Origin of the sequence: Pseudofrankia coriaricola, assembly GCF_032027725.1 — a bacterium.
GTDB lineage: Bacteria > Actinomycetota > Actinomycetes > Frankiales > Frankiaceae > Pseudofrankia.
Window position 1 is genome coordinate 1 of the sequence record NZ_JASNFO010000002.1, and the last position, 57,671, is coordinate 57,671.

Annotated in this window: 40 protein-coding genes (1 of these 40 running past the window's edge); 26 read left to right on the forward strand and 14 right to left on the reverse strand. The window is 72.4% G+C overall.

What is annotated here, in order from left to right:
- On the reverse strand, positions 1-1,568 hold a 1,568-nt coding region (locus QOZ89_RS02170), incomplete at its 3' end, for a hypothetical protein (protein ID WP_312622966.1).
- A gap of 750 nt (positions 1,569-2,318) precedes the next feature.
- Between QOZ89_RS02170 and QOZ89_RS02175 the strand changes: the two genes are divergently transcribed.
- The 3 genes from QOZ89_RS02175 (at position 2,319) to QOZ89_RS02185 (ending at position 7,126) form a co-directional block, all read left to right on the forward strand.
- Positions 2,319-4,253 (forward strand): MDR family MFS transporter, encoded by a 1,935-nt coding sequence (locus QOZ89_RS02175; protein ID WP_312622851.1) that lies wholly within the window; start codon positions 2,319-2,321, stop codon positions 4,251-4,253.
- 284 nt (positions 4,254-4,537) lie between these two features.
- On the forward strand, positions 4,538-5,284 hold the full coding sequence (locus QOZ89_RS02180) for a TetR/AcrR family transcriptional regulator (RefSeq protein WP_312622852.1): 747 nt from the start codon (positions 4,538-4,540) through the stop codon (positions 5,282-5,284).
- Between the two features lie 111 nt (positions 5,285-5,395).
- Positions 5,396-7,126 carry an MDR family MFS transporter gene (locus QOZ89_RS02185; protein WP_312622853.1) on the forward strand — a complete coding sequence of 577 codons (1,731 nt, stop codon included), beginning with the start codon at positions 5,396-5,398 and terminating at the stop codon, positions 7,124-7,126.
- A gap of 379 nt (positions 7,127-7,505) precedes the next feature.
- On the opposite strand, the gene QOZ89_RS02190 is transcribed toward QOZ89_RS02185, so the two are convergent.
- Positions 7,506-9,497, reverse strand: a complete 1,992-nt coding sequence (locus tag QOZ89_RS02190) for an ArnT family glycosyltransferase (protein WP_116271768.1) — start codon at positions 9,495-9,497, stop codon at positions 7,506-7,508.
- Between the two features lie 707 nt (positions 9,498-10,204).
- Between QOZ89_RS02190 and rfbD the strand changes: the two genes are divergently transcribed.
- The 6 genes from rfbD (at position 10,205) to QOZ89_RS02220 (ending at position 19,885) form a co-directional block, all read left to right on the forward strand.
- Positions 10,205-11,083, forward strand: coding sequence for a dTDP-4-dehydrorhamnose reductase (gene rfbD, locus QOZ89_RS02195; RefSeq protein ID WP_071052703.1), 879 nt, complete (start codon positions 10,205-10,207; stop codon positions 11,081-11,083).
- 160 nt (positions 11,084-11,243) lie between these two features.
- The gene (metG, locus tag QOZ89_RS02200) at positions 11,244-12,950 is read left to right on the forward strand and encodes a methionine--tRNA ligase (protein ID WP_312622854.1); all 1,707 of its coding nucleotides are present in this window, start codon (positions 11,244-11,246) and stop codon (positions 12,948-12,950) included.
- A 270-nt stretch (positions 12,951-13,220) separates the two neighbouring features.
- Positions 13,221-14,795, forward strand: a complete 1,575-nt coding sequence (locus QOZ89_RS02205; RefSeq protein ID WP_071052704.1) for an LCP family protein — start codon at positions 13,221-13,223, stop codon at positions 14,793-14,795.
- 721 nt (positions 14,796-15,516) lie between these two features.
- Positions 15,517-17,061 carry an LCP family protein gene (locus tag QOZ89_RS02210; RefSeq protein ID WP_312622855.1) on the forward strand — a complete coding sequence of 515 codons (1,545 nt, stop codon included), beginning with the start codon at positions 15,517-15,519 and terminating at the stop codon, positions 17,059-17,061.
- Complete coding sequence (locus QOZ89_RS02215; RefSeq protein ID WP_071052753.1) at positions 17,058-17,990, forward strand: TIGR03089 family protein; 933 nt, start codon at positions 17,058-17,060, stop codon at positions 17,988-17,990. Before QOZ89_RS02210 ends, QOZ89_RS02215 begins: the two co-directional genes overlap by 4 nt.
- Positions 17,991-18,430: 440 nt before the next feature.
- On the forward strand, positions 18,431-19,885 hold the full coding sequence (locus QOZ89_RS02220) for a UDP-glucose dehydrogenase family protein (RefSeq protein ID WP_083419670.1): 1,455 nt from the start codon (positions 18,431-18,433) through the stop codon (positions 19,883-19,885).
- A gap of 20 nt (positions 19,886-19,905) precedes the next feature.
- On the opposite strand, the gene QOZ89_RS02225 is transcribed toward QOZ89_RS02220, so the two are convergent.
- Positions 19,906-20,124, reverse strand: coding sequence for a carbonic anhydrase (locus QOZ89_RS02225; protein WP_131804164.1), 219 nt, complete (start codon positions 20,122-20,124; stop codon positions 19,906-19,908).
- A 431-nt stretch (positions 20,125-20,555) separates the two neighbouring features.
- Between QOZ89_RS02225 and QOZ89_RS02230 the strand changes: the two genes are divergently transcribed.
- The 7 genes from QOZ89_RS02230 to fahA all read left to right on the forward strand — a co-directional run bounded on the left by QOZ89_RS02230 (position 20,556) and on the right by fahA (position 29,407).
- Positions 20,556-21,056 carry a GtrA family protein gene (locus QOZ89_RS02230; RefSeq protein WP_071052706.1) on the forward strand — a complete coding sequence of 167 codons (501 nt, stop codon included), beginning with the start codon at positions 20,556-20,558 and terminating at the stop codon, positions 21,054-21,056.
- A gap of 644 nt (positions 21,057-21,700) precedes the next feature.
- Complete coding sequence (locus QOZ89_RS02235) at positions 21,701-23,023, forward strand: hypothetical protein (protein ID WP_312622857.1); 1,323 nt, start codon at positions 21,701-21,703, stop codon at positions 23,021-23,023.
- 317 nt (positions 23,024-23,340) lie between these two features.
- Positions 23,341-24,576, forward strand: a complete 1,236-nt coding sequence (locus QOZ89_RS02240) for a hypothetical protein (RefSeq protein WP_071052708.1) — start codon at positions 23,341-23,343, stop codon at positions 24,574-24,576.
- Between the two features lie 146 nt (positions 24,577-24,722).
- Positions 24,723-25,376, forward strand: coding sequence for a hypothetical protein (locus tag QOZ89_RS02245; RefSeq protein ID WP_312622859.1), 654 nt, complete (start codon positions 24,723-24,725; stop codon positions 25,374-25,376).
- A 210-nt stretch (positions 25,377-25,586) separates the two neighbouring features.
- Complete coding sequence (gene hppD, locus QOZ89_RS02250) at positions 25,587-26,798, forward strand: 4-hydroxyphenylpyruvate dioxygenase (RefSeq protein ID WP_071052710.1); 1,212 nt, start codon at positions 25,587-25,589, stop codon at positions 26,796-26,798.
- Between the two features lie 94 nt (positions 26,799-26,892).
- On the forward strand, positions 26,893-28,140 hold the full coding sequence (locus QOZ89_RS02255) for a homogentisate 1,2-dioxygenase (RefSeq protein WP_312622860.1): 1,248 nt from the start codon (positions 26,893-26,895) through the stop codon (positions 28,138-28,140).
- 31 nt (positions 28,141-28,171) lie between these two features.
- The gene (fahA, locus tag QOZ89_RS02260) at positions 28,172-29,407 is read left to right on the forward strand and encodes a fumarylacetoacetase (protein ID WP_312622861.1); all 1,236 of its coding nucleotides are present in this window, start codon (positions 28,172-28,174) and stop codon (positions 29,405-29,407) included.
- Positions 29,408-29,448: 41 nt separating this feature from the next.
- Here fahA and QOZ89_RS02265 read toward each other — a convergent pair whose 3' ends face one another.
- Positions 29,449-29,949 (reverse strand): PH domain-containing protein, encoded by a 501-nt coding sequence (locus QOZ89_RS02265; RefSeq protein ID WP_071052713.1) that lies wholly within the window; start codon positions 29,947-29,949, stop codon positions 29,449-29,451.
- A gap of 55 nt (positions 29,950-30,004) precedes the next feature.
- Entirely contained in the window at positions 30,005-30,976 is a 972-nt protein-coding gene (locus tag QOZ89_RS02270; RefSeq protein WP_397428660.1) for a biotin--[acetyl-CoA-carboxylase] ligase, read from the reverse strand.
- A gap of 121 nt (positions 30,977-31,097) precedes the next feature.
- On the opposite strand from QOZ89_RS02270, the gene QOZ89_RS02275 reads away from it, so the two are divergent.
- The 6 genes from QOZ89_RS02275 (at position 31,098) to QOZ89_RS02300 (ending at position 38,019) form a co-directional block, all read left to right on the forward strand.
- Positions 31,098-32,693 carry an acyl-CoA carboxylase subunit beta gene (locus tag QOZ89_RS02275; protein WP_071052714.1) on the forward strand — a complete coding sequence of 532 codons (1,596 nt, stop codon included), beginning with the start codon at positions 31,098-31,100 and terminating at the stop codon, positions 32,691-32,693.
- A gap of 260 nt (positions 32,694-32,953) precedes the next feature.
- Positions 32,954-33,202 (forward strand): acyl-CoA carboxylase epsilon subunit, encoded by a 249-nt coding sequence (locus tag QOZ89_RS02280; RefSeq protein ID WP_071052756.1) that lies wholly within the window; start codon positions 32,954-32,956, stop codon positions 33,200-33,202.
- A 206-nt stretch (positions 33,203-33,408) separates the two neighbouring features.
- Positions 33,409-35,172: an ATP-binding protein gene (locus QOZ89_RS02285; protein WP_312622863.1), complete on the forward strand. Its 1,764-nt coding sequence runs from the start codon at positions 33,409-33,411 to the stop codon at positions 35,170-35,172.
- Between the two features lie 394 nt (positions 35,173-35,566).
- Positions 35,567-36,091, forward strand: coding sequence for a DUF5313 family protein (locus QOZ89_RS02290; protein ID WP_312622864.1), 525 nt, complete (start codon positions 35,567-35,569; stop codon positions 36,089-36,091).
- Between the two features lie 93 nt (positions 36,092-36,184).
- Positions 36,185-36,790 (forward strand): DUF4365 domain-containing protein, encoded by a 606-nt coding sequence (locus QOZ89_RS02295; protein WP_071052717.1) that lies wholly within the window; start codon positions 36,185-36,187, stop codon positions 36,788-36,790.
- Positions 36,787-38,019: a hypothetical protein gene (locus tag QOZ89_RS02300; protein ID WP_312622865.1), complete on the forward strand. Its 1,233-nt coding sequence runs from the start codon at positions 36,787-36,789 to the stop codon at positions 38,017-38,019. Before QOZ89_RS02295 ends, QOZ89_RS02300 begins: the two co-directional genes overlap by 4 nt.
- Positions 38,020-38,389: 370 nt before the next feature.
- Here QOZ89_RS02300 and QOZ89_RS02305 read toward each other — a convergent pair whose 3' ends face one another.
- Positions 38,390-38,830 carry a gamma-glutamylcyclotransferase family protein gene (locus QOZ89_RS02305; RefSeq protein WP_071052719.1) on the reverse strand — a complete coding sequence of 147 codons (441 nt, stop codon included), beginning with the start codon at positions 38,828-38,830 and terminating at the stop codon, positions 38,390-38,392.
- Between the two features lie 558 nt (positions 38,831-39,388).
- Between QOZ89_RS02305 and QOZ89_RS02310 the strand changes: the two genes are divergently transcribed.
- Positions 39,389-40,837: an NAD(P)H-quinone dehydrogenase gene (locus tag QOZ89_RS02310; protein WP_071052720.1), complete on the forward strand. Its 1,449-nt coding sequence runs from the start codon at positions 39,389-39,391 to the stop codon at positions 40,835-40,837.
- A 406-nt stretch (positions 40,838-41,243) separates the two neighbouring features.
- Here QOZ89_RS02310 and QOZ89_RS02315 read toward each other — a convergent pair whose 3' ends face one another.
- The 4 genes from QOZ89_RS02315 to QOZ89_RS02330 all read right to left on the reverse strand — a co-directional run bounded on the left by QOZ89_RS02315 (position 41,244) and on the right by QOZ89_RS02330 (position 47,001).
- A complete protein-coding gene (locus QOZ89_RS02315; protein ID WP_397428661.1) occupies positions 41,244-42,653 on the reverse strand; it encodes an amidohydrolase in 1,410 nt (469 codons plus the stop codon).
- Between the two features lie 80 nt (positions 42,654-42,733).
- A complete protein-coding gene (locus QOZ89_RS02320) occupies positions 42,734-43,894 on the reverse strand; it encodes a glutamate--cysteine ligase (RefSeq protein ID WP_071052721.1) in 1,161 nt (386 codons plus the stop codon).
- Between the two features lie 625 nt (positions 43,895-44,519).
- Positions 44,520-46,346, reverse strand: a complete 1,827-nt coding sequence (gene aspS, locus QOZ89_RS02325; RefSeq protein WP_312622867.1) for an aspartate--tRNA ligase — start codon at positions 46,344-46,346, stop codon at positions 44,520-44,522.
- Between the two features lie 238 nt (positions 46,347-46,584).
- Positions 46,585-47,001 carry a hypothetical protein gene (locus QOZ89_RS02330; protein ID WP_312622868.1) on the reverse strand — a complete coding sequence of 139 codons (417 nt, stop codon included), beginning with the start codon at positions 46,999-47,001 and terminating at the stop codon, positions 46,585-46,587.
- 252 nt (positions 47,002-47,253) lie between these two features.
- On the opposite strand from QOZ89_RS02330, the gene QOZ89_RS02335 reads away from it, so the two are divergent.
- Both QOZ89_RS02335 and QOZ89_RS02340 read left to right on the forward strand, forming a co-directional pair.
- Complete coding sequence (locus tag QOZ89_RS02335) at positions 47,254-48,840, forward strand: alkaline phosphatase D family protein (RefSeq protein ID WP_071052724.1); 1,587 nt, start codon at positions 47,254-47,256, stop codon at positions 48,838-48,840.
- Positions 48,841-49,434: 594 nt separating this feature from the next.
- Positions 49,435-50,262, forward strand: coding sequence for a purine-nucleoside phosphorylase (locus tag QOZ89_RS02340; RefSeq protein ID WP_071052758.1), 828 nt, complete (start codon positions 49,435-49,437; stop codon positions 50,260-50,262).
- A gap of 232 nt (positions 50,263-50,494) precedes the next feature.
- Here QOZ89_RS02340 and QOZ89_RS02345 read toward each other — a convergent pair whose 3' ends face one another.
- Complete coding sequence (locus QOZ89_RS02345; RefSeq protein WP_241842247.1) at positions 50,495-51,289, reverse strand: SDR family NAD(P)-dependent oxidoreductase; 795 nt, start codon at positions 51,287-51,289, stop codon at positions 50,495-50,497.
- A 151-nt stretch (positions 51,290-51,440) separates the two neighbouring features.
- Between QOZ89_RS02345 and QOZ89_RS02350 the strand changes: the two genes are divergently transcribed.
- Complete coding sequence (locus QOZ89_RS02350) at positions 51,441-53,354, forward strand: phospho-sugar mutase (RefSeq protein WP_071052726.1); 1,914 nt, start codon at positions 51,441-51,443, stop codon at positions 53,352-53,354.
- 166 nt (positions 53,355-53,520) lie between these two features.
- Here QOZ89_RS02350 and QOZ89_RS02355 read toward each other — a convergent pair whose 3' ends face one another.
- The 3 genes from QOZ89_RS02355 to QOZ89_RS02365 all read right to left on the reverse strand — a co-directional run.
- Positions 53,521-54,519: an OmpA family protein gene (locus QOZ89_RS02355; protein ID WP_071052727.1), complete on the reverse strand. Its 999-nt coding sequence runs from the start codon at positions 54,517-54,519 to the stop codon at positions 53,521-53,523.
- A complete protein-coding gene (locus QOZ89_RS02360; protein ID WP_071052728.1) occupies positions 54,491-56,986 on the reverse strand; it encodes an Hsp70 family protein in 2,496 nt (831 codons plus the stop codon). The genes QOZ89_RS02355 and QOZ89_RS02360 overlap by 29 nt, the downstream gene beginning before the upstream one ends.
- A 129-nt stretch (positions 56,987-57,115) precedes the next feature.
- Positions 57,116-57,671, reverse strand: partial view of a hypothetical protein gene (locus tag QOZ89_RS02365; protein WP_116271769.1) — the 3' portion only. It continues 5 nt past the right edge of the window; only the last 556 of its 561 coding nucleotides appear in the window; its start codon lies off the right edge, out of view; it ends in the stop codon at positions 57,116-57,118.

Consider the following 57,671-nt stretch of genomic DNA (forward strand, 5'->3'; position numbering starts at 1 on the left):
GGGACGGCCTTCGCCGTGGCCGGCACGGCGACGCCATCGGCGTCGGCAATGTCGCCGGCCGCGGCAATGTCGCCGGCCGCGGCAATGTCGCCGGCCGCGGCAATGTCGCCGGCCGCGGCAATGTCGCCGGCGGCGGCGAGGCCGGTGCCGATGGCGGCCGGCGTCGTGGTCTGGGCCGGCGCGCCGCGCAGGGCGCGCGCGAGGCTCGCGGCGCCGAGGACGGCGCCGGCGCCGAGGACGCCGAGGACGGACGAGAGATAGCGGTAGTCGAAGCCGGCGGTCAGCGCGCTGATCGCGAGCACCGACAGGCCGCCGGCGCCCGCGAGCCAGTACATCGGAGGAGGGCCGGGCCTGCGGCGGCGCCGGGCCACCGGGACGGCGAGCAGCCCGGCGAGCAGCCCGGCGCCGACCAGGGGCATCGGCACGTAGCCGAGCCGCGAGTAGTCGGCGAGCCGCTCCGCGAGCCCCGTCCGCAGGGTCGTCACGACGTAGTAGCCGTCGGCCGAACTCGGGTCGCTTTCCGGCAGGACGTTGGTGAGCGTGTCCGGCAGCTCCCAGGTGTCGGCGCGGGACGTCCTGGCGTTCTCGTGCCGCGTCGGGGAGAAGTAGCCCACCAGATAGTCGCCCGACGTCCGCAGCATCATCCACGGCTGCGCGCGGACGATGTCGTCCGCGAACTCGCCGGCGAGCTCCTCTCGGCCCTTGGGGATGCGCGCGTGGCCCTGGCGTAGCGGCGACTTCGCCGGCCACAGGTAGGTGTCGGGCTGGGTGCGCCGCGCCACGGGCCGCGTGTCACACAGGGTCCGCAGCACGGGACGGTCCTCGGGCAGCGCGGCGCAGTCGGCGAACGGCGCGACCCGGCCGTACAGGAAGTACCCGGAGTGCGCCGAGACGTTGAAGTGCTTGCCCTCCGAGAGGCTCCACCCGCTGTACGCGCACACCGGCGCCGCCGCCGCACCGACGAACGAGAGAGCCACGGCGAGTACCCGCATGATCCCGCGGACCCTCTCCGTGCCCTGCTCGCGGCGGGCCCGGACGGCGGCGGCCGTCGCGGTCACGACCAGGACGGCGAACGCGACGGCGAGCGGTCCGTAGCCGACGGTCCGGACGGTGAGGCTCGCGCCGAGCAGCAGCCCGGCGAGCGCCGCGGCCCACACCCGCGGCCGGCCGGGCATCGCGAGCAGCAGCAGCCCGAGGCCCGTGAGCACGCTGAACAGCGTCTCCGCGAGGACGAACTGGCCGAGGTCGAGCACCCAGGGCGACAGCAGCATGGGCACGGCACACAGCGAGGCCACCCACGTCCGCCGGGTCACCCGGACGGCCACTGCGTACAGCACGATGCCGACGGCGAACGTCAGCGCGTGCTGGATGATCACTAGCCGGGTGAGGTGGGCCTCGCCGTCGACCAGCCGCAGGAACATCGGGTAGCCGGACGGCCGCCAGTCCTCGGGCCACAGGCCATGCCATGCCTGATCCAGGTAGGCGCCCGAGTCGCCCAGGTACATCAGCGCCGGCTGGTAGGTGACCACGACCAGCACCCTGGCGACGAGCGCCACCAGCGCGACCACACCGAACAAAGCGTGCCGCCGCGCCCACGCGCCCAGTCGCCGCCGCGCTCCTGGCCGCCACACCGCCGACCGCCAAGCCGCCGACCGCCAAGCCGCCGACCGTCGAAACGCCGCGGGGCTCGGGGCGCCATCCGTGCCATCCACGCCAGTCGTGTCGATCGTGTCGGTCGGCTCTGGGCCGGGAGGGGTCGTTGAATCCACGACCGGCTGTGTCGTCACGGTCGTGACCGGCTGGTCAAGCGGCGTCGCCATCGTCGTCAGTGTCCCAGCCGATCCCGCCGTGACGGCTCCGCCCTCCCCGGTGTCTCCCCGTGTCTGCACCCCTCGCACGGCATGACCTGCGCGTCAGGCGCCGCCGGGCAGCCTTCGCTCCCGGCCTCCCGCCCTCCCGCCTCATCGCCCCTTCGCCGTCGCCTCCCCCTCGGAGCGTCACCCCTCGGAGCGTCACTCCGTCGGAGCGCCGTTCCGGCGTCGTCACGTCATGCCGCCCGCACGCCGCTGGCGGAAGTCGCCTCGTGGAGGTGACCCAGATCTCTGCAGGCTCGGAATTTTTGCGTTGACTGCAAACTTGTAGGAGAGGCAAAGTTGTAGTGCACGCACGATCGACCGGCCCGGCACCGCGTCCAGCCCCGACGCGGACCCTGATCCCGCCGCCGCGGCCGGCGACCGTGCAGGGCGCGGAAACGCGAAACGAGAACCGCGAACGACGGACCCCCAAGGCCCGGAGGCGCACCCTTTGGAGACACGCAGATGAATTCGCCACGCAGCGCCGCCCGGGCCATGACCACCCGGCTCACCCGGACGAAGGACGCAGCTCGAACCTCGACGCTCGCACCCGCCGGCCCAGCGGGAACTCCAGGAACCGGCGGTACCCGGGCCTCGAACCTCACCGGCGGCACAGCGGCCGGCGCCGCCGGCGATGGCCGCCGGATCTGGCTGATCGTCGCCGCTCTCGGCACCGGCCTGCTGCTGGCCTCGCTCGACCAGACGATCGTGTCGACGGCGCTGCCGACGATCGTCGGTGACCTGGGCGGCGCCTCGCACCTGTCCTGGGTGGTGACCGCCTACCTGCTGGCCTCGACGGTCTCGACACCGATCTGGGGCAAGCTCGGCGACCTCTACGGCCGCAAGCGCTTCTTCCAGGCAGCCATCGTGATCTTCGTGGCCGCGTCCATGCTCGCGGGCCTCAGCCAGTCGATGACAGAGGTCATCGCGTTCCGCGCGCTGCAGGGCCTGGGCGGCGGTGGCCTTGTCGTCGGCGCGATGACGATCATCAGCGACCTGGTCTCGCCCCGGGAGCGGGGCCGCTACCAGGGCGTGTTCAGCGCGCTGTTCGCCGTCTCGTCGGTGCTCGGCCCGCTGCTGGGCGGCCTGTTCGTCGATCACCTGTCCTGGCACTGGATCTTCTACATCAACGTTCCGGTCGGCGTGGCCGCGTTCGCCGTCGTCACCGCGGTGCTGCCCGCGATCCGCAACCGGGCCAAGACCTCGATCGACTACCTGGGAGCCGCCGTCCTCGCGGCCGCCACGACCTGCCTGGTCCTGTTCACCAGCCTCGGAGGCTCCTCGATCGCGTGGAGCTCAGTGACGAGCATCGGCCTCGGGGCCGGCGGTGTGGCGCTGCTGGGCCTGTTTGCGCTGGTCGAGCGGCGGGCGGCCGAGCCGATCCTGCCGCCCCGGCTGTTCACGCTGAAGGTGTTCAACATCGCGAGCCTGATGAGCTTCGTGGTCGGCTTCGCGATGTTCGGCTCGATCATCTTCCTGCCGCTGTTCCTGCAGGTCGTCAAGGGCATCGACCCGACCGTGTCCGGCCTGCAGATGCTGCCGATGAGCCTCGGCCTGATGATCGCCTCAATGACGACCGGGCGGCTGATCTCCGCCTTCGGCCGGTACAAGGTCTTCCCGATCATCGGCACCGGCCTGATGACGGTCGGCGTGGCGCTGTTCTCGCTGCTGACCCCGGACGTCTCGACCCTGCGGCTGAGCCTGTCGATGTTCGTCTTCGGCGTCGGGATGGGCATGGTCATGCCGGTCCTCACCCTGTCGGTGCAGAACGCGGTCGACCCGCGGGACCTGGGCGCGGCGACGTCGGGCGCGACGTTCTTCCGCTCGATCGGTGGCTCGTTCGGCACCGCCGTGTTCGGCACGATCTTCGCGAACGTGCTGGCCGGCAAGCTGGCGCACCTGGTCGGCGGCGCCCCGCTGCCGGGCGGGGTCACCGGCTCGAACGTGAGCCCCAAGCTCATCGCCGGCCTGCCCGAGGCTCTGCGCACCGGCTTCATCCAGACCTACACCGACTCGCTGCAGGTCGTCTTCCTGGTCGCTGTGCCGATCGCGTTCCTCGGGTTCCTGACCGCCTGGCTGCTCCCCGAGCTGCGCATGCGCCGCAGCAGCGGTCTCGACGCCCGCACTGAGGCCACCGCGGCGGCCGACGCTGGGCTGGTCGGCACGGCCGACGCCGCGCTGGTCGGCGCGACGGCCGGCCAGGCCGCCACGGCGGGGCACGCCCGGCCGCGGACCACGACCGGTGGAACGGTCGTCCCGGCTCCGCGCCTGGCCGACCTCGGCCTGCGCACGGCCAGCGGCGACGAGCCGGAGCTGACCATCCCGGACACGGTTCCGGCGGACCTGATGCTCTCCGGTGACCTGGCCAGGCGCGGCCGCTCGCCCAGGCACGACGGTTGAGCGAGGCGCCTGGCCACGGGTCCTGCCCGGACACCCGAAAGGGTTGCCGGGCAGGCCCCGTGGCCAGGCCGACCGGGCCCAGCGGCCCGCGATCAAATCTTTTCACTGGCTGCAAACTTGTATTGACGGCAAACTTGTAGAGTACGCAAGATACGGTGCGGACGATCGACCACCGGCGCCGGCGGCGACCGGCCGAGAACGACCGGTCGCGCGGCGGCCGGAGCGACGAACGAACGCCGACGAGCACCACGAAGCGAGCGGGCGCGAGGGAGGAGGAACGGGCGATGGGAGTGAGTGCCGGTGTGGCCGAGCCCACCGAGCTCGGGCTGCGCGAGCGCAAGAAGCGCCAGACCCGCGACGCGATCCGGGAGGCCGCCGTCCGCCTCGTCGCCGACCGTGGCCTCGAGCGCGTGACCGTCGACGAGATCGCCCAGGCGGCGAACGTCTCCCCGCGCACGTTCTTCAACTACTTCCGGTCCAAGGAAGACGCCCTCGCCGGGATCGACGAGGACGAGATCGAGGAGACGTGCGCCGCGTTGCGCGCCCGGCCGGCCGACGAACCGCCGCTGCGTGCGCTCGCCGCGATCCTGACCGCCCGGCTCGAGCGCAGGATGCTCGACCCGCGGATGCACCAGGCACGGGTGCAGATGCACCAGAGCCACCCGCAGTTGTTCGGCGCGCACGCCGCCACCTGGCGCATCTTCGAGCGGCGCCTCGCCGAGGTCATCGGCGAGCGCACCGGCCTGTCGGCCGACGAGGACCCGTACCCGGCGACCGTCGTCGCCGTGGCGATGGCCGTCGTCCGGTCGACGATCTCCCACTGGCAAGGAACCCAGAACCCGTCCGCGGCGGCGCTGTCGGCGAACCTGCGGGCGGGATTCGACAGCGTCGCCCGCGGCCTCGCGCCGCCCGCGTCCGGGCAGCCGGCCGCGTCCGGGCAGCCGGCCGCGTCCGGGCAGCCGCGCGCGGCCCCAAACCCGCCGCCGGCCACGCCGCCGCTCGTGACGCCGGCCGACGCCACGCCCGCCTGAACCCATCGAGCCCGGCCCGACTGAGCACGGACCGACTGAGGACGGACCGCGCCGCGCCCGGCGCGCGAACCCCGCCGACCATGCCCCGCCCAGCCGCCGAGGGAGAACGTGATGGCGTCACCCAGCACAGCGAGCCGGTCCCCGGAGCCCACCCCTCCCGCCTCGCCACCGGCGGCGGACGTCCTGGACAAGCCGGGAGGACACCGGGTCGGCCTGATCCTCCTCGCCCTTGGCGTGGGCATGCTGCTCGCCGCGCTCGACCAGACGATCGTGTCGACAGCGCTGCCGACGATCGTCGGCGACCTCGGCGGCGCGGAGCACCTGTCCTGGATCGTCACCGCGTACCTGTTGGCCTCGACGGTGTCCACGCCGCTGTGGGGCAAGCTCGGCGACCTCTACGGCCGCAAGATCTTCTTCCAGGCGGCGATCGTCATCTTCCTGGTGGCATCGGCGGTCGCGGGGCTCAGCCAGTCCATGGGCCAGCTCATCGCGTTCCGCGCGCTGCAGGGCCTGGGCGGCGGCGGCCTCATCATCGGCGCTCAGACGATCATCGGTGACGTGCTGTCGCCGCGGGAACGGGGCCGCTACCAGGGCGTGTTCAGCGGCCTGTTCGGCTTCGCGTCGGTGGTCGGCCCGCTGCTCGGCGGCCTGTTCGTCGACCATCTGAACTGGCGGTGGGTCTTCTACATCAACCTGCCGCTCGGCGCGATCGCGCTGATCATCGTCGCCTCGGCGCTGCCGTCGACCCGCAACCGGGTGAAGCGATCGATCGACTACGTCGGCACGCTCGCACTTGGCGGTGCCGCCACCTGCCTGGTGCTGTTCACCAGCCTCGGTGGCACAACGCTGGCCTGGAGTTCCCCGGCCAGCATCAGCCTGGTCGTCGGCGGCGTGGTGCTGCTGGTCGCGTTCGGCTTCATCGAGCAGCGCGTGGTTGAGCCCGTGCTGCCGCCGAGGCTGTTCGCCAACCGGGTCTTCAACGTCTCCAACCTCATGGGCTTCGTGTGCGGTTTCGCGATGTTCGGGGCCATCACCTTCCTGCCGCTGTTCCTGCAGGTGGTCCAGGGCATCGAGCCGACGATGTCCGGCCTGCACCTGATACCGGTCATGGGCGGCATGCTCGTGTCGTCGACCCTCACAGGGCGGCTGGTGAGCAGGACGGGCCAATACAGGGTTTACCCGATCGTCGGCAGCGCGCTGATGGCGATCGCGATCGTGATGCTCGCCGCGCGGATCACCCCGGGTATCGGCTCGGCGGAGCTGGTCATCTACATGCTGCTGCTGGGTCTTGGGCTGGGCGGCGTCATGCCAGTGCTGGTCGTGTCGGTGCAGAACGCCGTCGAGTTCCGTGACCTCGGGGCGGCCACGTCTGGTTCGGCGTTCTTCCGATCGATCGGCGGCTCGTTCGGCACGGCCATCCTCGGCGCGATCTTCGCGAACCAGCTGACCAGCAAGTTGGCGACATCGCTCCACGGCGCCGCGCTGCCGCAGAACTTCAGCCCATCGGAGGTGAGCCCGAAGCTGGTCTCGGGCCTTCCGCCCGCGGTTCGCCAGGGCTTCGAGGGCGCGTACACCGACGCGATCCAGGTCGCGTTCTGGGTTGCCGCTCCGGTCGCGGCGATCGCCCTTGTCCTCAGCTGCTTCCTGCCCCAACTGAGCATGCGCTCGAGCAGGCATGTCGCGGAGACCACCCCGGCGGCGCTAGGCGCCGGGGTGGAAGCCCCGGTCAGCGGCGCCGCCTCGCTGAGCGAGGCCGCCGCGGCGGACGGCGACGTCACCGCGGGCGCTACCTCCAGCGACGGCGCTGCCAGCACGGCGGGCGCGAGGTCGACCACCGGGTAGAACACAGAAAGTGATCGCGCGCACACGGCTGAACGGGCCGCTGGCGGCCGATCACGGGAGCCCTGGCCGATCCCCTGGGTGCCCGGCGACCACGCCCGAGGCACCAGGCCGCCGGGGTCTCACCGGAAACCCGATCCGTGGCACGTCAGCCAGCCCATAGACAGGCTGAGTTGACACACTTCGCGGCACCGCCATTGATGTGTGTTGGATGAGCAGGCCTATAGGCCGGCCTAAATGACACAGTTCGACATCCAGCACCCGCTCGGGCGTCCCGGCCGCAAGGGACGAGACCTCGGAGCCGCCGCGGCACGCCCCACCCCGACAGCGGCGGGGCGTGCGGGCGGAACCACAGCCGCGACCCCGCGCACCATGGTCGGGGTTATCGAGAACCCGCCACCGCATCCGCCGCGTCCGCGCCAACGACCCCGCCGGGCTCAGGGCTGGTGGCGCCCGCGGCGGATGGCTTCGCGTGGTCGTCTCCGGCCAGCCCCGCCGGCAGGTCGCGCAAGGACGAGCGGGAGACGACGACGAGCGCCGCCACGACCAGCGCGCCGGTGGCCGCGAGGATCGTCCAGGTGACGCCCACAGGGAACGGAGCCCAGCGGGCGATCGCGGCTGCGGCGTCCGGGATCCGCGCCGGGGTGAAGGCGACGCCGCGGCCGAGCCAGTAGTAGCTGCAGATGGCCAGCAGCGCGAACGCCTGCATGAGCACCGCGCCGACGAGCAGGATCACCGGAGTCCAGCACGCGCGCCGGCCGAGCAGCCGGGCAAGACCCGCCACGGCGACCACGGCGATGCCGACGACGCCGAGATAGAGGTAGCGGCCTTGGACGGCGATGCCGCGGGTGTAGCGCTCGTAGTCGGCCCAGCTGCGCTGGCCGACCGTCACATAGGCGAACACGGCCGGCAGCAGCAGGACTGCCGGAACCGCGGGCGTGCGCAGCCGGCCCAGCCAGCGCCGCCCGGCTGGCGCCGCCGCCATGTCGGCCGCGGCCCGCGCCGGGATCGGCGGAACGGACGACTCCGCGGGCCCGCGTCCACGCCCGCGTGGACCGGCGAGGCCGGTCGCGAGCCCGACGAGGCCGACCGCGACGACGACGACGGTCGCGGAGACGATCGCGATCGGCGTCAGCTGCGGCGGTTCGAACATGCCCAGCCCGGCCCAGAACCGGTTGAACATGGTCTGGACGAAGTACCACAGCCAGGTCCAGAACGAGTCGGGCAGCAGCAACGGCTCCCGGCGGGGCGGGTCTACCCCCCAGCCGTTCGGCTGGACCGCCCCGTAGAGCACGTAGTTGCGCACCCACCACCAGCCGCCGCCGGCGAGCCCCACGCCGAGCGCGATGGCCGCCGGCCGCCACGGCAGCGAGGCGAGCGCCGCGCGCAGGCGGGCACGGCGCGGCTCGGTGCCGGCCGGCCTCGCGTCGCGGTCGCGCAGCCAGCCGACCAGGTAGGCGGCGGCGACCATGAGCGGCAGCAGCAGGGCCGTTCCTTTGGACAGCAGGGCCACCGTGAGCCACAGCCCGGCCCAGACCGCCGTGCGCGCCCGCCGGTCGCCTCGCAGCACCCCTGCGAGGACAAACGTCAGGGCGCTCGCGGACAGCATGAGGATGCCGTCGTTGTTGAACGACGAGCCGACCCGGGTGAGGCCGGGAACCGCCAGCGGCAGCACCGCGGCGCCCCGCGCCACCATCTCGGCGAGGCCGAGGCGGCGTGCCGTCGCCCAGGCCAGCAACGGCAGCGGCGCGACCAGCAGGATGTTGAGCAGCCGCAGGACATAGACCTGTTCGTCGTAGGCCCAGTCGTCCGAGCCTGGCAGCGCGGACAGCAGCCCGGCACCGACGGCGTAGACCAGCGGCGGGTGCTGCACCATCTGGTTCGACAGCCGGCCGTCGGTGACGGGGTCCGGCCCACCGAGCTCGTCGAACGAGCCACGCTCAGGGCGTGGCGTCGGGGTGATCTCGGCGAACGACGGCGAGCCGCGTCGCTTGCCGCCGGACTGGAACATGTCGGCGTAGTCGCCTCGGTCGAAGTCGTCCGAGGTCGCCGCGACCCCCTTGGAGATCGTCTTGTCACCCGGGCCGGGCCAGCCGGCGCCGTGCTGGAGCCCATAGACCATGTCGACGTGCTGCGCCTCGTCGTAGCCGGCCCACGTCGGGTAGATCACCGAGTAGGTAGCAAGCAGCGCGACGTGCAGCGCGGTGATCAGCAGCACGGCCGCCGGCACCCGCCGGGCCAGCGCCCCGGCGGCCCCGGCCGCTTTCCCGGGGGCCCGCCGCGGGCGCCGCACGCGCCGCGGGTGGTCCGGCGCGCCGGCGGCGGCTGGTCCGCCGGATGGGTCGGGCGCGGTCGGCTGGGAGGGAATCCCCATGCCGCCCGCCTCGGGCGGGGGGGACGCGGTGTCGGTGCGCTCGCTGATCTTTGGCTCCGTGGTTGCTTCGTCGCGGGCGCGTCGCGCCCTCCTCCGGCCATGCCGGCCGCCAGGCCGGCTCCGCCGGGTCTCCGCGGCCCATTCGTGGCCGAACGGCCCCTCATGTGGGCCGTGGTCCGTTGCGATTCGGCCCGATATGGCCCGCGACCCGCCCGTCAAGCCTAGACGACCGGTTCCGGCGCCCCGGCGGCCCGGGAGGCCACGCCGCCGGGCACCACGGTGCCCATGCCGTGCCGCCCGCATGCCGTGCCGCCCGCATGCCGTGCCGCCCCGCGCCGCGCGCCGTGCTGCCCAGGTCTATGCGATGCCCAGGCGCGATGGTGTTGCCTGGGTGTGGGCCGCGCCACGGTGCCCGGCCGTGCCGGGTGCTTGGTGCTCACCGCCGGACGCCGCACGGCGCGGGCGCCCCACGCGGCCAGGCGCCGTGGGAGTCCCACCACGCCACCGCACAAACCTGTGCAATACCTGTGAATCCACCCGGGCCTCCCGCAGGTGGCGGGCAGGCACGCGCCGATGTCACCGGCACACCCGCCCTGAGCCGTGGCGGCCGGCGTCGGAACCCGCCCGGGAAGGCACGGCGGGTGCCTACCTGACGTGGGTGCCGGGTTGTTCGACGGTCTGCCAGACTGCGAACCGTGCGCGTACTCGTGATCGGTTCTGGTGGCCAGGTCGGCTCCGACCTGTGCCGGCTGCTTGCCGCTGATCCCCGGCTGCCGGCCTCCGCTGGGCTGACCCGGGCGGAGTGTGACATCACCGACCCGGCCAGGGTCCGGGCGGTAATCCGCGACCAGGCCAGACCGGCGAAGATCCAGGGCGGGCTCACCGTCGTGAACACCGCAGCCTGGACCGACGTCGACGGCGCGGAGACCGACGAGGCGGGTGCCTACGCCGCCAACGCCGCCGGGCCCGCGCACCTGGCCGCCGCCTGCGCGGACGCCGACGCGACGCTCATCCACCTCTCTACCGACTACGTCTTCGACGGCACGGCCGACAAGCCGTACGAGGTGGACGACCAGACCAGCCCGGTCTCCGCCTACGGGCGGACCAAGCTGGCCGGCGAGCAGGCCGTGCTCGCGCTGTGCCCGTCGGCATACGTGATCCGTACGGCCTGGGTATACGGCGCGGTAGGGAAGAACTTCGTCAAGGCGATGGCGCGGCTAGCCCGTGAGCGCGACTGCCTCACGGTCGTGGACGACCAGCGCGGCTCACCCACCTGGTCAGCCGACCTCGCCGCCGGGATCGTCGAGCTGGCGCTCTCCGGCGCCTCACCCGGGCTCTACCACTACACGAGTGCCGGCGACACCACCTGGTTCCACTTCGCGCAGGCGATCATGGAGGAGCTCGGCCCCGACGCGGTCAAGGTCGCCCCGACGACCACAGCGGCGTTCCCGCGCCCCGCGCCCCGGCCCGCCTACTCGGTACTGTCCGCCCGCCGCTGGACCGACGCCGGCCTCACCCCGCCCCGCCCCTGGCGCGACGCGCTTCACGCCGCCTTCGCCGCCCATCCGCGGGAGCTGCGCGGCTGACCACAATGCCTGGGAGCCGGCGGTTCTTCTTGATTAAGCCAGGCGAGGGGTCCCCGCCGATCCGCCTACCGGCGCCGACCGAGCAGCAGGTATGGAATTCGTCGATGCGACGCATTGGGGGATCGGTGGGGTAGCTGTGCCCCGGGGGTAACGTGAAGCCGTGACCGCGCAGATCAGCCCGTCTCCACCACCGGGGACCAACCCCGGGCCTGAGGGCCGTCCCACCCTGGTGGCGGTCGCCTGGCCCTACGCCAACGGCGCACCGCACCTGGGGCATATCGCCGGCGCCTACCTGCCGGCCGATATCTTCGCGCGGTTCCAGCGGATGGTGGGCAACCGCGTGCTGATGGTGTCCGGGTCGGATACCCACGGCACGCCGATCACGGTACGCGCCGAGGAGGAGGGCATCACTCCTCAGGAGGTCGTCGACCGCTATCACCCGGTGTTCCTGGATATCTGGGAGCGGCTCGGCATCTCCTTCGACCTGTTCACCTCCACCCGGACGGACAACCACACCCGAGTCACCCAGGATGTGTTCACCCGGCTGCGCGACGCCGGCTACATCTCCATCCAGGAGACGACGCAGTTCTACGACCCCCAGGCACAGCGGTTCCTGCCCGACCGTTATGTGCTGGGCACCTGCCCGTACTGCGCGTACCCGAACGCGCGCGGCGACCAGTGCGAGAACTGCGGCCGCACCCTCGACCCGGACCAGCTCATCGACCCGCGCAGCAAGATGACCGGCGCGGTGCCCGAGCAGCGCCGGACGTCGCACTTCTTCCTGCGGCTGTCGGCGCTGTCCGACGAGCTGCTGGCGTGGCTGCAGAGCCGGCAGGGCTGGCGCCGGCACGTGATCAACTGGTCGGTCCAGTTCGTCAAGGACGGCCTGCACGACCGGGCGATCACTCGCGACCTCGACTGGGGTGTGCCGCTGCCGACCGACGAGCTCGGGCCGGGCAAGCGGATCTACGTCTGGTTCGAGGCGGTCATCGGCTACCTGTCGGCGAGCAAGGAGTGGGCGGCGACGATCGCCGGCGACCCGGAGGCGTGGCGCGCCTGGTGGGAGAACCCGGACGCGGCGGCGTACTACTTCGTCGGCAAGGACAACATCCCGTTCCACACTGTGATCTGGCCGGCGATGCTGCTTGGCTACGGCGGCCTGAACCTGCCGACCGACGTACCAGCGAATCAGTACGTCACCTTCGGCGGGGCGAAGGCGTCGAAGTCGGCCGGGATCGGGCGGACGGTCCCGGACTACCTCGACGTCCTCCAGCCGGATGCGCTGCGGTACGCGGTCTCGACCGTGCTGCCCGAGCAGAACGACACCGAGGTCTCCGACGCGGACATCATCCGCCGGGTCAACGACGAACTGATCGCCAACTGGGGCAACCTCGTCAACCGGGTGATGGCTCAGATCAACAAGTTCTTCGACGGGGTGCTGCCGGACGTCCCCGCCCCGGCGGAGCTGGGCGGCCAGCACGCCGAGCTGCTGGCGAAGGTCGACGAGGGCCTGGCCCGGGTCGCCGAGCTGCTGGAGAAGGTCGAGCTGCGGGCCGCGCTGCGGGCCGCGATGGAGATCTCCGGCGAGGTGAACCAGTACCTCTACCGTGAGGAGCCCTGGAAGACCATCAAGGTCGACCGGGAGGCCGCCGCGGCCAGCCTCGCCACGTCGGTGCAGGCGATCGCCGGTATCGCCGTCGCGCTCGCTCCCTTCCTGCCGTTCAGCTCCGAGCGTCTGGCGGCCGTGCTGGGCGTCGATCTGGGTGTCTGGCGGCGCCAGCCGGTCCCGGCCGGCCGCCGCCTTGAGTGGTCGGGCGCCCTGTTCACCAAGCTGGACCCCAAGGCCCTGGACGTGCCAGCGGCCTGAGCTCCCGATTCGCGAGAACGGCGTGGGGGGGGCGCCCCCCCCACGCCGTTCTCGTTTCGGGCTGGACGCGTCGCACCCGGGATACCCGGGACGCCCACGGAACCGTCACAATTCCCGACGACCGTCACCCAGGGTCTCCGGTAAAGCCGCCGAACGTAGCGATGGCGAGTACGGGCGGCCATGAGCGGGTACGTTGAGCAGCAACATGTGTTCGGAGGGTATCTACCTGCCCGTGTAATCACCCGGGCGGGGGTGGGAGGTGCTGGCACGGTGACCGAAGCACCGCCCAAACCCCCCATAGACGTTTCTCTTGGTCTTCCCCCCGACCTCAACCCACGCGGCCGGCCACCGGCGCGCCGCGCCGACGCCGCCCGTGGGCGGGCGCGCCGCGCGCTGGTGGTACTGGCCACGACGCTGTCCTGCCTGATCTTCGTCGCCGCCACCGGCGGATACACGGTCTATCGCTACTTCGACGGGCAGATCTCCCGCATCAAGCTCAACCTCGGCGGCGACCGCCCCACGGAGAACGCCGGCGGCGCCGTGAACTTCCTGCTCGTCGGCTCGGACAGCCGGGCCGGCACGGGCAACCAGTTCGAGAGTGAGGGCGCGGTCGACGGCGAGCGGTCCGACACGACCATGATCGCCAACCTGGCCCCGGACGGGACGACCACGCTGGTCTCCTTCCCCAGGGACACGCTGGTCGCCATCCCTGGCCACGGCAGGGGCAAGCTGAACTCGGCGATCACGACCGGCGGCCCGTCGCTGCTGATCAGGACGATCGAGCGGATGACCGGGATACGCATCGACCACTACGTCTCGGTCGACCTCGACGGCTTCCGCCGGATGACGAACGCGATAGGCGGGGTGACGGTCTGCCTGCGGCAGCTGCCCGACGGCTCCACGGCGAACCTGCGCGACCCGTGGTCGCAGTGGCGCGGGGTGGTCGGCGCCAACCATCTCGACGGCGAGCAGGCCCTGGCGTTCGTCCGCCAGCGCCATGGGCTACCCAATGGCGACTTTGACCGGATCCACCGCCAGCAGCAGTTCATCGGCGCGGTGTTCGAGAAGGCGACGAGCACCGGCGTACTGGCCAACCCGGCCCGCCTGGAAGGCCTGCTGCAGGCGGCGCTCAGCTCGTTGACCGTCGACGACTCCACCAAGATCGATGATCTGCAGCGGCTCGCGACCAGGCTGCGCGGCCTGAGCGCCGACCAGATCCGCTTCGAGACGATCCCGGTCCGGCCGCCGACGCCGGCGGAGGGCGCGAACGCCCTCGGCGAACTACCGGTGTACGGGTCGGTGCAGATCTACGACCAGAGCGCCCTGGCCGCCTTCCTCGCCCCGCTGCGCGGCGACCGAGCCCAGGGCGGCTCCCCCACCGCGACCGCCGGCCCCGGCGGCGCCCCCGCGGGGCCCGTCTCGCCGCGCTCCGGCGTGCGGGTGAACGTGTACAACGGCACCGGCGTCGCGGGGACGGGCGAGACGACGGCGACCTCGCTGGCCCGCGCCGGCTTCGAGACCAGCGCCGCGCGCACCTGGACCGGCGGGTCCCTGGCCGCGAGCGAGATCCGGTACGCGCCGGGGCGGGAGGCGGACGCGCGGGCGGTCGCCGCGGTCGTCCCCGGAGCACGCCTGGCCGTGGACTCGGCGCTGCGCGCCGGGACCGTCACGCTGATCCTCGGCACCGGTTTCACCGGCCTCGACCGCGCGGCCATCGTCGCGAACGCGGGTTCCGGGGCGTCATCCACGGCGCCGGGCGCCGCTGGCGCGGGCGGCACCGGCTCCCCGGCGCCGGCCGCCCCGCCGCGGACAGCCTCCGACCTCACCACGAGCTGCACGTACTGACCCCCGCCGGCGGGGCCGCGGCCGCGCGGGGGTTGGGGCGCCGTCGCCAGGCCGAGGCGCCTCGGCCTGGCTTCCAGCGCCGACGCTCGCCATCCCGGTGTCCGCCATCCCGGTGTCCGGCCTCGAGCGGCCCCGCTTTGTCAGCGCCTCCGCGCGGTGGCCCTCCGGAGGCCGCTCGCGGCCGCTACCACCGCCACGAGACCAGGTAGACGCCACAGAAACACCAAAGGAACAACAGACTCGGCAGCCAGCCAGTGGACACCAACGGGAGCCAGAGCGCGCTCCCACCAGCCATGGGCCAGCGCAAGGCCGCCCGTACGAGTCTGTGATGGACCTCACGACGAGTCAGCCCGGCCACACTCGGCACCCGCCCGGCCGACCTGCGCACCAGCGCGCCACGGCGCGATACCGCCTGCGCCCCGGCGCCGAAGCACCAATGTTGTCGCGGTGTGTAGCAACAACGTCACATCTGTCCGTTGTCTTTCTGCTCGCACGGCCGGACGGCAACGCCCAAGCGGAGCGACGCGTCCTAACTCGGGACAACGACACTGGTCTGGGGTCGCTCCGCCCACGGCGCGCCGGAGCGATGGCCGCCCCGCGCATGGGGGACGCGGGCAGCCCGCGGACATGTCCCGTCGGCCCAGCCGACGGGGCCGTCCCAGCCATCTGGTCTGTCCGGTCTGTCTGGTTGTCCGACCCGCCAAGGAGGGCCGCACCGCCGGTGAGCCACGCAATCCTGCCGCGCCCGGCCCTGCCGCCGGAGCTCGACCCCCGGGCCCCCCGCCGCCGCCGCTCCTCCCTGCGGCGGCTCTCCCTGGTCAGCTGCTCGTTGCTGTCGACCCTCGTGCTCGCGCTGAGCGGGGTCGGCTGGTTCCTCTATAACCAGTTCGACAGCAACATCACCCGCAACAGCGGCTGGAACGTCGGCGGGAACAGGCCCGCGGAGGTGCCGGGCAGCCTCAACATCCTGCTGCTCGGCGACGACAGCCGCGATGGCACGGGCAACGAGTACGGCGGCGAGGCCGTCGAGGGTAACCGGTCGGACACGACGATCATTGCCCACTTCGACAAGGACGGCACCGCGACGCTGCTGTCGTTCCCCCGTGACGAGCTGATCAAAGTGGTCGTCCCGGCATCCGCGGCGAAGGAGGTGCCGCGGGACGGCAGGGACAAGCTCACCAACGTCATGACCTACGGCGGCGTGCCCGGCCTGATCACCACCCTCGAGGCGCTGACGGACCTGCACATCGACCACACCGTCAAAATCGACCTGGCCGGCTTCAAGCAGATAACGGATGCGATCGGTGGTGTTACTGTCTGTGTCACGCGGATGCCTAACGGCAGCACCACCAATCTGAATGACAACTATTCGCAGTGGCACGGCCAGCTGGGGGAGAACCACCTGAACGGGGATCAGGCGTTGGCCTTCGTGCGGACCAGGCACGCCCTCGGTGACGAGCGGCTGCGGATCCTGCGGCAGCAGCAGTTCCTGTCCAAGCTGCTGACACAGGCGACCAGCACCGGCGTGCTCACCAACCCGGCGAAGATCACCTCGCTGCTCGGCGCCGTGGGTGGCGCGATCGAGATGGACTCGAGCCTCGACCAGACAGAGCTGATCAAACTCGCCGACCGGGTCAGCAAGCTCGGCTCCGGCAAGGTCAAGTTCGTCACCGTGCCGACCCACATCCCGGTCGACGGCGAGGGCGGCGCTACCGGCGGCAACGGCACGGTCAGCTACCACGGCGCCGTTCTGTTCATCAACACCGAAGAGTTCGAGCAGATCCTCGCACCGCTGCGCCCCGCGTCGCCGCAGGACGCGGCGGTCGCCAGTGCCGCGCCCGTGGCGCCCGCCCAGGTCGTCGTCGCCTCGATCGCCAACGCGTCGGGCCGCCAGGGGCTCGCCGCCGCCACGGCGGCCGACCTGCGCAAGCTCGGGTTCGGCGGCTTCATGGCCGCCAAGACGGCCACGGCCGACCAGAGCGCGACCGAGGTCCACTACGCGCCGGGCCAGGAGAGTGCCGCCAAGACCCTCGTCGCCCGCATCCCGGGCGCGCGGGCGGTGGCCGATGCCACGCTCACCGGCAGCGGCCTCGAGCTCGTGCTCGGCTCGTCGTTCACCGGCGTCACGGGCGCCGCCGGGCCGACGGCCGCCAGCGCCGCTACCGGCGCGGCTCCCGCGGCCGGCGCGGCGGGGACGGCCGCGCCGACGACCACCGCGCCGCTGGGGTCCGGAGGCATCCCGGCCGACACGTCGTGCACGCCGTGACGAACGGCGCGCCGCGACTCACCACGGTCGAGGAGCTGCTCGGCCCGCCGGGGCCGGGCGGCGCGGGCGGCGCGGCGCCGTTCCCGGGGGTGGCTGCGGCGCTGGCGGCCCGGCTGCGCGCCGACGGGGCGAGCCCGATGGTCACGTTCTATGACGACGCCACCGGCGAGCGGGTCGAACTGTCGGGGGTGACCCTCGACAACTGGGTGGCCAAGACGGCGAACCTGCTCGTCGACACCCTCGGCCTCGGCCCGGGCGACCGAGTCGGCGTGGACCTGCCGGCCCACTGGCTCGCCGTCGTCATCCTGCTGGCCGCCTGGTCGGCCGGTCTCGAAGTGCTCGTCGCCCCCAGCTCCGAGGACCGGGCGGACGGGGGCGACGAGGCGGACGGGCCTGACGACGACGAGCCGGCCGGCGACGTCCAGGCGGTCTTCGTCGCCGAGAGCCGGATCGACGCGGCGCTGGCGCTCGGCGCCGACGAGGTCGTCGCGCTGTCGCTGCGCCCGTTCGGCGCCCGGATGGCCCACCCGGTGGCCGGGGTGCTCGACTTCGCCGCGGAGGTGCCCGCGCACGGCGACCGGTTCGCCGCGCCCGCGCCGCCCGCCGCGCAGACCTCCCTGCTCGCCCGCGCCGCCGGCGCCGCCGAGGCGGCCGGCCTCGGCCCCGGCGACCGGCTGCTGTCCACCGCCGGGCCTGGCGGCGCCGAAGGCCTGCTGGCCACGGTGCTCGCGCCGCTGGTGACCGGCGCGTCGGTGGTCGTGTGCCGCCACCTCGACACTCACCTCGACGACGGTGCGCTCGCCCGCCGGATCGCGGCGGAACGGGTGACGGCTGTCTGCGGCACGAGCCGCCCGCTGCCCGCGGGTGTGCGTCGGCTGTTCCTCGCGGACGCCGCGGCGGTCCAGGGGCACGTGCCGGAAGCGGGCTGAGCGACGGCCCGGGAAGGTGGGCGGGCACTCCCGAGTGGGTATTTCACAGCGTGACCGCCGGCCCGCCTCCGCGCCCGGATCATCCCGTTTCGGGCGGCGAGGTTCGTCCTGGGCGAATGATTCCGTAACACGGGGTTACTACCAGCGGACAGGATGACGGACGGCGCAAACCAGTCCGGCCAGGCCCGGCGGCTCCGGCTACCGTCGACGGACGGACGGGTGCACCTGCCGGATTGACGACGATCCGGAACTGTCCGGCATGACTGGCGGACAGGCCCGCGGCGGGCCCGCCTGGTCCCGGGAGGCGGGCCTGGCGGCGCGGCAGCTCGGCGGCCCGGCGGCCGGCACGGCGGCACCACGGCCCGGGGCGGTTGACGGGCGAGCCGAGCGGGCCCGCCAGGCGCGGCGGGCACGTCGATGACACAGAGAGGCAGCGAACCGTGAGCAGGTCCAGGGTGGGCAGGTCGAGCACATCCGAGCGGCCCACGACGCCGCCCGGGGATCCTGCCGGCGCGGCAGGCGAGACCGGGCCACGGATCGCCGTTCTCGGCACCGGCTACCTCGGCGCGACACACGCCGTGTGCATGGCCGAACTCGGCTTCACCGTGATCGGCTACGACGTCGACGCGACGAAGGTGGCCCGGCTGTCGGTTGGTGAGGTGCCGTTCTTCGAGCCCGGTCTCGAGGAGCTGCTGCGCAAGAACCTCGAGTCGGGGCGCCTGTCGTTCACCGCCGAGATCGATGACGTCGCGACCTGGGCCGACGTGCACTTCATCTGCGTCGGCACCCCGCAGCGCCCCAGCGACGGCGGCGCCGACCTCACCTACGTCGACGGGGTCGTGGACACGCTGATCGACACGGGTCTCGCGCCCGGTGCGCTGGTCGTCGGCAAGTCGACCGTGCCAACGGGCACGGCGGCGGCGCTGGCGGCCAGGATCCACGCCGCCGCGCCCGACGTCGAGCTCGCCTGGAACCCGGAGTTCCTGCGGGAGGGCTTCGCCGTCAACGACACGCTGCGCCCCGACCGGCTGGTTTTCGGTGTCATGCCGGATGGCGCCGCCGAGGCCCGTCTGCGTGCGGTGTACGCGCAGACGATCGAGGCGGGCACCCCGGTCGTGGTCACCGACTACGCCACCGCCGAGCTGGTCAAGGTCGCCGCGAACGCCTTCCTCGCCACCAAGATCTCGTTCATCAACGCGATGGCGGAGATCTGCGACGTGGCCGGCGCCGACGTGCTGCAGCTGGCCACCAGCATCGGCTACGACGCCCGGATCGGCAGCCGGTTCCTGCGCCCCGGCATCGGATTCGGCGGCGGTTGCCTGCCCAAGGACATCCGCGCGTTCCAGGCCAGGGCGACCGAGCTGGGCGCGTCGGACTCGCTGGCCTTCCTGGCCGAGGTCGACGCGGTGAACCTGCGGGCGCGCGGGCGGGCGGTGACGCTGACCCGGTCGGCGCTCGGCGGCAGGGTCGACGGCCGGCGGCTGGGTGTGCTCGGCGCCGCGTTCAAACCGAACTCCGACGACATCCGCGACTCGCCGGCGCTCGACATCGCCGCGGCGCTCGCGGCCGACGGCGCGCTGGTGACCGTGTACGACCCGGCGGCCGTGCCGAACGCGCGCCCGCGCTACCCGTCGCTGAACTACGCGTCCTCGGTGCGCGAGGCGGTCACCGGTGCCGACGCGGTGCTGGTGCTCACCGAGTGGGGCGAGTTCCGCGAGCTCGACCCGGCGGCGTTGCTGTCCTACGTCGCCGGCGCGGTGGTGGTCGACGGCAGGCACGCCCTCGACGCGGCGCGCTGGCGTGCCGCGGGCTGGGCGTACCACAGCCTCGGCCGCCCCAGCGACGCCGGAGCGCCGGCGGCCGAGAAGCCGGCGGGCCAGGAACCCGTATGGTAGCCCGCCGCGGTGACCGCCGGTTAGCGCCCAGTCACGACCTCACGCGGGGCGCCGGTGGCGATGTCGTCGACGAAGCCGCGGACCGACGTCGACCGGCGCAGGTAGGGCGAGGCGGCCAGGGCCTCGACCGAGGCGCGGACGTTCCCGTCCAGATCGCTGAACGCCAGCACCGGCCACCAGCGGTGGCGGTGCGCCAATGCGCTGTCACTACTGATGGCTGGGTTGTGCTGGCGGCTCACCAGAACGGGGCACGTCCGACCGCGTGGCCTGACAGTTAGGTGGGATGTCCATGGGGACATGCGGCGCCCGGTTCGGGACGAAGGACCGGGTCCGACGGGCGGCGCGGGAGCTTGGTCCTGGGGGCAGGCCCGGCCGCCGCGGGCTCCCTCTACAGTGAAGAGACCGACGAGATGCCGGCCCACAAGGACATCTGGCCGTCCGCTGGTAGGGGACAAGGGGAACGGTGTCACCGACAGCAAACGAGGGCAGACCGTCTGTCGACACAGTCCCCCCGTGGCTCCTAGGAGGATCTTTGCCTTCCGTCGTCGATCCGACCGCCTCCGCGTCGGCCCCCCACCGTGCCCGGCGACGCGGGCGGGGGCGGTCGAAGGCCCGCCGGATGGCGTCGGTAGTCTCAGCGGGTGACAGAAATCAACCAGGGTCGCCTGTCATGAAGCATCGGGCACGGCCTTCACGGCTGACGCTGCTCATCCACGAGCTGGGCAAGTTCGGCGTCGTCGGTGCCCTCGCCTATGTGGTCGACGTACTCGTCTCGAATCTGTGCCACTCACAGTTCCACATGGAGCAACTGACCGCGAAGACCGTTTCCACGATCGTGGCGGCGACGATCGCCTACATCGGGAACCGGAAGTGGTCGTTCACCCACCGTGCACGTACCGGTGTGCGACGCGAGTACACGCTGTTCATCATTTTGAACGCGATTGGCCTTGGTATCGCCCTTGCCTGTCTGGGCTTCGGCAAGTATGTGCTGGGGCTGCAGGGCGCGCTTGCGTTCAACCTGTTCGGTAACGTGCTCGGCACTGGCTTTGGCACGGTCTTCCGTTTCTGGGCCTACAAGCGCTGGGTGTTCCTGCACCCGGATCACCCCCGAGCCGTCTCCAGCCCCGCCAACCAGCGGTCGGCCCGCGTGCCCGAGCCAGCCGGGCGCTGACAGGGACATCCAGACGGCTCGGATACTCGGCGACTCGGGTACCCGGCGACTCGAGAACCAGGGCACGATTGCCGACCGATCGAGTATCGGGAGCAAGGGCTTACGTTCCGTCGCCTCCTGGTAATCCCCTGACGGAAGATGGCCGGCGCGGCCCCAACCACGGCCCGCGGCCGCAGCGCCACTTCCGGAGTTCGCCCCCTCCCGCCTTCACGGCCACCATCCCCGCGTCACCCGCGGCGCTGGGACAACCAGGCCGGGCCCCGGCCGGCCCGCCTCCTCCGCTGCCCGGCGATACCAGCCCAGGCGCGGCACGACGCAACAGACGCCCAAGAGGGTCACTCGACTATCAACTTCCGGCTGGTCGCGGGCGCCGCGGCCCGCCCGGTCGGGATGAATCCATAACTGGCTCCATACGCCGGTCGACCGTCATTTTTCGTCGGTGCCGACCGGCCATGGCATGCCGGCGTGACGGGCTAGCCGGCCCGGTTCCACCCGCCGCCACCACACCGTAATGTCATACGCACGACGTCCGATGTCCGACAACCGACCGCGAGATGCCGCAAGACGGCACGACCTCCTAACATCGGACACCGGCCCCGGGGATGGAGAGTGGGGCACCCGGGGACCCTTTGGGAGGGAAAGTCATGCAGCCAACAGGCCACGAGCCGGACAACTCGGACGACGAGACCCAGCTCGTCGGTGGGTCCGGGGCGGCGCCGGGCCGGTCGCCATACGGGCAGGGCCCATCCACGCCCGCCGCGGGCGGCCCGCCGGCGGACGACGCGGACGCGGTGACCCGGCTGGTTGGCGGTGGCACCGCCGACCCCTACCGGGCAGGCACGCCAGGGGCCACGCCGCCAGGCGGCGCGCCCGGCTACCAGCCGACCACGCCCTACCCGCAGCAGGGCGGCTACGGCACGCCGGCCGGTTACCCCCCGCCGCCGCAGGCGCCCGCGCCGAGTGGATACCCGAGCCAGACGCCCGCGCCGAGTGGATACCCAAGCCAGACGCCCGCGCCGAGTGGGTACCCGAGCCAGACTCCGGCGCCGACGCCGGGCTACGAACAGCAGGGATATACCCAGCCGGGTTATGGAACCCCGCAGGGCTACCAGCAGCCGGACTACAGCGCGCAACCAGGCTATGACTACGGCCAGCAGACCCAACAGGCCCAACAGGCCCAGCAGGGCTACGGCGGTTACCAGCAGCCCGGGTACGGCCAGCAGCCCGGCTACGACTACGGCCAGCAGGGCTACGCGCAGCAGCAGGGCTATGGCGGCACCGGCTATCCCGGCGGCGGCCAGCCGCAGCCGCCGCGCAACAACAACCGCCGCAACCTGATCATCGGCGGGGTGGCGGCCGGTGTCGTGCTGATCATCCTCATCGTCGTGCTGGGAGTGACCCTGGCCGGCGGCGACGACAAGCCGAAGCCGGTGGCGTCGGGCACGCCAAGCGTGACGCCGACGGTCTCCGCATCCGCGACGACGACCCCATCACCGCTGCCGACCAGCTCGTCGCCGTCGCCGTCGCCCACGGCTTCTGGCGCGCTCAGCCTGGCCGAGCAGGCACTGGTGGGACGGCTGGACCCGGACGAGGTCTCGGACTGCGAGTCCGCGGCCGACCAGGAGGACAGTGATGTCCAGGCCGCGGTGCTGTGCACGGCGACCGGTGACGGCCGCGGCATCTTCGCGTTCAGCTACTTCGACGCGGACGCGCTGAAGCGCGATACGGACGCGCGCAGCAAGACGATCACGGACAAGGGCGACTGCAAGGACGGCAAGGACCAGGTCGGCACGTGGAACTTCACGGACAGCGAGGTCGACGAGGGCGCGCTGCTCTGCGGCCACCTCGACGACGGCTCGTTCTACATGCACTGGACCTACGACGACGACCTCCTTGCCTTCTTCGCCACCGACAACGACGGGGTCACCCTCTACCAGTGGTGGGTGGACTTCGACCCGCTGGCCTGACCCGTCAACACCCTCTGGCTGGCCGAGGGGCCGACCCGCGCCCGCGCTGATCGGCCCCTCCCGCACCCATCGGCCAGTCGGGACCTGGGGACCGTCACGGGCGGGTCGGCCTGAAAGAGGGGCCGGGGCGGGTCTCGGCGCCGATCGGCCCGTTCCACCCATAGGGCACCAGTGGTTGAAAATCGACGGCCGCGCGACAATGGGCAAACCCGTGGCGGAGGCCTGCCCGTGGAAATGCGATCAGGCCGGCCCGGCCGGGCCTGATGTCAGTTTCATCAAGACCGCGCGTGGCCGCGGCCGCAACCGGGGGAGGAACGGTGGCAGGCCCATCCGACGATCGGCCGCCGCGGCCCGAGGGCCTGACCTCGGCCGCCAGCGCCACCGGTCCCCCGGCGGTCCGCGCCGCGCCCGCCGAGCCAGCCTCACTTCCCGGCAAGGCGGTGCCCGCGCGGGCCGAGGCCCCCGACGAGGAAGCCCGCTGGACGTCGCTCGCCGGCTGGGCCGATATCACCCCGACCAACCTGCGTCCCGAGGACATCGACCCCGACACCACGCCGCGGGGCGGCCTGCGCCTGGCCCCGCTCACCCCGCTGGCGCCGTTCGGCCCATCGGCACCGCCAGTGGGCGCTGCCCCTCCCGTGCCCATGGCGCCGCCAGCGGCCGCGCGCCGGCCATTCGTGCCTCCGGCGCCAACCGCTACTCCTCTGTCCGCCAGGTTGCCGCCCCGGCGATTCGTGCCTTCGACGCCAGTCGCCACTCCCCTGTCAGGCCGGTCCGCGATGCCGGCGGGCCAAGCCGGCCCGCCGCCCGCCGGAGCGGGACCGGGGCCGTGGCGCTGGCCAGCGCCCCAGCCCGGCGCACCCGTCGGGACGACGCACGGCGCCTGGGCGGCGGCCGCCGGCCCGCTGACGCCCGCTGTGCCGTTCTGGCGGCGCCGGCCCGCCCTGAGCGCGGCGTTGCTGAGCCTGGTCATGCTGCTCGTAGCCGTCGGGATCGCCTGGGTCGCGGTCGCGCCAAGCTGCTGCACGGACGGCGCCGCGGCGCCTCTGGCCGGGGCCACGCCCGCCGCCGCTGTCCCGTCACCCACGGCTGGCGGGGGCTGGACGCCCGCGCAGCGCGCCCTCGCCGACCGGCTCGACCCGGCGGTGATGCTCGGTTGCCGGCCCAACACCAGCCCCGCCGGCACCGGCGTGACGGCGTCGCTGTTCTGCGCGACGCCGGAGGGCCGGCAGGTGGCGGTGTACGCCTACCAGGACGCGGACGCGCTGCGCTCCGACGTCACCGAGCGCGCCAACGGCGTGCCCAGCGAGGGCCGGTGTGAGCGCGGCGAGAACGAGGTCTTCTCCTGGGATACCGGCCCCGGCACACCAGCCGGTGGGACGGTGGTCTGCCATCACCGCGATGGCAGGGCCTTCCTGTTCTGGAGCTCGGACGCCGACGTCGTCTCCTTCCTCGCCTACGACACCGACCCTCGGGCCCTGGTCAACTGGTGGGAGTCGTTCGAGCCCTTCCCGGACCGCGCCGGCCCCACCGCCGCGCCCCGGCCGGCCTGAGCCACCGGCCGCCGCGGGCGAGGACCGGCCGGCTCACTCGCCGCGCCCGTAGGCCGGCGGCCTGGCACAACGAACCGCGCACAGCGGGCGTCGCACACCACGCGCACTGGGCATGGGGAAGTCCGGACACGGGGAGGGGGACCGCGATGCGGCGTGGGCAGGTCGCGGCGCTGGCGGCCGGCGGGACGGTTGTGGTGGCGGCCGGCGTGACGGCCTTGCTGCTCACCACGGGCGGCGGCGGGCCGACGCCGGCAGTGGGCACGTCCCCCGCGGCGGTGACCACCCAGGGGGCGCCGCCGCCGGCCGCGAGCTCCCCGGCCGACAACCTGACGCCGGCGCAGCGGGCGCTCGCCTCCACGCTCGGGCCGCTGCGGGTGCGCGACTGCGTGCCGGCGCCGCCCGACCGGGTCACCGAGCCGCCAGGCCAAGGGCTGAGCCCGGACCAGGGCGTCGACGCCGCGATCCTGTGCCAGACCAACGTCATCGCCGGTGAGCCCGGCCCGGCCGAGGTCGTCGCGCGGCACTACCGCGACGCCGCCGCCCTCAAGGCCGACGCCGACCGGCGCGCCAGTGCCATCAACGACGTCGGCAGTTGCGCCGCCGGCGAGCCGAGCACCGAGACCTGGGGCCGCTCGACGCGCCAGCTCGGCACCTTCCTCTGCGACCGTGTCGCCCCCGGCGCACCGGATGCCCGCTTCGCGGTCTTCTGGACGGTCACCGCCGACCAGACGGCCCTGTCCGCGGCGTCCCCCGACTCCGCCGGCCTGATCGCCTGGTGGCGCGACTTCACGAAGCCATAACCACTTCTCGGGGGATCACCGCGGTCGTCGGCCGGACTGTCCTCGCGTCGGAGTGGACGGCCCGGCGGCCGGCGTAGGACGGTGGCGTCGGGCAAGGCGCGCACGGGCGTCGGCGTGAGCGTGGGCGAACCGGCGCCGCGGTGCGGTCCGGGGAGCGCGGAGCCTGGCGAGCCACGCGACGATCACGGGCGAACGGTGCAGGAGGCGGCCATGGGCATCCAGCAGACCCTCACCGAGCAGGAGCGGCTCGCCCGGCTGGATCCGGAGCAGCTGCGACGGCTGGTCGGGCTGGTGGAGCATGACGCCGCCGACGACCCGTTTCCGGTGACCGGATGGGACGCGCTGGTCTGGGTCGTGGGAAACGCGACCCAGGCGGCCGTCTACTACCAGCTGGTGTACGGAATGGAGCTGGTCGCCTATTCCGGCCCGGAGACCGGCAACCGCGACCATGTCGGCTACGTGCTGCGCTCGGGGGCGGCGCGGTTCGTGCTGACGGGCGGCGTGGACCCGGCCAGCCCGCTGCTGGAGCATCATCGCCGCCACGGCGACGGCGTCCGGGACATCGCCCTGGAGGTGCCGGACGTCGACCGGTGCGTCGCCCATGCCCGCGCGCAGGGCGCCGTCGTGCTGGACGAGCCGCGCGACGTCAGCGACGAGCACGGCACCGTGCGCCTGGCCGCCGTCGCCGCCTACGGCGACACCCGGCACAGCCTGGTGGACCGTTCCCGCTACACCGGCCCCTACCTGCCCGGATACCGCGCGCTCCAGCCCTCGGAGGCGACGCCACCGGCGGCTCCGACCCCGGCGCCGCTGTTCCAGGCCCTCGACCACGTCGTCGGCAACGTGGAGCTGGGCCGGATGGACCGCTGGGTCGACTTCTACAACCGGGTCATGGGTTTCACGAACCTTGCCGAGTTCATCGGCGACGACATCGCCACGCGGTACTCGGCGCTGATGAGCAAGGTGGTGGCCAGCCTCGACCACCGGGTGAAGTTCCCGCTCAACGAGCCGGCGGCCGGTCAGAAGCGGTCACAGATCGACGAATACCTGCAGTACTACGACGGCCCGGGCGTTCAGCACCTGGCGCTGGCGACCGACGACATCGTCCGCGCGGTGGACGTGCTGCGCGCACGCGGCGTCGGGTTCCTGGCCACGCCCGACTCGTACTACACCGACCCGGCGCTGCGGGCGCGGATCGGCGAGGTACGGGTGCCGATCGACGAGCTGCGCGCCCGCGGCATCCTGGTCGACCGCGACGAGGACGGTTACCTGCTGCAGATCTTCACCAGGCCCACAGGCGACCGGCCGACGGTGTTCTTCGAGCTGATCGAGCGGCACGGCTCGCTCGGGTTCGGCAAGGGCAACTTCCAGGCCCTGTTCGAGGCGATCGAGCGGGAGCAGGCCAGGCGGGGCAACTTCTAGGGACGGGTGTCCCAGGGACCGGGTGTTCCGGGGACCGGGCCCCGCGTGCCGGGCGCGCGCGGAAGCCGGGCGCCCGCGAAAGGGGTGACAGGACATGGCGTACTACCGGGCAGTCGGCTCGATCCCGCCCAAGCGTCATACCCAGCACCGCTCACCCGGCGGCGGTCTCTACTACGAGGAGCTCATGGGAGCCGACGGGTTCTCGTCGGACTCGTCGCTGCTCTACCACCGCGGCATCCCATCGGCGATCGTCGACGCGACGCCCTGGGAGCCGCCGGACCAGACGCTCGCCGAGAACCGACCGCTGCTTCCCCGGCACCTGCGGCTACACGCGCTCTTCCCGGAGGAGAGCTGGAAGGATGCCGACCCGGTCACCGGGCGGCGGCTGGTGCTCGGCAACACCGACGTCCGGATCTCCTACGTCGCGGCCGGCGTTTCCTCGCCGCTCTACCGCAATGTCGCCGGAGACGAGTGTGTGTACGTCGAGTCCGGCACCGCGACGGTTGAGACCGTCTTCGGAGCACTGACCGTCCGGCAGGGCGACTACGTGCTGCTGCCCCAATCGACGACGCACCGCTGGGTACCCACCGGCGAAGGGGCGGCCAAGCCGTTGCGGCTCTATGTGATCGAGGCGAACTCGCATATCGCGCCGCCCCGGCGCTATCTCTCCCCCCGAGGGCAGTTGCTGGAGCACGCGCCGTACTGCGAGCGGGACCTGCACGGCCCGACCGAACCGCTCCTGGCCGACGGCGGCGACGTCGAGGTGCTGGTCAGACACCGCGGCGCCCAGGCAGCCACCGGCACCCAGTACGTCTACCAGACACATCCGTTCGACGTCGTCGGCTGGGACGGCTGCGTCTACCCGTACACGTTCAACATCGCCGACTTCGAGCCGCTGACCGGCCGGGTGCACCAGCCACCGCCGGCCCACCAGGTGTTCGCCGGGGACGGGTTCGTCGTCTGCAACTTCGTGCCGCGCAAGGTCGACTACCACCCGCTGGCCGTGCCGCTGCCCTATTACCACTCCAACGTCGACTCGGACGAGGTGATGTTCTACTGCGGCGGCGACTACGCCGCCCGCCGGGGAGCCGGCATCGGCCAGGGCTCGGTCAGCCTGCACCCGGCCGGCTACTGCCACGGCCCGCAGCCCGGCGCCGTCGAGCGCTCGCTCGGCACGGAGTTCGTCGACGAGCTCGCCGTCATGGTCGACACGTTCCGCCCGCTCCAGCTCGGCGAGGACGGGCGCGCGGCCGAGGACCCGGCCTATGCCTGGACCTGGTCCGGCCGCGGCCCCACCCGCCGGACCGGGCCCACCGGGCCCACCGGGAGCGAGCTCCGATGACGTCCGGTCCGGTACGCGGAGGTAGCCAGGAGTGAGCGTGGTCGAGGTCCCGGCGGGTTCGCCGTTCGGCCTGGAAAACCTTCCGTACGGCGTCTTCTCCACGGCGGGGACAGGCCAGCGGGTGGGCGTGCGGCTCGGCGACACCGTCATCGACCTCGCCCTCCTGCTGAGCGGCGACCCGCCGCGTGACCACGCGGACGACGACAACGACGACAACGACGACGGCGTGTTCGCGGCGCCCACGCTGAACCCGTTCCTGGCCCAGGGCCCGGCGCGCTGGGCGGCCGTGCGCCGGCGAGTCTCGGAGCTTCTCGCCGGGGACGTCCCGGACGCGGTGTGCCACCCCGTCGACGCGGTCACGACGCACCTGCCAGTCCAGGTCGGCGATTTCGTGGATTTCTACGCCTCCGAGCACCATGCGTCGAACGTCGGCCAGATCTTCCGGCCGGGCGCTCCGCCGCTGATGCCGAACTGGAAGCATCTGCCGGTCGCCTACCATGGCCGGGCCGGCACGGTCGTCGTCTCCGGAACCGACATCGTCCGTCCCGGCGGGCAGCGCAGGCGGCCGGGCGAGGATGCGCCCGCCTACGGCCCGAGCCTCCGGCTGGACGTCGAGGCCGAGCTCGGGTTCGTGATCGGCGCCGGCTCACGCCTGGGCGACCGGGTCGGCGTAGACGAGTTCGACGAGCACGTCTTCGGCGTCGTCCTGGTCAACGACTGGTCCGCGCGCGACCTGCAGGACTGGGAGTCCAGGCCGCTCGGCCCCCACCAGGGCAAGAGCTTCGCCACGTCCGTCTCACCGTGGGTCGTGCCGATGGCCGCGCTGCGCGCCGCCCGTATCCCGCTGCCGGCCCAGGTTCCCGAGCCGCTGCCGTACCTGCGCGGGCGCGCGCCGGGCTGGGAGCCGTGGGGCCTCGACGTCGACCTGGCCGTCGGCTGGAACGGCGAGACGGTCTCCCGCCCGGCTGCCCGCGAGCTGTACTGGTCCCCGGCCCAGCTGCTGGCCCACCTGACGGCGAACGGCGCGTCCACCCGCACCGGTGACTTGTTCGCCTCCGGCACGGTCTCCGGCCCGGAACGGGGCCAGCGCGCCTGCCTCCTCGAGCTGACCTGGAACGGCACCGAACCGATCACGGTCAACGGCGAGCAGCGCACCTTCCTGCTCGACGGCGACCGGGTCACGATCTCCGCCACCGCCCCGGGCCCGGACGGCGCCCGCGTCGGCTTCGGCGAGGTGACCGGCGCGATCCTGCCCGCCCGCCCCTGAGCGGCGCGCAGTGCCAGCCCAGGCCCGAGGTGCCAGCCCTATCAGCCGGAGTAACCGCGGAGGGCCTCGCTGAGCTCGTAGAGGCGCAGGTGGACGTGCTCGACGTGGGGGACGCTGGTCAGGACGACCTGACCGCGTTCCCCCGCGCTCTCGATCGTCAGCGTGCCCGAGCCGACCATCCGCTCGAAGAGCGTGTGCTCGAAGGTGACGTCGTTGAGCCGGACCAGCGGGATGTCGCGGCCCGACCGGGTGAGCACACCGGTGCGCAGCAGCACCCGCTCGTTGGTGATCACGTAGCGCGTCGTGATCCACCGCACCCAGGGCCTGATGGTCAGGTAGACCAGCAGGACCACCGCGACGATCAGCACCAGGTACTGCAGCGGTTTCTGCAGTACGCCGTTCGGCGCGAAGAAGACCGCCAGCACGGCTAGACCGAGCACCACCACAGCGCTGAGCACCGGCCGCACCAGCCGGATCCAGTGCGGGTGCAGGTCGAGCACCACCACTTCGTCATCCGTCAGGATGTCTTCGGGAAAGGCCACGCGACGATCGTCGCACTCCCTGTGACACCGGGGCGAGATGCCCCAGAGCAGGCGCTCAGGGCGTGGTGGGCGCCGGCCTGAGGTGGACGACGTCGGCGGCGCTGAAAGCCCGGCCGTCAACGACCAGCCGGCCGGCCTCGTCGACATCGCCGGCCACGCCGACGACCGTCTCGCCGCCCGGCAGCTCGACCCGGACGTCGCGGCCGAGGGTCGCGCACACCTCACGGTATTCCTGCCGGGCGGCCGCCGGATCCGCGTCGAAACTGGCGAGAGCGCCGGCGAGATCCGTGAGCAGCGCGGCGAGCAGGTCGGTCCGCCGCGGCGCCTCGCCGGGGCCGGCGGCGGCATCGACACGTCCGGCGCGGCCGCCGTCGACGCCGGTGGCCGCGGGGCTTCCGGCCTGGCCCGTCGTCGCGGCGGCCAGCACGGCCAGGCTCGTGCCGCCCGGGGGCAGCTCGGCGGCGGTGGTGTGCACGTTCAGCCCGAAGCCGATCACCAGCCCCGGCTGTGCCGACGGCCTCGACGCGTCCGACTGGCCCGGCGCGGCGCGGATCAGCTCGACCAGGATGCCGGCGAGCTTGTCCCCACCGACCTGGACGTCGTTCGGCCACTTCAGCCAGGCGGGCACCGCGAACCGGGAGCGCAGCGTCGCGACGAGCGACGTGCCGACGACCATCGGCACCCAGCCGAGCCGGGCCGCCGGCACAGCCGGGCGGGCCAGCAGGGACACGGTCAGCCCGGAGCCTGGCGGAGACACCCAGGAGCGGTCGAGCCGGCCCCGCCCGGCGCTCTGCCGCTCGGCGGCGATCACCAGCCCGGCCGGCTCGCCGGCGCGGGCCCTGGCCGCGACGTCGGCGTTGGTGGAGCCGGTCTCGGTGACGACGACCACCCGCAGCCCCACGGGCCGCCCGGCCTCGGCGAGCACGGCGGCGTCCAGCGGGTCCGCCAGCGCGGGCCCGCCCAGCGCGGGCCTGTTCGCCGCGGACGGGCCCGGCCCACCCGATGCCGCGCTTCTGGGGTCAGCCACGGCCACAGCCTGCCAGCACCCGCCGCCGGCGCCCACCGGGGCCACAACCGCTCGCCGAGGGTGTGAGACAGAGTGCACTGTTGCTCGCACCTCAGACCACGGTGGCCGTACGCTGCCGCGCATGGCACTTCCGTCGCCCGCCTCCGACCCCACGCCCGACCCGCACACCACAGCGGGAAAGCTCGCGCAGCTTCAACGGGTGAATGACGACGCCGTGCACGCCGGCTCGCAGCGAGCGGTCGACGCGCAGCACGCCAAGGGCAAGATGACCGCCCGCGAGCGGATCGCCGCCTTCCTTGACCCGGGCTCCTTCGTCGAGACCGACGCGTTCGTCCGCCACCGCGCGCACGACTTCGGCGTCGAGGCGAACCGGCCCTACGGCGACGGCGTCGTGACCGGCTACGGCACGGTCGACGGCCGCCAGGTGTGCGTGTTCAGCCAGGACGCGACGGTCTTCGGCGGCAGCCTCGGCGAGGTCTTCGGCGAGAAGATCGTCAAGGTCATGGACCTCGCGGTGCGGACCGGCTGCCCGGTCATCGGGATCAACGACTCTGGTGGCGCCCGCATCCAGGAGGGCGTCGTCGCGCTCGGCCTGTACGGCGAGATCTTCTATCGCAACGTGCTGGCGTCCGGGGTCGTGCCGCAGCTGTCGCTGATCATGGGGCCGTGCGCCGGCGGCGCCGTCTACTCACCGGCGATCACCGACTTCACCCTGATGGTCGACAAGACCAGCCATATGTTCATCACCGGGCCAGACGTCATCAAGGAGGTCACCGGCGAGGACGTGGGCTTCGAGGAGCTCGGCGGCGCGCACACGCACAACAGCAAGAGCGGCGTCGCGCACTTCCAGGCCACGGACGAGACCGAGTGCTTCGAACTGGCCAAGGCGCTGCTGTCGTACCTGCCGCCGAACAACATGGACGACGCGCCGGTCTACGACGAGGTCGCCGACGTCGAGGCCGAGGTGGACCCGGAGCTGGACACCTTCATCCCCGACTCGCCGAACACGCCGTACGACATGCACAAGGTGATCGAGAAGATCCTCGACGACGGGGACTTCCTCGAGGTGCACGCGCAGTTCGCGATGAACCTCATCGTCGGTTTCGGCCGGGTCGACGGCCGGTCCGTCGGCGTCGTCGCCAACCAGCCGATGCAGTTCGCCGGCACCCTCGACATCGACGCCAGCGAGAAGGCCGCCCGGTTCGTCCGGACCTGTGACGCGTTCAACATTCCGGTGCTGACGTTCGTCGACGTCCCCGGGTTCCTGCCCGGCACCTCGCAGGAGTGGACCGGCATCATCCGCCGGGGCGCGAAGCTCATATACGCCTACGCGGAGGCGACGGTCCCGAAGGTCACGGTCATCACCCGCAAGGCCTACGGCGGCGCCTACGACGTCATGGGGTCCAAGCACCTGGGCGCCGACATCAACCTCGCCTGGCCGACCGCCGAGATCGCCGTCATGGGCGCCCGCGGCGCCGTCAACATCGTCTACCGCCGCGAGCTGGCCAAGTCCGACAACCCGGACGCCCGGCGCGCCGAGCTGATCGCGGACTACAACGACCACTTCGCGACGCCGTACATCGCGGCCGAGCGCGGCTACCTCGACGCCGTGATCCCGCCGTCGGTTACCCGCCGCGAGGTGATCCGCGCGCTGCGGCTGCTGCGCAACAAGCGCCAGACGCTGCCGCCGAAGAAGCACGGCAACATCCCGCTCTAGAGGGCCAAAGGAGGTGCGAAAATGCTCTTCCCTCGCACCTCCGGCGGCCCGCTCCCCGGAAGCACCAGAGGGCCAAAGGAGGTGCGAAAATGCTCTTCCCTCGCACCTCCGGCGGCCCGCTCCCCGGAAGCACTGACGGCGCGTGGCCTCGGCCGCGATGCCAACCGCGCCGGCCCTGACGGCCACGCGGGTCGGCCACCCGGATCGCACAGTGACACAGAGATCCGCACAGTGACGCAGAGATCTTCGAGGAGGTGCTGGTGGCCGAGAGCGAACCGGCCGAGCCACGCCGGCCGTTGCTGAAGCTGGTGCGCGGCGACGCGACGCCGGAGGAGATCGCGGCCATCGTCGCCGTGCTCGCGGCGCACGCCGCCGCGGCGGCGGTGCCGGCACCGCGCGCTCCCCGGTCGGTGTGGGCCGACCGGAGCCAGGGGCTTCGGGTCGCGAGCGGTCCGGGTGCGGGCGGCTGGCGGCGCGCGGGCATCCTCGGCGGCATGCGGACCGGGTGATTGTCGTCACCGACGGCCCGCCCGCCGGCCGGCGGGGGCCGGCAACCGGATGCTCCTGATGGAGCTAGGACGCAGGGTGCTCATCAGCCCCCGGCGCGGGTACAGATCAACAGGCACATCGACGGGCAAGCAGGACATTCCAGGTAGCAACCTCAGCGGCCGTAGTCGCCCTAGACTCGGGCAGGCCGAACGAGGACGGGAGGAACGTGCGCAAGATCCTCATCGCCAACCGCGGCGAAATCGCCGTCCGGGTGGCGCGGGCGTGCAAGGACGCGGGCTATGCCAGCGTCGCGGTGTATGCCGAGCCCGATATCGACGCCCTGCACGTTCGCGTGGCCGATGAAGCGTACGCACTCGGCGGCTCCACCCCGGGCGACTCGTACCTGCGCATCGACAAGATTCTCGACGCCGTCGCGAAGTCGGGCGCCGACGCGGTGCACCCCGGCTACGGCTTCCTCTCGGAGAACGCCGACTTCGCCGAGGCCGTCATCGCCGCCGGGCTGACCTGGATCGGCCCGACGCCGGACGCGATCCGCCGGCTGGGCGACAAGACCGCCGCCCGCCACATCGCGCTCGCCGTCGGCGCCCCGCTCGCGCCCGGCACCGCCGACCCGGTCGCCGGCGTCGACGAGGTCGTCGCGTTCGCGGAGGAGCACGGCCTTCCGGTCGCCATCAAGGCGGCGTTCGGTGGCGGCGGCCGCGGCCTGAAGGTCGCCTGGACGATGGACGAGCTGCCCGAGCTCTTCGACAGCGCGGTGCGCGAGGCGGTCGCGGCCTTCGGCCGGGGCGAGTGTTTCGTCGAGCGCTACCTCGACCAGCCGCGCCACGTCGAGACCCAGATCCTCGCCGACACCCACGGCAACGTGGTCGTCGTCGGCACCCGCGACTGCTCGCTGCAGCGCCGCTACCAGAAGCTGGTCGAGGAGGCGCCCGCGCCGTTCCTCACCGACTCCCAGCACGCGTCGCTGTACGAGGCGTCCAAGAAGATCGCCAAGGAGGCCGGCTACGTCGGCGCCGGTACCTGCGAGTTCCTGGTCGCCAAGGACGGGATGATCAGCTTCCTCGAGGTCAACACCCGGCTGCAGGTCGAGCACCCGGTGACCGAGGAGACGACCGGCATCGACCTGGTACGGGAGCAGTTCCGCATCGCCGAGGGCGAGGTGCTCGACTTCACCGACCCGCCGGCCCGCGGCCACGCGATCGAGTTCCGGATCAACGGCGAGGACCCCGGCCGCAAGTTCCTGCCGGCGCCCGGCACCGTCACCAAGCTCGTGCTGCCGACGGGCCCCGGCGTGCGCGTCGACACCGGTATCGAGAGCGGCAGCGTCATCGGCGGGGCGTTCGACTCGCTGCTGGCCAAGCTCATCGTCACCGGCGCGACCCGCCAGCAGGCCCTGGAGCGGGCCCGCCGGGCCCTCGACGAGATGGTCGTCGACGGCATGGCGACGGCGCTGCCGTTCCACCGGGCCGTGGTACGCGACCCGGCGTTCGCCCCCGCCGCCGCCGAGGCGTTCACGATCCACAACCGCTGGATCGAGACCGAGTTCAACAACACGATCCCGGCGTTCACCGGCGGGGCCGACACCGACACCGACGAGGCCGCGCGGGAGACCGTCGTGGTCGAGGTCGGCGGCAAGCGGCTGGAGGTCGTGCTCCCGGCCGGCCTCGGCGCCGTGGCTGGTGGTGCCGGCGGCGGGCGCGGCGCGGCTGCGCCGAAGCGCAGGGCCAGCGCCAAGAAGGCCGGCGCGGCCACCGGCAACTCGCTGACCAGCCCGATGCAGGGCACGATCGTCAAGGTCGCGGTCGCCGACGGTGACACCGTGGCCGAGGGCGACCTGATCGTCGTCCTGGAGGCGATGAAGATGGAACAGCCCATCACCGCCCACCGCGCTGGCACCATCACCGGCCTCGCGGCGGCCGTCGGCGCCGTCGTCCCCAGCGGCACCGTCCTCTGCGAGATCAAGGACTGACAGGCGCCACACACCGAAATCCGTCAGTCAGACCGAAGCCCTGGGCCGCCCATCGGCCCAGGGCTTCGTCCTGCCGCGTCCATCACGCTCGAACACGAGCCGCGCCATCGAGAGCGGAGAGGCAACTGCGGCAACTGCGGCAACTGCGGCGACTGCCGCTTCGTCACGCTCCGGCTTGACGAGCCGGCGCGGGGCGGTCAGGATTTGTGTGCCGCTTCGATGCGTTTGGGGGCACTCGCGGCGGCTGGGGGTGGACCCTGGGGACTCTGCTGGGGGCACGGTCCCCAGGGTTCCATGCTTTCTGGCCCCTTCCGGGACGACGAGCGCCCGGGGCCCTGGTCGCGTGACGCGGCCGGCAGCGCCGATGCCGCGCACGATTCGTAGGCTCGGACGTATGGACGTTGGCAACGAAGCCCGGACGGGTACCGCCGAGGCCGAGAGGCCGGTCGGCGCGGCCTCGAGGCCGGCACCCGCGGGCGGGCTCGAGGCCCCGCCGCTGACGGGACGGGTCGCGTACGTGTTCGGCGTGGCACTGCCCGCGCGGTACAGCACGTGGGTGTCACGGGACCTGACGGGTCCGGGGTGGCGGCGGCGGCAGGCGCTGCGGCCGGTGCTGATGATGCTGCCGTTCGCGGTCGTCTTCGCGCTGCTGCCGGGGCCGGTCGGCACCCGGGCGCTGCTGGTCGTCTTCCTGCTGGTGGCGGCCGGTGGGCTGGGGGTGGGGCTGAGCGGCCACTTCCGCAACCGCCGGCTCGTCCAGCACGGTTTCCCGCCCGTCATCAAGCCGAACGCAGAGGACGTCGAGAACGGGGAGCCCGCGCCGGCCGCCAGCTCCGGCGACAAGACCGGCGTCACGCCCGCCCGCCTCACGACGCCGTCCACCGACCCCGACGACGACCCCGACGGCGTCAACGCCTGACCGACTCCCACCACATCACGCGCCAAACCCGCCGAAATGGCGGCGAGGCCTGATGCCGATGCTAAATGTGGTCAATGAGACACGGATCGCGGCATGATGGCCACCACGAACGTCAACTTGTGGTTGAGTGGTCCCGTGCCAGCGGCTACCACCGGCGTCTTCCCGACGGTCCACGCCTCCGGTGCGCCATATGGTCAGCTATTCGAAACGAACTGCCGCGAGCAGATCAGTATCGCCTACGCTCAGGCGGTCGTGACCGCCGCGCGCTGCAAGCTTGAGCATGTTCGCATTGACGACGAGAAGGTGGACGCCGTCATTCGGCAGGTTGCCGAGCACGACCTGTATGACGGTATCCAGATCGACATCCAGCTCAAGTGCACGTCGCAGGCCGTGCTCGGTCCCAAGGACGCGAGGTGGCCGCTTGAGCGCGACACGTACAACCGGTTGCGCAGCCCGAAGCGGCTCTGCGCGCGACTGCTGGTCCTGATGGTCGTCCCGCCGGACCTGGAATCGTGGGTGACACAAGACGAGGACGGGCTGCGCGTGGTCAGGTGCGCGTACTGGCGGGACCTCCTAGGCGAGCCCGAACTGCCGCCGAACGTGGGCCGCAGGACGGTCGATCTGCCCCGATCGAACATCTTCAACGTGCAACAGCTCCTCGGCATCCTTGCTCGGGTCGGGAGGGGAGAAAATCCATGAGCGCATTGCGTCGACCGGAAGACTGGGACATCTCCCCGCAAAGCATCGCCAGCTTCCTCGGCACCTCCGGATGGACCCTGCAGAACGCAGACGAGGCCAAGGAGATCTGGGGTCTCAGCGAAAACGGCAGCCCTCGCGCGCGCCTGCTGCTCCCGTTGGACCCGACCTACATCGACTACGACATCCGGTTTCAGGAAGCGGTTGAAAGACTCTGCAGGGTCTTTGACTGGGACGTCGAGGAGCTAACGGCCAACGTGCTGAGCGCCCGGACAGACGTGGTGCTCATCAGGACAGACCAGGCCATGCAGGACGAATCGATCCCGCTGGTCCAAGCCCGAGACGTCATCAGCGGTGCCGTCGACATGATGGAAGCTGCGGCCAGAGCGTCGCTCGAGCCCAGGGCCCAGTACGTGGGCCAGCGGCCGAACGCGGTGCGGGACTTCGTCGACGGCGACGTCCGGATGGGGCACACCCAACGCGGCAGTTTCGTCGTCACCGTGCTCACCCGCCTGGCCGAGGACGACGTCATCCACACGGACGAGTTCGGCGACGCGGCGGAGGCTCCCCGCTCTCAGCGCGGCCGAGCGTGGACGGTTCCGGCCGCGCGGGCCGGTAACGGCATCCGCCAGTACGCGCAGGGTCCTAGCGGCGGACCGGCCATGGTGCGAATCCCACCCTTTCAACGCCGGGTCATGGCCACCCTGGCGCTGGCGCTGAGCGAGACCCGCGACCTCAGCCTGCGGCAGACCGCCGACGCGGACCTGGACCTGGCCGTGTCGCGGGGCGTGAGCGCGAACCTGTGCGAGTCGCTGCTGACCATGACGCGGTTCGAGGGTCTGCGAGCACTCGACGTCTCCTTCCGGTGGGCACCGGCGGAAGCCGTGCCGCCCCCGACGGTCAACCAGGTCGTCTTCGACCGCGATGTCATCGCCGGAATCGGCGCCATCGGCAGGAGCCTCCGCCGGGCTCCCGAGAAGGTGAAGTCGACGATCTACGGCCGGGTCACCCGCCTGGAGCGCGGTGAGGACGACGACGATGGGGTGGTCACCATCAGCGGCGTCGTCGGAAGATCGACTCGACGGACGGTCCGCATCCCGGTGCGCGGCGAGCAGTACGACCTCGCGATCGTCGCCCACCGGCAGCGCCAGCCGGTCACGGTCACCGGCGACCTCCGCAAGGTGAAGAACACCTACACCTTCGACGGCCCGGTCGTCATCGAGTACTCGTAAGGCGTGCGGGCCGGGGTTCCTGCCGGATCGGCGGAGCTTGCGGAGCCGATCTGGGAGGTCCGGGACGCGCCGCACTGCCTGTCGGACGCTGAGCGTCCTCCCTACGTGGTACGGGGTATCTGCGTATGGCCGTGGCTGGCGTGGAGCCGGGTCGAGGACGTGGTTGCGCTGGCGCTGCGCCTAAGGCGCCGTCACCACACACGTGAGCGGGTCACGCTGACTGGTCGCCAGCCCGCCAGCCATCTGGCCTTACGCCGTCGAGCGGGCGCGCAGATCGAGGACGTGGTTGCGCTGGCGCTGCGCCTAAGGCGCCGTCACCACACGTGAGCGGGTCACGCTGACTGGTCGCCAGCCCGCCAGTCATCTGGCCTTACGCCGTCGGGCGGGCGCGCAGGTCGGCTACGTAGTCGCTGGGGGCGCCGGCCTTCTCAGCTCCGTCGGCGATCCCGGCCAGGTGGCGGGCGGAGGGCAGGCCGCCCTCGTAGGCGTCCAGCACGTAGGTCCAGGCCAGCACGTCACCGTCGAGCGTGGAAAGGCGTACCCGGATGCGGGTGTACAGGCCGGTGTCAGCGCCTTCCCAGACGTCGAGCCGCTCCAGGTCGTAGCGGTCGATGTCGTAGAGCATCACATACACCCGCCCCGCCGGGTACGGCACGATCGTCGCGAGCGCGCCGTCCCAGCCGAAGTTCTCCCCGCCAAAGGTGAGCCGCCAGCCGCTGAGCCAGCCGGTCCCGGTCACCGGCGAGTGGGGAGCGTGCTCCTTCATCTTCGCCGGGTCAAGATTGCTGGCATACGCTGCGTACAGGTTCATGTCGGCGTCTCTCATCCCATGGCCCGAGCCTGGATGGCGCGGGGGCCGGTGCAAGGCCGGTTGCGCACGGCGTGAGCACCGCCAATGCGCGTGACGGCTGGGCCGGTTCGCCTCGCCATTATGCGACCGATGACCCCCTTGATCACACGGGCCTTTCCGTAGAGCCTGACCACACCGGCTAAGCATGGCCCTGCCGGGGAATGGGCGAGTCGAGCACCAGGCGCGAGACAGGCGAGACCACTCACGTTCCGTTCACCTGGCGCTCGCGGACCGCTCGCCGAGCGGTCGTCGTCCGCTCCTCGGTGGTCCCGCGTCCGAGGGACGTGCGGGCGCGGTTCGGGTGTCGGTGCCCGGTCACCGGACCCGGCTCGATGGCGGATGCGGGCAGAGCGGCAGGCAGGATGGACAACTGGACGGCCGGCCGTCAACCGGTAGTGCCCGCGGCGTCCAGGCGGCCGCCCGGACGCCGGGCGCGGCGAGCGGCCACGATGGCATGGGCACAAGACTCGACAGGGCAGGAAGCGCGTGGCAGGGACCAGGAGCAGCAAGGAGGGGACCGTGAGCCGGATCGTCATCCTCGGCGGGGGGCCCGGCGGGTATGAGGCGGCTCTGGTCGCGGCATCGCTGGGCGCAACCGTCACGCTGGTCGACTCGGACGGGGTCGGCGGTGCCTGCGTACTCACGGACTGCGTGCCGTCCAAGACCCTGATCGCCACGTCGGAGACCATGACGTCCGTCGCGGCGGCACCAGCACTCGGGCTCTCCCGCAGGGGAATGCCGACTCCTCGGCCCGCCAGCTGGGAGGGCGAGGGGCCGCACCTCACCCCGCCCGAGGTGCTCACGTTCGAGGCGAAGCGCGTCAACAGCCGGGTGATCGAGCTGGCGCAGGCGCAGTCACGTGACATCGAGACCCGGCTCAAGCGCGAGAAGGTGGACGTCATCCGCGCGAAGGGCCGGATCGTCGGGCCTACGGCGGTCGAGACGGACACCGGTGACAGCTTCATCGGCGACGTGGTGCTCATCGCCACCGGCGCGACCCCGCGCATCCTGCCGACGGCAGAGCCCGACGGCGAGCGGATCCTGACCTGGCAGCAGCTCTACGAGCTCCCGGAGATTCCCGAGCACCTCATCGTGATCGGTTCCGGCGTCACCGGCGCCGAGTTCGCCAGCGCCTACCGGGCGCTCGGCTCGGCGGTGACGCTGGTCTCGTCCCGGGAGCGGGTGCTGCCCGGCGAGGACCCGGACGCCGCCATGGTCATCGAGGACGTGTTCCGCCGCCGCGGCATCGAGGTGCTGAACCGCTCCCGGGCCGCCTCCGTCCGCAGGATCGGCGACGGCGTGCTCGTCGAGCTGACCGACGGACGGACGGTGACCGGTTCGCACGCGCTGATGGCGGTCGGATCGGTACCGCGCACCAAGACCATCGGGCTGACCGAGGTCGGGGTCCGGCTCGGCTCCGGCGGGCATGTGGTGGTCGACCGGATGTCACGGACCTCGGTGCCCGGGGTGTACGCGGCGGGCGACTGTACCGGCGTCCTGCCACTGGCCTCCGTCGCCGCGATGCAGGGCCGGATCGCCATGCGGCACGCGCTCGGCGAGGCGGTGACGCCGCTGCGGCTGGGCACCGTGTCGTCGAACATCTTCACCGATCCGGAGATCGCCACCGTCGGCGTCACCCAGCGCATGAAGGACTCGGGCACGATCGCCGCCGAGGTCGTCACGCTGCCGCTGGCCCGCAACCCGCGGGCGAAGATGCTCGGCATCGCCGACGGGTTCGTGAAGCTGTTCTGCCGGCCGGGCAGCGGCAGCGTGCTCGGCGGGGTCGTGGTCGCCCCGCGGGCCTCCGAGCTGATCCTGTCGATCTCGCTCGCCGTCTCCAACGGCCTGACCGCCGAGCAGTTGGCGAACACCTTCTCGATCTACCCGTCGCTGTCCGGCTCGATCACCGAGGTCGCCCGGATGATGCGCTCCGAGGACCTGTTCGCGGCGTTCGACGACACCCTGTGAGGCCGTCCCGCGGCAGACGCTTCGCGCCCCAGACCTCCCAGCAGACCTCCCAGATCGCTCCGCGATCCGGCAGGGACCCCGGCTTCGCGATCCGGCTGGGACGCCGGCCGGCCGCCTCGCCACCGGCCCGCGCCAGTAGGCCGCGCCCGCGGAGACCTTCATCCATGATCTGGTGGGATTTTGGGGCCTGGGCGCCGAAGATTCCACCGGATCATGGCAGGCACCAGTCCGTTCAGACCCGGCGGTAAGACCGGCGGTCAGGCCTGGCAAGCCGAGGTGGCCGGCGCGACCAAGACGGCCGGGACGGCTTCGCGTACTAGGCGACCACGGAACCCGGCTACCGTGCCAGCACGTAGGGGTCCCCGTGGATTCGATCCGCCCCAACGGATAATCCACGGGGCTATGCCTAGCTCCCCAACACCGACCCCTGAATCCGGGTGAAGGCCTCTACGGCGGCGCCGGCCAGGAGGCGGACGCCGACGCCGATCGCGCGCTCGTCGACGGCGTAGTCGCCCTGGTGCAGGTCGTAGGTCGGGCCGCCGGGAGTGCGGGTGCCAAGCCTGGCCAGGGCACCGGGAACGTAGGTGAGGTACCAGCCGAAGTCCTCGCCGCCGAGCGACTGGGCGACGGTCGTCGCGGCGTCGTGCCCGAACGTCTCGGACACGGCGGCGTCGAGGACGTCGACCATGTCCGCGGTGTTCACGACCGGCGGCACGCCCCGGCGGTAGTCGACGACGATGTCCGCGCCGAACGGCGCGGCGATCTGGTGGGCGAGCTCCTCGACCAGCTCGGGGGCCGTCTCCCAGGTGTCGCGGGACAGGGTGCGCACGGTGCCGCGCAGCTGCCCGGCACGCGGGATGGCGTTCGCCACCGAGCCGGCCTGCACCTGGCCCCAGACCAGCGCGAACCCGGACCGTGGGTCGATCCGCCGGTTCAGCGCCGCCGGCAGCTGGGTGATCAGCGCTCCCATGGCATAGACGAGGTCGACGGTGTTCTGCGGGCGGGAGGTGTGGCCGCCGGGGCCGGCCAGCATGATCTCGACGAGGTCGGCGGCCGACGTGATCGGGCCGGGCCGCAGGCCGACGGTGCCGACGTCGAGGGCCGGGTCGCAGTGCACGGTGAGCGCCGCGTCGACCGGTTTGAGGACGCCCGCGTCGATGACCTCCAGGGCGCCGCCCGGCATCGTCTCCTCGGCCGGCTGGAACACCAGCCGCACGGTGCCCGCCAGTGGGTGGGTCCGGGCGTACTCGGCGAGCGCTAGGCCCGCCCCGAGCACCACGGTCGTGTGGACGTCGTGCCCGCAGGCGTGGCAGACACCGGGGACGGTGGACGCGTAGGGGACGTCCTTGGCGTCCTGCAGCGGCAGCGCGTCCATGTCGGCACGCAGCATCACGACCGGGCCTTCGCCCGGGGTCCCGCCCGGATCGGGGCCGATCCGGGAGGCCCGGCTCGCGTCGCCCGGGCCGCCGGTGGCGATGTCGCACCAGATGCCCGGGATGTCGGTAAGCCGCTGGGGGACCAGGCCCGCCGCGGTCAGCCGCTCGGTGATCCGCTCGGCCGTGCGGTGCTCCTGGCGGCCAAGCTCGGGATGCATGTGCAGGTCGCGGCGGAAGGCGATGAGCTCGTCCTCGTGCCGGGCGAACCAGTCCCGGACGAATCCGGTGACGTCCGCGGCGCCCTCGCCCCGCGCGCGCGCCTGCCAGGCTGCCTGCACGGTTCTCGCCGTCGAATCGGCGGGCTCCGCGTCCCCCGACGGTGCGTCAGCCGACATCGCGTCGGCCGGCGCCATCGGCATCGCACTCACGTTGTCCGACATCCCGAAAAAGACCTTCCCCCGGCTGCACCGGCTTGTCCGTTGAACAAACACCGGCGCACTCGCCAGGAACTGCCCGAAGGTCAGCCAGCCGACCTGTCCAGCTGTAGGGGACGGCCGGTGTTCATCTCCTCTAGCAGAGTATCGACGACCCGGCTAAGGTCGCCGCCGGCCCGCCGGGCGACGGCGCGTTGCCGCTGGTAGCTCGCCCCGGTCGCCATGATTTCCGGCACGGCCTCAAGCTCGGCGGCGCAGCCGAGGCGGCGGGCGACCGGCAGCAGGTCGTCGACCAGGTCGGTCAGCTCCGCCCGGACCGGACGGGTGGTGCCGCGGTCGTCCACCAGGATCTCCGCGTCCAGCCCATAACGGGCGGCCCGCCACTTGTTCTCCTGGACGACCCAGCGACGCGGCACTGGGAGCGTGTAGCCACGGTCGAGCTGGTTGTTCATCCGGTCGACGAGGCACTGGGCGAGCGCGGCGACCGCACCCACCTCCTGCAGTGTCGGCAGTCCGTCACAGATCCGCAGCTCGACGGTGCCGAAGTTCGGGTGCGGGCGGATGTCCCACCACACCTCGCGGATCGTTTCGATCGTTCCGGAGGCGACGAGAGTCTCCATGAACCGCTCGAACTGCGACCAGTCCGCCAGCTGGTAGGGCAGCCCGGCCGTCGGCAGGCTCTCGAAGACCTTCGACCGGCTGGAGGCAAGACCGGTGTCCCGCCCGAGCCAATATGGCGACGACGCCGACAGCGCCAGGAAGTGCGGGATGTAGCTCATGAGCGCGTTGACGATCGGGAACGCCTTCTCCTTCGATCGAACACCGACGTGGACGTGCACGCCGAAGATCAGCAGCCGGCGTGACAGCCACTGCATCTGGTCGACGAGTCGGTAGTAGCGCTCGTTCGAGCTGATTTCCTGCGCGGTGTACTCGCTAATCGGATGCGTGCCGCTGCACATCAACCCGATACCGCGTCTTTCCGCCAGGCCGCGCACCACGTCGATGGTCCCGGTCAGGTCGGCGAGCGCCTGCGGCACCGAATCGCAGACACCCGTAATGACCTCGATCGTCGACTCGAAGAGCTCGTGCTTGGCCTTGGCCGCGTCCTCCTCGCCGACCTTGGCCGCGAGCTCCTCGAGGATCTCGGTCGAGGCGCCGCGTAGCTGGCGGGTCCGGAGATCGACCAGTTCCAGCTCCCACTCGATGCCAAGGCTGGTGCGCGGCGACGACGAGAAGGGAATGTGCACCCTGCCTCCTCCTGTGTCAGCGGTCGGCGTGGGAACCGAGACGACGCGATCACGCGATCACGCGGGTCGCTGCGCGTCCGGGATCTCCTAACGACGTGGGGGCTTCAGGACAGGTAGGCGGTCATGGCGCGTCGGTGGCATCACGCCGCGACGGGAGAGCTGTGCCCGGTGGGGGCCTCGTCGAGGCGATGCCCCCACCGCGGGCCACGCACCCCTGATGACCTGCTGACGCGGGTCATCAGGGACCCCTGCGGACGCGCCGACGGACAGACGAGGTCGGTCCGGCCGGCCCGGCTGCCGGCGAATTACCCGCTTGACCCGTCGATATGCACAACAGCGGTCAGACATCACCCCCGATGAGGTAACGGTAAGTCGCCCCAGCCTCGTTTCGGGACTAATTCACCGAAACAGGCCGTGCGCACCCCGGCGCGGAGCGTCCGGCAGGCATCCCAGGGCCACTGCCAAGCCGCGATGTGGGTGTGACGTTGTACTGGCGATCCGTTCGTGCAGCCCATCCATCGCTGGTGACGGCGCATCAGCGCAGCGCCAACGCAACCACCTCGGCGCCCCGAACCAGGCCAACCACCGCCATATGCCTCAGCCCCGAATCACGCGGAGAGGGCGCTCAGCGCCCGACAGGCGGGCGCGGAGCGTCCGCCACAGGCGGGCGCGGAGCGTCCACCACACGGACGCCCAGCTCGCGCAGCTGGCGCTCGTCCACCGAGGTCGGGGCGCCGGTCATCGGGTCGAGACCGGACTGCGTCTTGGGGAACGCGATGACCTCGCGGATGTTGTCCTCACCGGCGAGGATCGCCACCAGCCGGTCGATGCCGAAGGCGAAGCCGCCGTGCGGCGGGGCGCCGTACCCGAACGGGGTCAGGAAGAACCCGAACCGGGCGTTCGCCTCCTCCGGAGTGATCCCCAACAGGCCGAAGATCCGCTGCTGCAGGTCCGGCTCGTGGATCCGGATCGAGCCGGAGCCGAGCTCCCAGCCGTTGAGGACCAGGTCGTAGGCGCGGCTGCGGACCTCCAGCGGGTCGCTCTCCATCTTGTCGACGTCGTCCGGGTGCGGCCGGGTGAACGGGTGGTGCCCCGGCTTGGGCCGCCCTGTCTCCTTGTCGATGCCGACGAACAGCGGGAAGTCGACCACCCAGACGTAGCGGAAGCCGCCCTCGCCGGCCGGCGGGCGCCCCAGCTGGTTGCGCAGCTGGCCGAGCACCTCGCAGGCCGTCATCCACTCGTCGGCGACGAGCAGCAACAGGTCGCCCTCGGCCGCCTCGGTCCCCGCGACGATCCCGGCCAGCTCCTCGGGCGAGAGGAACTTCGCCACCGGCGACTCCAGCGCGCCGCCGGCGCCGACCCGCATCCAGACCAGGCCCTTGGCCCCGAGCTTCTTCGCCGTGTCGGTCAGGGTGTCCAGCGCCTTGCGGTTGTGCGTCGCCGACCCGCCCGGCACCCGGATGCCCTTCACGGCGCCGGCGCCCGCGAACGCCTTGAAGCCGCTGCCGGCGAAGACGGAGGTGAGCTCGACCAGCTCCATGCCGAACCGCAGGTCCGGCTTGTCGACGCCGTAGCGGTCCATCGCCTCGTGCCAGGTCATCGTCACGACCGGGGGCACCGGGACGCGGGCGGCCGCCTCGGTCGCGGCCAGCACGGCCGCGGTGACGACGTCGAGCACGTCCTGCTGGTCGACGAAGCTCATCTCCAGGTCGAGCTGGGTGAACTCGTACTGCCGGTCGGCGCGCAGGTCCTCGTCGCGCAGGCAGCGGGCGAACTGGAAGTAGCGGTCCATCCCGCCGACCATCAGCAGCTGCTTGAACAGCTGCGGCGACTGCGGCAGCGCGTAGAAGCTCCCCGGGAACTGCCGGGAGGGGACGATGAACTCGCGCGCGCCCTCCGGCGTCGACGGCATCAGCAGCGGCGTCTCGACCTCGGCGAACCCCAGCGGGGCGAGCGCCGCGCGGATCGCCGACAGCGCCGCCGAGCGGATCCGCAGGTTGCGCTGCATCCGCTCGCGGCGCAGGTCCAGGTAGCGGTAGGCGAGCCGGGTCGACTCGTCGACGTTGTCCGCCCGGTCGTCCAGCGGGAACGGCGGCGGCTTCGCGACCGAGAGCACCTCGACCTTGCAGTCACGCAGCTCGACCCCACCGGTCGCGAGCTGCGGGTTGACGGTGCCCTCTGGCCGTTCCGTGACCGTGCCGGTGATCTTCAGCACGTACTCCGACCGCACGTCGACCGTGCCGTCGACGACGCACTGCACGACGCCCGAGTAGTCCCGCAGGTCCAGGAACTGCAGCGACTGCCCATGCTGGCGCCGGTGGGCCACCCATCCGCACACCGTCACGGTCTCCCCGGCATCAGCCAGCCGAAGGTCCCCGCACCGATGCGTACGCATCGCGGTCTGCCGCACCCGCGGCGTCCCCGGCTCGCCGTGCCCGTCTGCCGTCACCATCGCCCTGCCGTCCTGTCCACCGTCGATCTACGGACATACCAAATGCACCGCGGCCGCCCTCGGACATTCCTGCCAGCCGTCACGCGAGGCTCGGTTCCGCATATGGACTCGTCGGCCGACTGCCGCTATCCAGACAGGCGGCCCACCACTATCTAGATAGTCATGACCCTACCGGCCGGCCGGCGCACCGCAGTTGGCCACACGCGCCGCGCACCGACGACCGGAGTTCGCCAGGTGGCTAGCGTCTGAGCGCCTTGATGAACCGGGCAGCCTCGGAGCGGATCTTCGCGGGGACGCGCAGGACCTGGGGGCCGGCGGGGGTGGTGAGCTGGACGCGGATCACGTCGCCGTGCTTGACGCCCTGGGCGGCGATCACTTCGCGGCGGTCCCAGACGATGTCGAACCAGTCCCCCTCACGTGGGAACGGCGCGACGACGAGCAGCCGGCGGCTGGTCAGCAGGATCCAGCGGGACATGCCGAGCCGGTGGCCGATGAACCGCTCGGCCTTGGCGGTGATCCGGCCGCCGCCGGCCGGGTCGGTGAGCCGGCCGCGCAGCACCACCTCGGTGAACTCCCCAGGCTCCAGGGGCACGTCGGGTGGGAGTGAGCGACGCGGGATGGCCACGTCGCCAGTCTGCTCCCCCCTGGCCGGCACGTGCTGTCCCCGCTGTCCGCGTGGCGGGCGCCCCCGCTGTCCGCGTGGCGGGCGCGTCAGGGTCGGTCAGCGGCGGCACCACCTGGGCGGTCCACAGGGGCCCGCGAACGGTAGCGAACGTTCACCGGTTGGCCCAGGTCAGGACCGTCCGCCGTCAGGCAGGTCTACAAGCCTGTCGAGGAGGAGTACGGGGACGGGCTGGGGGACCCAGAACGGCTGAACGCGAGCCATACCGGACCGAAAGGAACTGCGATGCCGCAGCTGCCCAACATTCCCGCCATGAGCCGACGAGATCTCCTCCGGGGTGGCGTCGTCCTGACCGCGGCCGGGGCGGCCGCGGGCACGGGTGTGCTGTCGAGCGCGCCGGCCTGGGCCGGCGGGACGAACCTCGGTGGCCTGCCGTCGTTCACCTCCGGTGTGCAGTCGGCGGACGTGACCACGAGGAGCGGGGCCATCTGGGCACGCGCCGACCGGGCCGCCCAGATGATCGTCGAAGTGTCCACCTCGGCGGACTTCCGGCACGCCCGGCGCGCCGGCGTCAAGAAACTGACGAGCGCCACCGACTTCACCGGCATGGTCGAGGTCAACGGCCTTCCATCCGGCAGTGAGGTCTACTACCGGGTGCTGCTCGCGTCGGCCGACGATCCGTCCCGCGTCGGCGAGACGACGGTCGGCAGGCTGCGCACGGCCCCCGACAAGCCGCGCGACGTCTCCTTCGTGTGGTCCGGCGACATGTGCGGCCAGGGCTGGGGTATCAACCCCCACCTCGGCGGCATGACGATCTACGAGACGATGCGCGGGCTCCGGCCGGACTTCGGGCTCTGGTCGGGCGACACCATCTACGCCGACGGCCCGCTCAAGGAAACCGTCCCGCTCGCCGACGGCAGCACCTGGTACAACGTCGTCGCGCCGGGCAAGGAGAAGGTCTGCGAGACGCTGGACGAGTTCCGCGGCGCCTTCCGCTACAACCTGCTGGACGCGAACTTCAAGGCCTTCAACCAGGAGATCTCCTGGTTGTACCAGTGGGACGACCACGAGACCCACAACAACTGGTACCCGGGCCAGATCCTCACCGACGCGAACTACACCGAGAAGCGGGTCGATGTTCTGTCCGCGCGCGCTCGGCAGGCATTCGGCGAGTACGCCCCGATCTCGGGCGCCTCGCCCGACCGGGCCGGCCGGATCTACCGGAAGATCTCCTACGGCCCGTTGCTCGACGTGTTCCTGCTCGACATGCGCAGCCACAAGAACCCGAACAACGTCGGCCAGAACGACCCTGCCGGCGCCGCGATCCTCGGCAAGGAGCAGACCGACTGGCTGATCAGGGAGCTCGGGCGCAGCAGAGCCACCTGGAAAATCATCGCCAACGACCTGCCGCTCGGCATCGTCGTCCCCGACGGCGCCGCCATCGAGGGCGTCGCGCAGGGCGACAACGGCGTCCCGCTCGGCCGCGAGGTCGAGTTCGCCCGCATCCTTTCGTCGATCAAGCACAACAAGGTGCGCAACACCGTGTTGCTGACCGCCGACGTGCACTACACGGCGGCCCTGCACTACACGCCGGACCGCGCCGCGTTCAAGGATTTCGACCCGTTCTGGGAGTTCGTCGCCGGGCCTGCCAACGCCGGGACCTTCGGGCCCAACGGCACAGACGGGACGTTCGGGCCGGAGATCGTGTTCCAGAAGGTGCCGCCGGCCGGTCAGTCGAACCTGCCGCCGTCGGCCGGGTACCAGTTCTTCGGGCGTGTCGCGATCGACGGCTGGTCGCGGGCGCTTACCGTCGAGCTGCGGGACGCTGCCGGCACCGTCCTCTGGTCGAACCAGCTGCCGGCCGCCAGATAGCCGCTCCTGACGGGGTGTCGTGGCGCGTCACGCGGTACCGCCCAACGCGCCACGGCGCCGCGTATCGCCCTGACTCCTGGTGGCGGCGGCAACGAGGCCGCCGCCACCAGGTACTTACCTGCCCGTGCTCTCCGCCGAGGCTCGCCACGGCAATCCGCGACGCCTGGCCGGCCAAGCGGTCCCGTCCACGGCCTCTGAAGGTCGATCCGTGGCAGCTGGGCCTGCCTATTGGCAGGGCCAGCTGACACGCTTCACCGATCGCCTTCGGATGTGTGTCAGATGACCATGTCTATAGACAGGCTGAGACACCACAGTTCGGCCGTCAGGTAAGACCTCGGCGGGGCGGTGCCTCGGGGTGCGGTCGGTCGGACCCAGGGGATCAGTCCAGCCGCCCTTGACCGGCCGTCAGCGGCCATTTCAGCGGTGTCCCCAGCGTCACCCTCTGTGTTTTACATAACGCCTATGGCCTGAGGCGACCTGTCGCGCCAGTAGACGGCGTCGCCTGCGCGGCCGCGGTCACGCCGTACAGTCGGGCCCGTGACGCAGCTTGCCGGCAATGCTGACCATTCGGCCTCCGAGGGCGCGAGCAGGAACATCCCCGCACCTTCATCAGCCGGGACGGCAACGGCCAGACCCGACGCCACCGCCTCCGCCGCCCGCCTCGCCGCGGCCACCGGGGCCGACCGGCACGACGTGGCGGTGGTGCTCGGGTCGGGCTGGAAGCCCGCCGCCGACACCCTCGCGGCCAAGGGCCGGGTGCTCGCCGAGGTGCCGTTCACCGAGCTTGGTGGCTTCCCGGAGACGACCGTGCCGGGGCACGGCGCCGCTGTCCGCTCCGTCGAGGTGAACGGCCGCCGGTTGCTGCTGTTCCTCGGCCGGGTGCACGCCTACGAGGGCCACGACCTCGCCCACGTCGTCCACGGCGTGCGCACGGCCTGCGCGGCGGGTGTCGGCACGGTGGTGCTCACCAACGCGGCCGGCGGCCTGCGCGCCGACATGCACGTCGGCCAGCCGGTGCTCGTCAGCGATCACCTGAACCTGACCGGCCGCTCGCCGCTCGTCGGCCCGGCGTTCACCGACCTCACCGACGCCTACGCGCCCCGGCTGCGGTCACTCGCCCGTGAGGTCGAACCGACGCTCGCCGAGGGGGTGTACGCCGCGCTTCCCGGCCCGCACTTCGAAACCCCGGCCGAGATCCGGATGCTGCGCACGCTGGGCGCCGACCTCGTCGGCATGTCGACCGTGCACGAGACGATCGCCGCCCGCAACGCCGGCGCCGAGGTTCTCGCGATCTCCCTGGTTACCAACCTCGCCGCCGGCATGACCGGCGAACCGCTCGACCACCTCGAGGTCCTCGCCGCCGGCGAGGCCGCGGCCACCCGCATGGGCGCCCTCCTCGCCGAGGTCGTCTCCCGCCTCTAGCGATCAGTGCCGGCCTGGCCGGGCCACGTGTGGCGATGGAAGGTCACCGGCGGCCGGCGGCGCGGGAGGCCGCCGGTGATCTGGTGGAATCCTCGGAGTTCTGCCCCGAAAATCCCACCGGATCATGAGCCGGCCCATGATCCGGTGGGATTGTCTGCGCCGTCCCGATCAACTCTCACGAGGTCTTCTCGGGCCGCCGCCGCGTCGTCGGGTCGTCGGACCGGGCGAGTCGTCACAGGGTTTTGATCAGGCCGCCGTCGATGGTGATGTCGGCGCCGGTGACGTTGCCGGCGCGCTCGCCGGCGAGCAGGACGACCAGATCGGCGACCTCGTCGGGCCGGCTGAACCTGCCCGTCGCCGCGTCGGCCGCCGCCCCGGCAGCCACGTCCTTCGCCGCGACACCGTTCTTGCGCCCGATGCGCGCGGCGACCCCGTCGGAACCGAGCCACAGGTCAGTGGCCACCGGGCCGGGGCTGACGGTGTTGACCCTGATCCCGTGGGCGGCGACCTCCTTGGACAGGGACTTCGAGAAGTTCGTGAGCGCGCCCTTCGCCGCGCTGTAGTCGATCACCGCCGGGTCGGGCAGGAAGGCGTTGACCGAGCTGACCGTCACGATCGAGCCGCGCCCGGCGGCGAGCATGTGCGGCAGCACCGCGCGGGTCATCCGGACCGCCGCCATCAGGTTCAGGTTGATCGAGTCGAGCCACTGCTCGTCTGTGACGGCGAGGAACCCGTCGAGCCGCGGCGGCGCCCCGCCGACGTTGTTGACGAGAACGTCGATCCGCCCGCCGGCCCGCTCGGCCACCTCGGCCGCGCGCGCGACCAGCTCCGCCGGGCCCTTCGGGCCGGCGAGGTCCACCAGCACCGACTCGGCCTGGCCGCCCGCCACCAGCTCGTCAAGCTGCGCGGACGACGCCCGCGACCCCGCCACGACCATCGCGCCCTCGGCCACCAGTGCCCGCGCCACGGCGAGGCCGATCCCGCGGCTCGCGCCGGTGACGACGGCGGTTCTGCCCCGCAGTCCCATGTCCACGATGTCTCCCCTGACGCTGCGTCGATACGTTCTGGCACGCGGATCCGCGCGTGGGGGCACCGTAGGCTCGCGGAAGCGGCCAGGCCATCGGTCAGCCGACTGTCCGGACGACCGTCGCGACCGCCCGGCGGACCCAGCCGGCAGCATGGGGACCGTGGAGAACAGCGCGGCACGTTCGGAGCCCGGTTCCCTGCCCGAGTCGCTGATCGCGGCGGCGCGGGCTTGGCTCGCCGGCGACCCTGACCCGGCGGACCGCGCCGAGATCGAGGCACTGCTGTGGGCGGCGGCGGCCGACACCCATGCCGACGCCGCGGCGGGTGCGGACGAGGCCGGCCGGAACGGGGCCTCGGCGACGGTTCGGGCAGAGCTCGCGGACCGGTTCGCCGGGCCCCTGCGGTTCGGGACGGCTGGGCTGCGCGGCCCGCTGCGCGCCGGTCCCAACGGGATGAACACCGCCGTCGTCCGCCGCGCCGCCGCCGGCCTCGCCGCCTGGCTCGCGGGGAGCGCGGGCCGGGCCGACGAGCCGGCGCTTTCGCGTGGTGGCACGCGCGAGGGGGCCGACGGCTCGGCGGCCGGGCCGAGGACCGTGGTCATCGGGTTCGACGCGCGCCACCGCAGCGACGCGTTCGCGGTGGACAGTGCGCGGGTGTTCGCGGGCGCGGGACTGCGGGCGCTGCTCCTGCCGGGGCCGCTGCCGACGCCGGTGCTCGCGTTCGCCGTCCGCCATCTCGACGCGGACGCCGGCGTCATGGTCACCGCCAGCCACAACCCGGCGACCGACAACGGCTACAAGGTCTATCTCGGCGCTCCGCCCGGCGACCCAGGCCGCGGCGCCCAGCTCGTCTCGCCCGCGGACGGGCAGATCGAGGCCGCGATCGCCGCCGCCCCGCCCGCCGCGGCGGTCCCGCTCGCGGACACCTGGACCCGGCTCGACGACGGGATCGTGGCCGCCTACGTCACCGCCGCGGCGGCCACGCTGGCGGAGGTGACGCCGACGCTCCCACCGAGCCGGGCGGGCGCGGCCGCCGCGGGCCTCCGGATCGCCTACACCCCCCTGCACGGGGTCGGGCACGACGTTCTCCGGCGGGTGTTCGCGGCGGCCGGCCTGCCCGAGCCGGCCGCCGTCGCCGAACAGGCCGAGCCCGATCCGGACTTCCCGACGGCCCGGTTCCCGAACCCCGAGGAGCCGGGCGCGATGGATCACGTGCTCGCGCTGGGCCGGCGCATCGGGGCGGACGTCGTCCTCGCCCACGACCCGGACGCGGACCGCCTGGCCGTGGCCGTCGGCCGGGATCCAAGGGTTCTCACGGGTGACGAGCTTGGCCTGCTGCTCGCCGACGAGATGCTGCGCCACAGCCCAGGCCCGCTCGCGGCCACCGTCGTCAGCTCCACGGCGCCGCGGATGCTCGCGGCCCGCCGAGGCGTCCCCTACACCGAGACTCTCACCGGCTTCAAATGGATCATGCGGGCGGACCCTGGCCTGGTCTTCGGCTACGAGGAAGCTCTCGGCTACGCCGTCCGCCCCGATCTGGTCCGTGACAAGGACGGCATCACCGCCGCCGTCGCCGTCGCGCGCATGGCCGCCGCCGAGCGCGCCCGCGGCCGCACTCTGCTCGACCGCCTCGACGACCTCGCCCACGAGCTGGGCGTCGTCGCCACCACCCAGGTCTCGATCCCCATGCCCGGCCTCGCCGCGAGCACCGCGCTCCTGCGCCGCTTCCGCGAGTCCCCGCCTAGCCAGGTCGCGGGCCTGCCCGTCCTGGCCGTCCGCGACCTGCTGGCTCCGGTGCGGGACGGCCTGCCCACGTCCGACGTCCTGGTCCTCAGCCTCGCCGACGGCGCGCGCGCCGTCCTGCGTCCCAGCGGCACCGAGCCCAAGATCAAGATCTACCTCGAGACCACCGAGCGGGTCGGTAGCGAGCCGGGGAGCCTCGCCGACGCGCGCACCGCGGCCGCCGCCCACCTCGCCCGCCTGACCGCCTGGGCCCGGACACTGCTAGACACAACCGTCAAGAGCCCCCGTTCTGGTGAGGCGCCAACGCAACCTAGCCACCACTAGCGACAGCGCATTGGCGCACCGCCAACGCGACCCAGCTTTGGACCCCGCCCCACGCCAGCCCCGGCCGTACACCTCAGCCCCGGAACCAGGCCGGGAGGGCGCCCTGGCGCCCGACAGGCGCCGCGGGACGGCGATCGCGCAAGCGATCTTCCGGCCCAGCGGCGCCCTAGGCGGCCGACGGGGTCAGACGGAGAGTGACGGTGCGGTTGCGCGCACGGTCGGCCGGCGTGTTCGGGTGGAGGGGGACGGCGCTGCCGGCGGCGGAGACGGTGACCTGGGCTGGGGACAGGCCGGCGCCGGTGAGCACCGTGGCGGCCGCCGCCGCGCGGGCCTGGCTGAGGGCGGTGTTGTCGGCGTAGAGGCCGCCCGGCGGAACCGGCAGATCGTCGCTGTGGCCGACAATCTCAACCGCCACTCCGGGGATGCCGGCAATCCGGGCGCCGACCCCGGCGAGCGCCGCGGCGCCGTCCGGGCTCAGGGTCGCGCCGCCCGTGAAGAGCTGCCCGTTGAAGAGCAGGACGACCTGGCCGCCGGCCCTGGTCACCGTCACCTCGGGGCCGGCGACCCGGGCGGCGAGCGTCTGGAGCGGCGAGGCCGCCGCCGGCCCCGCGGACGGTGCCGCCGACGCGGCGGCCGTCTCCGCTGACGTCCCGGGACCGGTCGACGCTGTGCCGGGGCCGGCCGACGCGGGCATGGCTGTCGGCACCACACCCACCATCGTGATGGTGTCCGGGCCGCTCTCCGTCGCGTCGGTGACCGCCCAGCCGGTCACCGCCCCGGCGCCGAGCAGCGCGACGGCCGCGAGCACGGCGATGGCGGCCCGGCCACGGGTCGTGACGTGCCGGCCTTCCAGGGCCGCGATCCTGCGCAACCCGGCGACGGCCTCGGCCTCGTGCCCGCCGAGCTCGGCGGCGCGCCGCCAGTGCTCGGCGGCGGCGGCGAGCCGGCCCTGCTGGGCGTGGATCCGGGCCAGCAGGTCGTGCTCGGGCGCGGTGTGGGCACGCCGGGCGCCAAGATCGTCGAGCACGGCCAGGGCCCGCGTGTGCTGGCCCGCGCGGGCGAGGTCGGTGGCCCGGGCGACGGCGGCCTCGTCGACGAGCGCCGCGAACGGGTCCGCTCCATCGGGTATGTCGGCCTTATCGCCGGAAGTGGCCGAACGGGTCATCGGAGCCCTCCGTCCTGGGCAGCAGGTCGATGAGCTGACGGACGACGTTGCGCAGCCGGTCCAGGTTGCCGCTCTCCAGAGCCCGCTCGCCGTCCTCGAACAGCCGGGTTGCCAGGGCCTGGTCGCGCATGCTGCCGCGGTGCTCCTTGAGGGCCTCGAACCGGGCCACGTCGAGGCCGCCCGTCTTCTTGTTGAACAGCACCATGAGGAAGCCGCGCAGCTCATCGGTCCGGGTGCGCAGCAGCTCGACGTCGCTGGAACCCATCGCGGCGCGCAGGTCGGAGACGAGCAGCTCATAGCGACGCCGGTCGCCGCGGTCGGCGAACTCCTCGACGACCCGGGGAGCCTGGGCCAGCAGTTCCTCGGCGTCGCGCGTCGCCCGCGGCCAGGCGAGGGCCCGCTCCACCTGGTCGAGCCGCGCCTGCAGGTCCAGGAGCCGCTTCGCGGCGGTGCCCGCCGCGTCCGCGTCGCCGTTGCTGTACGCGGCCAGGTCGTCCTCGAGCTGCTCCGCGACGCGCTCGTTGTCGAGCTCCGCCAGCCGGGCCAACGACTCGGCGTCGTCCGCCTGCCGGGCGGCGTCCTCCAGCTCGCGGCGGCGGACCTGCTCGGCGCGCACCGCGCCCCGCAGCTCACCCGCGTTCGGCGCGGACTCGGCGCGCAGGTCGAGCTGGGTCTCGAACTCCTCGTCGAGAAGCGGCACGTAGGCCCTGGTCGCGACGATGCGGGAGGCGTCGATCTCGATCGTCACCTCGACCTCGGTGTTGACCGGGAGGTCACGGCGCACCTGGCTGGCCAGGATCTCCAGGTCGCCGACGTGGCGGTTGCGGTCGGCCCGGTCGTACTCGCCCTCCAGGACAGGAATGCGCAGGAGCCCCCCGGACTGGCCCCGGCTCAGCGCCACCGTCGTACGCAGCACGTCACTGCCGCGGCCCGGGATCCGGGAGCCCTTCGTGAGCAGCCACACCACCTTGTTCCCCTCCAGGGCGATGCCCACGGAGTGGGTCAGCGCCGCCTCCGGCGCGACGGTGCCGATGGTGTAGGGCAGGCTGTCCGGCTCGACCTGCTGGGAGCGCCCCGTGGAGTCCTCCAGGAGGATGGCGAACTCGTTGCGCACCCCGGGCGCCGCCGACAGCGCGGTGATGAACCCGCCGGCCGCCGACAGCGGGATCTTGCCGCTGCGCCACGGCGGGCGCGCCGCGGCATTGGCGAACTCGATCGTGAAGCCGGCCAGGCTCGCGCCGGCCGGGCCGCGGACGATGCCGCCGACCTGTGGCTCCGGGTCGGCGCCGATCGGGCTGTACTCCAGCTCGACCGTGTAGGCGCCGGCGACGGCCGGCGCGGGAACGGCGGCGTCGAGCCGCTGGGTCCCCGCGAAGATCGCCGCGCCGCGCGCGACGACCGTCATCGGGTCCTGGGTGATGTCGACCGAGATGCCCAGTCCTTCGGAGACCCGTTCGCGCAGGTAGGGCATGAGGGTCGGGCCGCCGACGAGCAGCACCCGGTCGATGTCGCGGGGCGCGAGTTTCGCGTCCCGCAGCGCCTTCTGGCAGATGTTGACCGCCCGGGCGGCGAAGGGGTCGGTGAGCCGCTCCACCTCGTCGCGGCGCAGGTCGTGGACGAACTCGACCGGCTGCCCCCGGTCGTCTACGCACAGGGGCGGGTCGTCCAGCTCGACGGTCGCGGCCGCGGCCGTCGACAGCGTGATCTTCGCTTCCTCGGCGGCACGCTTGAGCCGGGCGATGGCCGCCGCCCAGCGTGGGTTTCCACGGGCGAAGCCGGTCAGCGGGTGCTGGGCCAGCAGGGGCGGAATCAGCAGCTGCTCGACGATCGCCCAGTCGATCAGCTTGCCGCCGAGGAAGTTGTCGCCCTCGTGGTTGACGATGTCGAACTCGCCGTCACGGACGTGCACCACGGCGGCGTCGAACGTGCCACCGCCGAAGTCGAAGACCAGCCGGTAGATGTTGTCCTCGTCGCGCTGGAAGCCATAGGCGAGGGCGGCGGCGGTGGGCTCCTGCAGCAGCGGCGCGTGGGCAAGGCCGGCGTCCCGCGCGGCGCGGCGAGTCGCGTCGCACTGGTTGAGGTCGAACGCCGCCGGGACGGTGATGACGGCCGCCTGGATGTCCTCGCCCGTCCGAGCCTGCGCGTCGGCCTTCAGCCGGCGCAGCACCTCCGCGGACAGCGACTCCGGGGTCATCGTCAGCTGGCCGTCGCGGAATCGTTTCTCCGAGCCGCGCTGGCCCATCTGGAGCTTGAACTCGGCGGCGGTGTTGTCGACGTCGTGCTCGACGCGTTCCCGGGCGCGGTCGCCGACGTGGATGCGGCCATGCCGGTCCACGTAGACGGCCGACGGTGTGGTGTCACGCTGGGCCGCGTTCTTGATGATCTGAGCCTCGGTGCCGACGAGCATCGCGATCGCGCTGTTCGTAGTGCCGAGGTCGATCCCGAAGTCCACGGTTGACCGTGCCATCAGGTCCTCTCCTGCTGATCCCGCGCGCGTCGGCGCTGGGGCGCTGTCCGTCCGCGCCGCCTTTGCTGGCCTGTCCGGGTGGTCTGTCTGGGTGGTCTGCCCGCCTGGTGTCCGGGGCCGTCGTGGCGGTCAATCGGGACGCGGCGGGGTGCCGACGATCACCTCACCGGCCTGCGCCAGGCGTCCGCCCAGGTAGACCGAGGGACGCAGCGTCTGGACGACGCGTTCGTCCGTGAGGCCGTCGGTCTGCTCGAACGCCAGCACCATCAGGTTCTGGCCGCTGTCGTAGGGGGCACCGTCGTGGTCCTGCACCTCGACGCCGGCGGCGGCGAGCACGTCGCCCACCGCGTCCAGGCGCCGCAGCGCCCGGCGGGCCTCGGGGGCGACCGGGGCACCCGCCGGAGTGAGCTGGCGGCGCAGCCGCCACAGCTCGGTCGCGACCCGGGCGATGTCCCTGGGCTCGAGCGCCGCCACGTCGGGGGCCGCGGCGGGAGCGGCGTCCCGCCCGGGTGAGACCGCCGGGCGTGCCAGCGTGTCGGACAGGGCCGCGAGTGCGGACGGCCAGCGCGGCGGCGGGATCCGGAACTCACGCGGGTAGCGCCACTGGCGCGCCGTGGCCGCGATGCCCGTGACCCGGCGCTCGGGTCGCGGCGGCTGTTTGGGGCGGGCGCCGTCACGAGCGGCG

What these genes read in the sequence shown, in the direction of transcription:
- QOZ89_RS02305 (WP_071052719.1), bottom strand. Translation starts at nt 38,830, where the DNA reads ATGAACCTGTACGCAGCGTATGCCAGCAATCTTGACCCGGCGAAGATG.
- QOZ89_RS02315 (WP_397428661.1), bottom strand. Translation starts at nt 42,653, where the DNA reads ATGTCGGACAACGTGAGTGCGATGCCGATGGCGCCGGCCGACGCGATG.
- hppD (WP_071052710.1), top strand. Translation starts at nt 25,587, where the DNA reads ATGGGCATCCAGCAGACCCTCACCGAGCAGGAGCGGCTCGCCCGGCTG.
- QOZ89_RS02255 (WP_312622860.1), top strand. Translation starts at nt 26,893, where the DNA reads ATGGCGTACTACCGGGCAGTCGGCTCGATCCCGCCCAAGCGTCATACC.
- QOZ89_RS02300 (WP_312622865.1), top strand. Translation starts at nt 36,787, where the DNA reads ATGAGCGCATTGCGTCGACCGGAAGACTGGGACATCTCCCCGCAAAGC.
- QOZ89_RS02360 (WP_071052728.1), bottom strand. Translation starts at nt 56,986, where the DNA reads ATGGCACGGTCAACCGTGGACTTCGGGATCGACCTCGGCACTACGAAC.
- QOZ89_RS02275 (WP_071052714.1), top strand. Translation starts at nt 31,098, where the DNA reads ATGGCACTTCCGTCGCCCGCCTCCGACCCCACGCCCGACCCGCACACC.
- QOZ89_RS02235 (WP_312622857.1), top strand. Translation starts at nt 21,701, where the DNA reads ATGCAGCCAACAGGCCACGAGCCGGACAACTCGGACGACGAGACCCAG.
- QOZ89_RS02230 (WP_071052706.1), top strand. Translation starts at nt 20,556, where the DNA reads ATGAAGCATCGGGCACGGCCTTCACGGCTGACGCTGCTCATCCACGAG.
- QOZ89_RS02335 (WP_071052724.1), top strand. Translation starts at nt 47,254, where the DNA reads ATGCCGCAGCTGCCCAACATTCCCGCCATGAGCCGACGAGATCTCCTC.
- QOZ89_RS02355 (WP_071052727.1), bottom strand. Translation starts at nt 54,519, where the DNA reads ATGACCCGTTCGGCCACTTCCGGCGATAAGGCCGACATACCCGATGGA.
- QOZ89_RS02290 (WP_312622864.1), top strand. Translation starts at nt 35,567, where the DNA reads ATGGACGTTGGCAACGAAGCCCGGACGGGTACCGCCGAGGCCGAGAGG.
- QOZ89_RS02295 (WP_071052717.1), top strand. Translation starts at nt 36,185, where the DNA reads ATGATGGCCACCACGAACGTCAACTTGTGGTTGAGTGGTCCCGTGCCA.
- QOZ89_RS02345 (WP_241842247.1), bottom strand. Translation starts at nt 51,289, where the DNA reads ATGGGACTGCGGGGCAGAACCGCCGTCGTCACCGGCGCGAGCCGCGGG.
- QOZ89_RS02185 (WP_312622853.1), top strand. Translation starts at nt 5,396, where the DNA reads ATGGCGTCACCCAGCACAGCGAGCCGGTCCCCGGAGCCCACCCCTCCC.
- QOZ89_RS02245 (WP_312622859.1), top strand. Translation starts at nt 24,723, where the DNA reads ATGCGGCGTGGGCAGGTCGCGGCGCTGGCGGCCGGCGGGACGGTTGTG.
- QOZ89_RS02175 (WP_312622851.1), top strand. Translation starts at nt 2,319, where the DNA reads ATGAATTCGCCACGCAGCGCCGCCCGGGCCATGACCACCCGGCTCACC.
- QOZ89_RS02180 (WP_312622852.1), top strand. Translation starts at nt 4,538, where the DNA reads ATGGGAGTGAGTGCCGGTGTGGCCGAGCCCACCGAGCTCGGGCTGCGC.
- QOZ89_RS02350 (WP_071052726.1), top strand. Translation starts at nt 51,441, where the DNA reads ATGGGGACCGTGGAGAACAGCGCGGCACGTTCGGAGCCCGGTTCCCTG.
- aspS (WP_312622867.1), bottom strand. Translation starts at nt 46,346, where the DNA reads ATGGTGACGGCAGACGGGCACGGCGAGCCGGGGACGCCGCGGGTGCGG.
- QOZ89_RS02190 (WP_116271768.1), bottom strand. Translation starts at nt 9,497, where the DNA reads ATGGGGATTCCCTCCCAGCCGACCGCGCCCGACCCATCCGGCGGACCA.